Source organism: Bradyrhizobium sp. USDA3516 (assembly GCF_057651995.1).
This window is the reverse complement of the sequence record NZ_JBYGYN010000004.1, coordinates 496,744-542,312: the sequence shown is the minus strand read 5'-3', so window position 1 is coordinate 542,312 and position 45,569 is coordinate 496,744. Positions and strand designations below refer to the sequence as shown.

Below are 45,569 nucleotides of genomic sequence, written 5' to 3'. Positions count from 1 at the left end.
ACGCTGGCCAATGATCTTTGGTGTGCCGACTTCAAGGGCGAGTTCAAGCTCGGCAATGGCCAGTACTGTTACCCACTGACCGTCACCGACCATGCCTCTCGCTTCCTGCTGCTCTGTGAAGCCCTGGACTCAACGCGCGAAGACCCTGCCATTACCGCCTTCGAGCGGCTGTTCCGCGACCGCGGTCTGCCGCTAGCCATCCGCTCCGACAATGGCGTGCCCTTTGCCAGTCCCAATGCCTTGTTCAACCTCTCGAAGCTGTCGGTGTGGTGGCTCAGGCTCGGCATTGCGATCGAGCGGATCAAGCCCGGCCATCCGCAACAGAACGGCCGTCATGAGCGCATGCACCTCACGCTCAAAAAGGAAGCGACCCGGCCGCCAGGCTTCAACAGCCTGCAGCAGCAGGATCGCTTTGACCGCTTCCTGCACGAGTTCAATACCGAACGTCCCCACGAGGCGCTCGACATGAAGTGCCCTGCCGAGCTCTACACCGCGTCAGCGCGCCACTACGACGGCCTGCCCGAACTGTCCTATCCCTTCCACGATCGCGACGTCGTCATCACATCCTGCGGCCGCCTTTGCCTGCATCGCAAGAAAATCAACATCTCCATCGTGCTGGCCGGACAGAAGCTTGGCATCAAGGAAGTCGACGACGGCATTTGGCTCGTCAGCTTCATGCACTACGACCTGGGATACTTCGACCTGGAGCAAAAGACCTTGCAACCCCTCGACAACCCGTTCGGCACGAGGTTGTCACCCATGTCTCAGGTACGATCTGTTACCTAGGTGTCCGGGCTGGACAAACGACGATTGGCGCGCTCGGAAGGATTCGAACCTCCGACCCTCGGAATCGAAATCCGATGCTCTATCCAGCTGAGCTACGAGCGCTCCGACCCGGGCAGCGGGCCGCCAAATCCGCCGGCTGGCGCTGGCGGGGAGCCAGCACACCGACGGGGTTCGGATCGGTTCGAATTAGCAGAGAGGCCAGCCAATAAAAAGCCCTTCTGCCTCGATCGAGGCGGGCCGAAGGCGCCGTCACCAGGTCGTGTTGAAGAGGCCGAAATGCGGCTGCTGAGCGACCAGCATCATGGGGCGGCCCGGCTGCGGCGCCGGATAGGTCCTGGCGATCTTACGCTTGGGCTGAGCCTGGACCGGAGAAGCTTGGGCCTGGAACGTCTGGGGCTGGGCCACGTCGGACTTCCTGGCGGCCGCGGTCCCTGCCCTCGGCTCTGGCGTGAATTGGGCGAAGGTCTCGCGCACCCGCGTCTTGGCCGATATTTCGGCCAAGGCAGGCGACAGGCTCTCCTGTACCGGGGGCTGGGGAGCCGCAACTGCGGCGGTCTGAACCGCGGGTGCGGCAATCGTCGGCTGACTGGTGTCGAGGACCACGCGCTCAGGCAGATGGCGATCGGACCGGATCCGGATCAGCGGCTGGTCGTTGCCTGCAGTCGCGACTACGTGCGCTGCGGGCGGCGCCGGGAAAACGACATTCGCCGCGAACAGCAGTGTGAGCAAAGCTCCACCGACAAAGATGAAATACCTAAAGATGGGCATTGGCCGCGCTCCGCCCCCCGCATCCCCGCGTGGGCTCTGTTCGCCTCAACAGGCGATCTTCCAATTGGTTCCTGGCCCAGCCGTTCGGTTCAAATGGTGATGCATGGTTTTTGGCCAAGGACCGCAGAGGGTAACTTTTCAGCTACCGGGGACAGGCCGCCTTCAAGCGCGGCGCGCTGCAACCAGGGAACATTTTGCCTGATCGGCATTCACGTTGACGACGCCGATTGGGATACGCACGTAGGTCTTGCGGCTCTTCATGCTGACCGGCTCCGCCAGCACGCGGCTGCGGTCGGTCAGATGACTTCCGTCGCGCCGCGTGAACGCACAGACGATCTCGACATCTTTTACGGCATAGTCGTTGTCGTTTCGCAGCGTGAACGTCACCAGGGCTTTGGAGCCGAGGCCGCCGCGACGCCAGGTCTGTGATGAAATCCTGAGACGACCAAGTTCTGCCGTCGCCGGCGCCTGAGCTTCGGACACCGGCGAGGCCACTTTGGCGGAGTCGCCCGTGGGAGGCGCTTCAACAGCCGCTAGCTCCGCCCTCACAGGCTCAGCACTGTTGCCCTTGGAGAGAGGTAGCAACATCCAGATGCCGCAACCGACGATGATTGCCGCCAGCAGCCATAGAAGACTCCGGCCAAATGAGACGCTCGCAATCGTCACGGCCCGCGCCAGTCGTTCGCTGGTGCCGGCGACGCGCCCCAATCCGACTCGGTCGAGCCTCGCATTCATGGTTGCACACCGATCGCGGCCGCAGCACCATCGAAAATGGATTCAGTCACAGCTTACCTTAATTCCGGCGACGAACTAAGGTTCCCCAACGTCATGCGAGTCGGCAACGGCGGTGGTGACCACCGGCGAGACTGCCAGCATGGGCCGTAGCATCGAAAAGTCCCGTTGGGAGATTATGAAATGCCGTTCGCCGTCGCTTGGGATCACGTCCATCTGCGCAGCCCCGATCCGGAGGCCACCGCGGCCTGGCTGCGGGACATCCTTGGTGGCGAGATCGTGCATGCGCCAGGACGGATCGACGTGAACCTCGGCGGGGCCAGGATCTTCATCGCGCCGCTCGAGGGCGACAGCGTCAGCCCGCCACCTCCGCACCCGCATCAGGGCCTCGACCATTTCGGCCTGACGGTGAAGGACATCGACGCGGTCGCCGCCGAGATCAAGGCCAAGGGTGTCACGTTCACGCGCGAGCCGACGACCATTCGTCCCGGCGTACGCATCTGCTTCATCCGCGGGCCCGAAGGCATCTCGATCGAGTTGCTCGAGCGCGACAAGAAATACACCTGACGCGACGGGACGCCCGGCCGGCGACGACGTCACGCCCGAAGGCTAAGTCATGCTACCGGGCATAAAGCAGCGGATGGTGACACCCATGTAGCCGTAGATCGGCCAGACCATGGTGCGTCCCACCCGGTTCGGCTCCGAGATCACGGCCTCCGCGGGCACGTCGACCCAGACGAGCTCCTGCTGCTGGCCATCGAGCGCATGGCCATAGCGCGGGACGCGAACGCGATAATGCCCGTCCTTGCTGTCCCAGTCGGAGTCCGAGAGCGCCGAACCGTCGGCATCGGAGCAGCAAGGCCCCTTGCCGCTGCGCAGACTGTCGAACCAGGCCTTCAATTCGGGATTGGTGTTGGCGAACTGCCCGCGGTCGCGCGCCTGCCCCGAGGGAGCTGCGAGCACGATCAAAGCCAAGGCGTAGACCAGTCTCGTCAGGTTTCGCCGGCGTATCGCATTGCCAGTCCGCCGCTGCTCGCTTTTGCAATTCGTGGGACACGCACCGTACAAGCGCGGCTCATCGCCGCCGGAATCGATCCAGTTGGTCACGTTCGTCTTGCTCCAGCACCCCGCGGCCAGTGCAACAATGGTTATGCATTTCGCGGGCCAACTCTGATTCGCAACGTCGGCCTCGCTTCAGCATCAGAGCGTCATGACGGTGTCACGGACAAGCCGGGACAACTACGGCTGGCAGGCCGCGGCGACCGGCCGGCAAACTGCCGCGTTGCGCGCGGAGATGGGCTTTGGCATAAAGCCGTACCGGTTACGCCATTGGGCGATGGCGGCCGGCCCACGGGACGTTATGAAGAACGGCCTCTATTCAATTCACGTCACCCTGCTCGATGGTCGAGTCGGCAAGGGCAGCGGCGTGATTCTCTTCCGCGACGGCAAGATTCTCGGCGGCGATGCCTACCTGTATTACACCGGCAGCTACACGGTGAAGGACAACAACACCTTCAGAGGCGAGGTGCTGGTGCAACGGCACACCTCACCTCGGGGCGATGACAATCCGCTGTTCGGCGGCCCTGCCCCGGTCGGCATCGGCGTCACCGGCACGTTCACGGATACGCGCGGACAGATGACCGGCACTGCGCTGGTTGGCAAGGCCAGCCAGATCTTCGGCGCGACGCTGCACAAGCTTGCGGACGTCGACTAATTATTCCGCGGCCTGTTCGAGCGGCGCCACGCGCGGCAGGATCATCTGGATGCGCGTGCCGCCACCCGGTTCGGAATCGAGATCGAGCCGGCCACCGAGCCGATTGGTGACGATGCTGTAGACGATGTGCAGCCCGAGACCGGTGCCGCCCTGGTCGCGCCGCGTTGTGAAAAACGGATCGAAAGCGCGGCGGCGCACGTCGAGCGACATGCCGCAGCCATTGTCGGAGAAGATGATCTCGACGTTGTCCTTGCCGGACTCGCGCACCTGGATCTCGATCGTGCCGGGCCTTCCGTCCGGAAAGGCGTGCGCCACCGAGTTCAGAAACAGATTGGTCAGCACCTGGCCATACGGGCCGGGATAGCTGTTCATGGTCAGGTCCGGCTGACACTCGACGTTGAGCGTCAGATTGTGCTTACGCAGGCCCGGCCGCAGGCTCATCACCACCTGCTCGGTGAGGTCGCCGAGATCGAAAGTACGCTGATCCGAATAGTTGCGGTCGGCGGCGACCTGCTTGAACGACTGGATCAGCTCGGCGGCGCGGTTGAGATTGGAGACGAGCTGCGAGGACGCATCGCGGCTGGTGCTGAGGAAGTCGTTGAGCGTGGAGCGGCGCAGCTCGCCGCGCTCGACTTCGGCGGTGAACATCGCGGTCTTGCGCTCCAGTGCGGAGGCGACCGTGAGGCTGATGCCGACGGGATTATTGACCTCGTGGGCGACGCCGGCGACCAGGCGCCCGAGCGCGGCCAGCTTCTCCGCCTCGATCAGCGAGGCCTGGGTCTCGCGCAGATTGCGCAGCGCGGTTTCGGCGGCTTCCTTGGCCTTGCGCATCTCCTGCTCGCCGCGCTTGCGCTCGCCGATATCGAGCGCGACGGTCACGATCCGCTCGATCTCGCCCTCGGCGTCGAGCAGCGGCAACTTGTTGACCAGCCATTGCCGCATGTTGCCGGAGGCGTCCTGATACTCCTCCTCGTAGAAGCCGAGGCCTTTTCGAAGCTTGAGCACCCGCTTGTCGCTCTCGTCGGACTTGGATGCGCCGTAGCGCGACATCAGGTCGGCCGTGGTGCGGCCGAGCGCCTCGCCGGGCTCGATGCCGAAGATCCCGGCCATGTAGCGGTTCATCAGCACGTAGCGCAGGTTTCGGTCCTTGACGTTGATGACCGCGGGCACGGTGTCGATGACCTGCTGGAGCAGGCGCCGACCTTCGGCGATGGCCTCCTCCGCCCGCTTCTGGTCGGTGATGTCGCGCAGCGTGCCCTCGTAGCGGATAATGTTGCCCGCTTCGTCTCGCACGCCCGTGGCACTGTCGGAGAGCCAGAGGATGTCGCCGCTGCGCTGGCGCACCTGATACTCGAACTCGCGCACCATGCCGTCGCGCGCCATCAGCCGCTGGTATTCGGCGCGCGCCTCGGGATGGACGTAGATGGTGTGAGCGATGTCGCTGATGCTGTCGATCAGCTGCTGCGGGCTGTCATAGCCCATCATGCGCGCCAGCGCGGGATTGGCGTTGAGGAGATCACCGGCCGGCGTCGTCACGTAGATGCCGTCGATGGAGCCTTCGAACAGTTTTCGATAGCTCTCCTCGGCGAGGCGCTGCTCGGTGAGCGCGCGCACCGCCGCCTCGCGCGCGGTGTCGGCCTCCTCCAGCGCGCGGCGAAACACTTCGGCCGCCCGCGCAATATCGCCGATCTCGTTGCCGAGGTCGGCGGACGGAATTGAGGCGTCTTTCCGGCCGGCGGCGAGCGCGCGAATGGATCGCGCGATCTGGGCGAGCGGACGCACCGTCCTGCGCACCACGAACCATGCAGCGCCGATGCCGATGAGCACGCCGACCGTGCCGAGCACGATGCTCTGCCATCGCGCCTCGGTCAGCGTCCGGGCGAAGTCGCGCGACAGCACGTGGCCGCGTCGGGAGCTGACCTCGCGCAGCAATTCGGTGACGCGGCCGATCAGCCGGCCTTCCGTTCCCAGCACCTCGCGATCGATGTCGGCGATCTGCCGCTCGCGGACGGCGACGGCCATGATGGCCTCGGCATAGTCGTTCACCGCCGACTTCAGCTTCGTATCGCCGATATCGAGCCCCCGCATTCCCTGTGCGGCCTGCTCGGCCGCGGACGGGTTGCGCGCGAGCAGCCCGACCGCAATCCGGCTCTGAGCCTCGGCCAGGCGCGACGCCAGCTCGCGGTCCGCGGCGTCTGCGACCGCTGCGTCGAATTGGTCGCGCAGCGGCGGCAGTCCGGCGAGCAGCTGGGCGCGGCGGTCGATCAGGGTAGAGATCCGCTCCAGGCCGGCGCGATAGGTCGCGAGCCGTTCGCTGACCCCGTCGATCATGTCCTGCTGCTCGGGCGCGAGCTCGATGCGGGTCTTCTTCAGGATGTCGCTGAGCGTCGAGGCCGCCTCGCCGACCTGCTGGAACTGGATCCCGGCACCGGGATCCGTGACGAAGTCGCGCGCGGCAAGGCGCAGTTCGTTCATGCGGCGATCGATGTCCTCGGCGAGGTCGCCGACGCTCTGCAGCCGCTGCAGCTCGGCGAAGGTCGTATCGATGTGCCGGATCGCGATCACGCTCGCAGTCGAGGTGACGATGATCACCGCCAGCACCAACAGGAAGCTACCGAAGGTGAGCTGGCCGATGGAGAGCGAGAAGGTTCGCCTTTTCTCAGGGGACGGCGTCAATTCGGCGGACATTGGTGGTTTGAGGACCGGACTGCTAGAGGTCCAGTATACGACGTATTGCTGCCCGGGGGGAACATGCCTCGGGACGCGGAATATCGTTAATATCGGGCCCTGCCGCCCGCTTCAGCTTTACGACAGTTTGACGCTGGCTGGCCTGCGGGCCGGATTCGTCGACACTTCGTTGCGTGTCAAAGTGTACTAGCCGACGACCCCGACCTCGAACACCTCGCCGTCATAGCCGGCCTCGCGAGGGATGCGGAGCTGACGGCCGGTTTCGGTCTTGGTCATCACCGGCATCACCGTGACGATCGACAGGCCCCGGGCGTGCTCCAGCGCTGCGGCCACGCTTCCCTGCTTGGCAAGCCGAACCAAATTGCGCGTGGTCGGGAACGGCAGCTTGAAACGGCCGCTCTCCCCGCCCTCCAGCGCCTCGCGCGGCGACACCCAGATCGAATCGGTCGATTCTCGTCCGTCATGGGCGCCGAGCTGGTCGGGCGGTGCGGCGGCGAGGAAGAACCAGGTGTCGAACCGCTTCGGCATGCCCTCCGGCGTGATCCAGTGCGCGTAAGGCACGAGCGTGTCGAGCGCGAGCTGGAGACCGTTGTCGGCGAGAATGTCGAGGAAGCTGATCTTGTGCTCGTTGAGCGCGACGCGATGCGCATCGGCGATCTCGCCGGCGCGCTTGGCGTCGATTGGCGCGCCGGTGTCTTTCGAGCGTGCCAGCAGGATGCCGCTTTCCTCAAAGGTCTCGCGGATCGCGGCGATCCGAAACCCACGGTCCGCTTCGCTCAAGCCCTCGCCGCCCGAATAGAGGCCGGCACGGACAACGATCTCCTTGTCGCCGGCATCGACGCTGCCGCCGGGAAACACCAGCGCGCCCGAGTTGAACTCGATCTGATGATGGCGGACCATCATGAAGACTTCGATCTCGCCGCGGCTGCTGCCATCGGCGCTCGCGCCGTCGCGCAGCAGGAGGATCGTCGAGGCCGGGCGTGATGCTGATATCTCGGCCATGCAATTAGCCTGCGGCGCTGGATTGCGGGCCGAGATTGGCGCGCTTGTCGAAACGGGCGACCCGCGACAAGAGATAGTCGACCTCGGCCTTCGCCGTCGCCGTCATCGTCGCGCCTGGCTTGCGCTGCGCGCTGGAGGCAATGATGCCGCGCTTCTGCAGCACATATTTGCGCACGGTGAGGCCGACGCCGGGCTGCTGCTCGTAGCGGATCAGCGGCAGGTGCGCATCGAAGATGTCATGCGCCGCGTCGCGCTTGCCGGCCTTGGAGAGGTTCACGACGTCGATCAGCAGCTCCGGGAAGGCGTAGCCGGTCATGGCGCCATCGGCGCCGCGCTCCATCTCGAAGTCGAGGAAGGTGCCGCCATTGCCGCAGAGGATCGACAGCGGACGGAGCGAGCCGTCCTTCTGGAAACCGCGCAGCGTCGAGATCTTCTCCAGGCCCGGCCAGTCCTCGTGCTTGAGCATCACGCAGTTCGGATTGTCCATGACGATCTTGCGGATCACGGCGGGGGTGAACACGACCTGCAAGGTCAGCGGATAGTCCTGCAGCACCCAGGGCACGTCGGGGCCGATGGCTTCCGCCGCCTGCTTGAAATAGCCGATGATCTGGTCGTCGGTGCGAAGCGAGGGCGGCGGCGCGATCATGACGCCGGCCGCGCCCGCATCCATCGAGGCCCTCGCCAGCGAGCGCATGGTGGCAAAGCCCGGCGCGGAGACTCCGACGATCACCTGCATCTTCTTGGCACGCTTGACATAGCGAACCGCCACCTGCTCGGCCTCGGCGGCGTCGAGCTTGGGCGCCTCGCCGAGAATGCCCAGCACGGTGACGCCGTCGCAGCCGACCTCCTCGTAGAAATCGGTCAGGCGGTCGATCGAGCGCTCGTCGATCCGGCCGTCGTCATGGAACGGCGTCGGCGCGATTGCGAAAGTGCCCTTGGCGTCGGCGGTGAGTTTCATCTAGTTCCTCGTCTCTCTCTATTCGTCATTCCGGGGCGATGCGCAGCATCGAACCCGGAATCTCGAGGTTCCGGGTTCACGCTACGCGTGCCCCGGAACGACAGTTCAGCTAAAACCGCCGCGCACCCATCTTGATCTGCTCCTCGGAGAAGAAGATCTCCTTGGCGTGATCGACGATGTCCCGGGCGTTCCAGCCCGAGTGCGGCGGCTTCCAGCCTTCCATCTCCATCATCCGCATCTCGCGCACGCCGCGGGGCCCGGACACGCCCAGCACCTTGCCGGTCTGGTCGCCCGACAAGTCGCTGACCATGTATAGCACGGCCGGCGCGATGCCGTCCGGCCCCAGCGCGGCGCCGGGGTTCTCCTTATAGCGGGGCAGGTCTGCGGTCATGCGGGTCAGCGCACCCGGGGCCAGCGTCCAGATCCGGATGTTGTACTTGCGGCCCTCGATCGCGAGCACGTTGGACAGGCCCCAGATGCCGCCCTTCGCGGCGCCGTAATTGGTCTGGCCGAAATTGCCGATCAGCCCTGACGTCGAGGAGGTGTTGACGATGACGCCGCCGCCGTTTTCCCGCATCCAGCGAAACACCGGCATGGTGCAACAAAAGGTACCCTTCAGATGGACCTTGATGACCTTGTCCCAGTCGGCCTCGCTGGACTTGTGAAAGGTCTGGTCGCGCAAAATGCCGGCATTGTTGACGAGGATGTCGGCGCGGCCGAAGTGCTTGATGGCGTCGTCGAACACCGACTGGCCGCCTTCCATGGTGGAGATGTCGGCACCGTTGGCGACCGCCTTGCCGCCCTCGGCCTTGATCGCATCCACCACCTGCTGCGCCATGGACTTGTCGGCGCCGGAACCATCGCGGGGACCGCCGAGATCGTTGACGACGACCGAGGCCCCTTCCCGCGCGAACAGCTTTGCGTAGGCCTCGCCGAGCCCACCGCCCGCGCCGGTGATCAGCGCAACCTTGCCGTCAAGTAGTCCCATGGTGGCGTCTCCCTGGTTATTATTCTTTCTTGTCCCGGACGCGATGCAGCGTGCAACGCTGCGTCGCAGAGCCGGGACCCAGTTCTTTCTTCGCCTGGGTTCTCTCTGGGCCCCGGCTCTGCAGCGCATCACTACGTGCTGCGCTGCGTCCGGGGCACGAGACCACCTAACCCAGCACCGTCTTGCCGTTCTTGATCACCGTCACCCCGCGCGATTTCACCTTGGCTTCGAACGAGATCACGTTGCCGTCCTTCCAGAGGTCCATGGTCACGGTCTCGCCGGGATAGACCGGCGAGGAGAACCGCGCGACGTGCTGGCGGAAGGCGCTGGCGTCGTAGTCGGCGTAGGTCTGAAGCACGCCGCGGCAGGTGATGCCGTAGGTGCACATGCCGTGCAGGATCGGACGCGGGAAGCCGGCTTTCTTGGCGAACTCGGGATCGGAGTGCAGCGGGTTGCGATCGCCGCAGAGGCGATAGACCAGCGCCTGGTCGGGACGCGTGGTGATGTCGATGGTCTTGTCGGGCTCGCGCGATGGGATCTTGTGCGGATCGGGCTGCGTCAGGCTGGGCCCGCCGAAGCCGCCATCGCCGCGGGCAAAGCGCGAAGCGACCAGCGTTGCCAGCTTCTCGCCCTTCTCGTTCTTCAGCACGGTCTGGTGAACGATGACCACGCCCTTGTCCTTGCCCTTGTCGTAGACTTCGAGGACCGAGGAGTCGGCGGTGATGTTGGCGGCAACCGGCAGCGGCTGGTGGAAGGTGATGTCGCGCTCGCCGTCGACCACCATGACGCGGTTGAGATTCATCTCGCCGGGTCCCGAGCCCCAGGCCGCGACAGAGGCGAAGGTCGGCACCACCTTCAGCGGCCGCGGCGTGTACGTGCCCTCGTTGACGAAGGCGAGGTCGTTCTCGTCCATGGGGTCCGCGCCGAGCCCGATGCCGTAGGCGTAGAGCATGACTTCGCGATCGGTGTAGGCGTATTTCTGGCCGAGATTTTTCAGGCCTTTGAGCTCTTCATATCTGGCGGACATGTTGTCTGTCTTCCTCCCGGTCTCTCCGCGAGCAGCGGCGCCCGTTGATGTGCCCTCTCCCCTTGTGGGAGAGGGCCGCACCGCCCTTGCAACAAACTCACTCGGATGAGGGGTTGGCTCCGCAGTGACACTTCTCGTGTGGAGAGAGACCCCTCACCCGGCAGCCTTCGGCTGCCACCCTCTCCCACAAGGGGAGAGGGTCACATCTTGCTTCGCGTCAGGCCGGCGTGAAAAACGGCAGCGGAGCGCCGTCGGTCGGCTTGAACACCACCTTCACCTTCTGGCCGATCTTGAGCTTCTCGAGATCGCAGTCGACGAAATTGGTCTGCACCGACGGCCCCTCCTTCAGCGTGACGTAGCCGATGGCGTAAGGGCCGGTCGGCGATTTCCGCATCAGGCTCCAGGTGTAGATCGTGCCCTCGCCCGAAGCCTCTTCCCACACCGTCTTGTCGGAGTAGCAGAACGGGCAGATCGAGCGCGGGAAGTAATGCGCTTCGCCGCAGGCGGTGCAGCGCTTGATCATGAACTTGCCCTCTTTCGCCGCGTCCCAGAACGCAGCGGTCTCGGGGTTCGTGACCGGTGCCGGATACTTTTTCACTTCGCTCATCACACGCGCTCCAGAATGGCGGTCGAGGCGGCGTGGCGGACGCCGAGCAGACCGCCGGTGCCGTGGGCGATGGCGAGATCGCAGTTCTTGACCTGCACCTTCGGATGCGCCTCGCCGCGCAGCTGCCTGACGGCCTCGAGGATCTTGGTCATGCCGCCGCGGTTGACGGGATGGTTGCTGCAGAGGCCGCCGCCGTCGGTGTTGAACGGCAGCTTACCGACGCCCGAGATCAAATTGCCGTCGGCGACGAACTTGCCGCCCTCGCCCTTCTTGCAGAAGCCGAGATCTTCCAGCTGCATCAGCACCGTGATGGTGAAGCTGTCATAGATCGAGGCGTATTTGATGTCCTTCGGCGTGACGCCGGCTTCCTCGAACGCGCGCGGGCCGGACCAGACGCCGGCGGAGTACGTGAGATCGAGATCCTTGCCGCCGCGCGGACCCTTCATGGCCTCGCCATGGCCGATCAGACGCACCAGCGGCTTCTTCAGGCTCCTGGCAATCTCCGGCGATGTCACGATCAATGCGCCGCCGCCGTCGGAGACGACGCAGCAATCCATGCGATGCAGGGGATCGGAGATCATCGGCGAGTTCAGGACGTCCTCGACGGTGACGACGTCCTTGAGCATCGCATGCGGATTGTACTGCGCATGATGCGAGGCCGCGACCTTGATCCAGGCCAGCTGCTCGGAGGTGGTGCCATAGTCGTGCATGTGGCGCATGGCACACATGCCATAGGCATTGTGCGTGGTCGCCCCGTAAGCGGTTTCGAAATCGACCTCGGCGCCGGCTGCGCGCGGCGGCATCGCGCCGGTGCGCGGCTTGCCGGCGAGCGTCACGAGCGCGATCGAGCATTTGCCCGCGGCGATCGCCTCGGCGGCATGGCCGAGATGGATGATGTAGGAGCAGCCGCCGGTCTCGGTGGAATCGATGTGACGAAGCTTCCTGGTGTTCAGGCCGAGATAATCGACCATCGGCCAGGCGCCGCCGGGCGCATCGCCGGCGCAGAAATAGCCGTCGATATCGTCCTTGCTGATCCCGGCATCCTCGATCGCGCCCTTGGCGACCTCGGCGTGGAGCTGGGCGGTGGATTTGTCCGGCGCATGCCGGGTCGGGTGTTCGTAGATCCCGGCAATGTAGGCCTTGCGCTTGATGGTCAAAACTTCAGTCTCCGCTCGCGTCTCGTCGTGGTTCTTTTTTCTGAACCGCACCGGGCTGATTGGCAAGCGCGGAAATATTCCGCCGGGCGAGAGGGCTGCGGGTGGCGCAAGGGGAGCACATCCGAAATCCGCACCGGATAGCAAGCGAACCTGCCCGCCGCGTCGTCATTGCGAGGAGCCCTTGCGACGAAGCAATCCAGAGTGCCTCCGCGGAAGGGTTCTGGATTGCTTCGCTACGCTCGCAATGACGGAGTTTGTTGCCACTGATGGCGTTGTTTCGACTCAAGACTCGCTCGCAGACACACCCCCGCATCCTCGCGGCGCATGTCGCCCGAGCTTTGCTGTCGTCTTGCTCCCTCGGAAAACAGAGGGCGCAGGGAAGACCGGGTGCCGGCTGGGCACCCACGGTCCGCTGTGCGCGAATTGCGCGAAGAACAGATGCACAGCGGCATACAGGTGAAGCCCAACATCCGGCCTTCCCTGCGCAGTGGCTTTACGGCTTATGTCGCGCTCTCCTCGGGGAGCGATGCACTATTGCCCCCGTCGCCTTGCGAGTGACCCGCAAGACTTGACGCACAGACCCCGGGCGTCAGGACCACACGATTTTGCCGTACGCGAGACCGCGCCCGTCGTGCGCGCGAAAGACTCGCGCGACGCAGCCCGCGTCCACCGCCGCTCACCCCGCGTTTCGTGACGATCGCGATACGCCCCTCCTAGAGGGATGAGGTGACGGACCGATACGACAATTCCGAATTTCGGTAAAGCGGAATGTTTTTGCGCGCGCGGATTGACCCATGGCGTGGGTGTTTTGCCCGACGGGCGACGCTAGGGGTGGTGTCGTAGGGTGGGCAAAGCGAAGCGTGCCCACGTCTTTTGGCTCGACTTGGAGAGATGGTGGGCACGGCGCAAGTGCGCCTTTGCCCACCTCACAAGAGCATCCTACTCCGCTGCGATCTGCCGCGGCGCGGGCGGTGGGCTCGCCAGGTCCGCGGCGAGCTGGGCGTAGCGGGCCTTGGCGTCGTGCACCGCCTTCTCCTTCACCGGCCCGTAGCCGCGGATACGGTCGGGGAGCGAGAGCAGCTCGACGGCGGTGTCGATCGTGAGCGGCGACAACAGGCCGAGCACGGTGGCGACGTCCTTTTCGTAGCCGGCGATCAGGTCGCGCTCGAGCTTGCGGTCGGCGCTGCGGCCGAAGATGTCGAACGGCGTGCCGCGCAGGAACTTGAACTTGGCCAGCACGCGGAAGACCTTCAGCATCCACGGGCCGAAGGCGCGCTTCTTCGGGCGGCCCAGGGCATCAACGCCGCGCGCCAAAATCGGCGGTGCCAGATTGAAGTTGAACTTGAAGTCGCCCTCGAACTGGTCGCGGAGCTGCTGCTCGAAGGCGCCGTCGGTGTAGAGGCGCGCGACTTCGTACTCGTCCTTGTAGGCGAGGAGCTTGGCGTAGTTCACCGCGACCGCGCGCGGCAGTGCATCGCCATAGCCGCCCTTCGCCGCGGCATCGCGCACCTGGTCGACCAGCTTGCGATAGCGCCTGGCCAGACGAGCGTTCTGGTAGGCGGTCAGATGCCTGACGCGGTGCTCGATGACCTCGTCCAGCGTCATCGCGTCAAGCGTCTTCGGCGCGACCACTTCGTCCCCGCCCTTCAGCATGTCGGCGAGGCGCTTGGGGTCGGCGACCGCGAGACGGCCGAGGCGGAAGGCTTCCTTGTTCATCTTGATCGAGACGCCGTTGACCTCGATCGCCTGCTCGATCGCTTCCGCCGATAGCGGGAACAGACCCTTCTGATAGGCGTAACCCATCATCATCATGTTGGTGGCGATGGCATCGCCGAGCAGCTGCTCGGCCGGCTTTGTGAAATCGAAGAAGACGGAGTCCTTGTGCAGCGCCGTCTCCAGCACCGCGTTGAGCTTGCGGGTCTGGAAATTGAAGTCGCGGTTGAGGACGAAGTCGGCGGTCGGGATGACGTGGCTGTTGATGATGCCGCGGGTGCGGCTGGAGTCACAGAGCGAGATGGTGTCCTTGGCGACCGCAACCACCTCGTCGGCGGCAAGCACGAGATCGGCCGTGCCGGTGACGATGCGCGAGCAGGTCACTTCCGCCGGATGATCCGAGAGGCGAACGTGGCTGAGCACCGCGCCACCTTTCTGCGCAAGGCCGGACATGTCCAAAATCATCGAGGCCTTGCCCTCGATATGGGCGGCCATGCCGAGCAGCGCGCCGATGGTGAGAACGCCGGTGCCGCCGACGCCACCGACGGCGATATTATAGGGCCTGTCGAGCGTCGGGCGTGAGGCCGGCTCGGGCAGCGCGCCGATCTCGGCAAGCTCCGCCGGCGCCCGGTGGCGCGGCTTGCCGCCGTCGACGGTGACGAAGGACGGGCAGAACCCTTTCAGGCAGGAATAGTCCTTGTTGCAGGACGACTGGTTGATGGCGCGCTTGCGGCCGAACTCGGTCTCCAGCGGCTCGACCGAGATGCAGTTCGACTGCACCGAGCAATCGCCGCAGCCTTCGCAGACCGCCGGGTTGATCATGACGCGGCGCGCCGGATCCTCCATCAGGCCGCGCTTGCGGCGGCGGCGCTTCTCGGCGGCGCAGGTCTGCACGAACACGATCGCCGAAGTGCCCTTGTATTCGCGGCACATCTTCATGACGTTGTCGAGCTCGTCGCGGTGATACTTCTTCACCCCGGGCGCGATGGTATCGGCGGGATAAGCGTCAGGATTTTCCGAGACCAGATAGATCTCGCGGATGCCTTCGGCGTGGAGTTGGAACGTGATCTGCTGCGGCGAGAGATCGCCGTCATGACGCTGGCCGCCGGTCATGGCCACGGCGTCGTTGTAAAGGATCTTGTAGGTGATGTTGGACTTGGAGGCGACCGCCTGACGGATGGCAAGAAGACCCGAGTGGAAGTAGGTGCCGTCGCCGAGATTGGCGAAGATGTGGTTCTCGTTGGTGAAGGGTGCGATACCGACCCAAGGCACGCCCTCGCCGCCCATATGCGTGAACGTCTCGGTCGAGCGGTCCATCCACAGCGCCATGAAGTGGCAGCCGATGCCGGCAAGCGCGCGGCTGCCTTCGGGGACTTTCGTCGAAGTGTTGTGGGGGCAGCCGGAGCAGAAATACGGGGTTCGGGAGACAGGGGCGACCGCCTGCATCTGGGTCGCCTGGCGGCCGTTGAACCAGTCGGCCTTGGCGCGGAGCATCGAAGCGATCTCGGGGTTGAGATCAAGTCGAAGCAGCCGCTCGGTCAGCGAGGTCGCGAGCGAGGCCACGCTGAGCTCGGCGGCGAAGGTCAAAAAGCGCTTGTCGTGCTCATCCATCTTGCCGACGATGCGCGGGCGGACATCGTCGCGCCAGTTGAACAACACCTGCTTGACCTGGTTCTCGACGATCTCGCGCCGCTCCTCGACGATGAAGATCTCCTCCAGGCCGACGGCGAATTCGTGCACGCCTTCCGGCTCGAGCGGCCAGGGCATGCCGACCTTGTAGAGTCGAAGGCCGATTCTGGCGGCGACCTCCTCGGTGATGCCGAGCTCGCGCAGCGCCTGGCGCACGTCCTCGTAGCTCTTGCCCGAGGCCATGATGCCGAAGCGCGCATTCGGCGAATCCATGGTGACGCGGTTGACCTTGTTGGCGCGGGCAAAGGCGATGGCTGCAAAGCCCTTGTAGTCCTGCAGACGCCGGTCCTGCTCGAAGCGGTCGTCGGGCCAGCGCAGGTTGAGGCCGCCGGACGGCAGCTCGAAATCGGTGGGGATGATGAACGGCTTCATCTCGTCGGTGAGATCGATCTCGGCGGTGGTCTCCACCGTCTCCGTGATCACCTTCATGCCGACCCAGCAGCCGGAATAGCGCGACATCGCGATGCCGAGCAGGCCCATCTCGATCATCTCGTGGATGCTCGAGGGATAGAGATACGGCATCAGCGCCGACATGAAAGCATGATCGGACTGATGCGGGACGGTGGAGGATTTTGCGCCGTGGTCGTCGCCGGCAAGGCACAGCACGCCGCCGTTCTTGGCCGAGCCCGCGGCATTGCCGTGACGGAACACGTCGCCGCAGCGGTCGACGCCCGGACCCTTGCCATACCAGATGCCGACCACGCCGTCGTATTTGGCACCCGGCGAGAGATTGAGCTGCTGGGAGCCCCACACCGCGGTCGCGGCGAGGTCCTCGTTCACCCCCGGCTGGAACTTGATGTTGTACTGCTCGAGGTGCTTGCGGGCGGCGAAAAGCTGCTGGTCGTAACCGCCGAGCGGCGAGCCGCGATAACCGGAAATGAAGCCCGCGGTGTTGAGCCCGTTGGCGCGGTCGCGCCGAATCTGGGCCATCGGCAAGCGGACCAGAGCCTGGATGCCCGTGGTGAAGACGTGCCCGGTCTCTTGGGTGTACTTTTGATCGAGACTGATCGGACCCTGGTTGATGCCCATGCTGTCCTCGCTTCGCGCCCTGTTCAGGTCTTGCTGACTTTAAGTCGTTGCCTGCCCGTTGTTTTTAGCTAGGGCGCGCCGACCACCTCTGCCACTCTATGTCGGATATTTCATGCTCCGCATCACAATTCTGAACCAAAGGAGGGGGCGGGTGAAAATCGCAATTTCGTGGCCTGAAACACGTTGGCGATTTTCAGTTTGTGTCACCATACCCCCATCGTTGCGAAATGAACCGACGCTTCCCTTCACACGGGTAGGGTCGATGGGTTGCAGGAGAGGCTGTCGATGCGGGCGATTCTGACGGGGCTGGCGCTTGTGGGCCTGGCGTTGTGCAGTGCGGTTGCAAGTACGGTCACAAGCGCGGCCGGCGCCGCCGGACCATCGCCCGAGCTGATCGCCTATGGCAAGTCGCTGGTCGAGGCCGGCGATTGCGCGGGCTGTCACACTGCCGATCCGGCAAAACCGTTCGCGGGCGGCAAGCGCATCGACACGCCATTCGGGGCGATCTACGCGCCGAACCTGACGCCGGACCGCGACACTGGCATCGGCGGCTGGACGGACGCCGATTTCACCCGCGCCTTGCGCACCGGCATCGCGCCCGACGGCTCGAACTATTACCCGGCGTTCCCCTACCCCTACTTCACGAAGATGACGAAGGACGACACGCTGGCGATCCGCGCCTATCTCAGCACCCTGGCGCCCATTGCCAGCCGCAACAAGCCGCCGGAGCTGCGCTGGCCGTTCGGCTATCGCGGCCTGATGCGGATCTGGAACGCGATGTACTTCAAGCCCGGCCTGTTCGCGCCGGACCAGACCAAGAGCGCGGCCTGGAACAGAGGCGGCTACCTGGTCACCGGACTCGGCCATTGCGGCGCCTGTCATACCCCGAAGAATTATTTCGGCGCCGACCGGGACGCGCAGGCGCTGTCCGGCAACGCGGTCGGCGGCTGGTTCGCACCGCGGCTCGATGGCGCCGCGCGCACCGGGCTGAAATCGTGGAGCGAGGCTGATATCGCGGAGTACCTGCAAAGCGGGCGCAACGCCAAAAGCCACGCCGGCGGGCCGATGGCGGAGGTCGTCGTCAACTCGACCTCGAAGATGAGCGATGCCGACGTGCGCGCGATCGCGACCTATCTGAAGAGCCTGCCGCCGGCCCGGCGCGAGACCATCGTGACGCCGCCGGACGCAGCCGAGATGAAGGCCGGCCAGGCGGTCTACGCAAAGCTCTGCGTCGCCTGCCACGAGGCCGACGGCACAGGCAGCCCGCGCATCTACCCGCCGCTGCCGGGCAATGCGCTGCTGCAATCGCACAATCCGTCCTCGACCTTGCGCATCATCCTCGACGGCGCCCACACTGTGACGACGCCGCGCGCGCCGAACACCGGCGAGATGCCGGCCTACGCCCAACAGCTGTCCGACGCCGAGATCGCCGCGGTGACGAACTATATCCGCAATTCCTGGGGCAATGCGGGCCCGCTGGTGACTCCGTCACAGGTGGCGAAGGCGAGGAAGGAGCCGTAGCTCACCGCTGCCTCCTTGTCATTGCGAGGAGCGCAGCGACGAAGCAATCTAGACCCTTTCCGCGGGCGCATCTCTGGATTGCTTCGCTACGCTCGCAATGACGGGGATAGAGCGGGGCGAAATCACCGCTACCGCTCCTCGTCCCCCGTAAAGACAAATTTCGGCATCTCCCATTTGTAGCGCACCGCCAGCAGGCGGAAGCTGATGCCGAGGACAAATGTCAGAATGGTCCAGAGCTCCGCGTTGGGCTTGAGACCGAACGCGGTCGCATAGAACAACCCCGTCACCACCGAGACGCTGGCATAGAGCTCGGAGCGAAACAGCAGCGGCACGTCGTTGCAGAGCACGTCGCGCAGCACGCCGCCGGCGCAGCCCGTCACCATGCCCGAGACGATGACGATCGGCAGCGAAGCACCCATCTGCCAGGCCACGTCGCAGCCCGTCATGGTGAAGACGACGAGACCGATGGCATCCAGCACGATGAAGGCGACCTTCAGCCGGTGCACGAGACGCGCAAACAGGATGGTGAGGAAGGCGGCGCCGCCGGCGAGCGCGAGATAGATCGGGTTCTGCACCCAGGCCAGCGGATAATGTCCGAGAAAGAGGTCGCGCAACGTGCCGCCGCCCAGCGCGGTGATGCAGCCGAGGAAGCAGACACCCAGCCAATCCATGCTACGGCGTCCGGCAGCGAGCGCAGCCGTCATGCCCTGCGCGGCCACCGCGACGAGGGACAGGTAATGCAGCACGCTATCTGTAGGCGGCAGGCTCCACATCGCGTGTTCCCTCCTCCGTGGCATCACTCAGGCGTGGGTTCCCACAGGTTCCCGATTCCCCGCAGCGAGGCAACATGCGACGAAAGCATTAAGCAGGCGGAACAGAATCTCGCACCTGAGGGTTGTCCCGGGGTCACAACCGAGGAGATCAATCGATGGCAGACGACCGTTTTCCCAACGATCCGTACCGCCCGAACCTCGCCGACGATGAGTACTCTCGCGCGGCGCGCCGGGATGCGGACCTACAGGCCGATCCCGAGCTCGGGGAAGGCCCCGCCTCCAGCGGCAAGATCGCGCTGTTTGCGGTCGCAGTCGCCCTGGTGCTGGGCGCAGTGTTCTACGGCTTGAATAATTCCAGCACCACCAACGAGGCCAGCAACACCCCGGCCTCACAGACTGCGCAGACGCAGCCGACCAATCCAGCCGCACCTCCCGGCATGCGTGACGTGACGCCGCGCAGCAACACCGAGCCGGGCGTGACCACGGGCGCAGCGCCGAACAGGCCGGCCCCGGCGACGCCGGCTCCGTCCGAGGGCGCGAAGTAACATTTCGTAGTAAGGCGCGCGAGCGGCGGGATACAACATCCCGCCGCTTTTTCTTTTTTGCTAGCCGAACATCTTGTTGAGCTCGCCGCCGGGATAGCCGCCGCTGAGCTCGGTGAAGGTGCCCTTCTCCGCCATCTCCTTGGCCGCGCGCATGAAGCCGCCCCAGGCGGCGCGGGCGAGCGAGCCGCCGACGCTGATGCGGCGCACGCCGAGATCCTCGGCTTCCTGCAACGACAGGCCGGAACCGCCGATCAGAAGATTGAACGGCTTCGGTGCGACAGCCTTCACCACCGCGGCGATGTCCTCGCGGCTCTTCAGGCCCGGCGCGTAGAGGCAGTCGGCGCCGGCATCGGCATAGGCGGTGAGCCGGTCGATGACGAGCTTGAGATCGGTCACGCCCCACAGATACGCCTCGCACCGGCCGACCAGCAGCGTGCCGCTGTCGCCGATCGCCTTGCGCGAGGCCTTGATGCGCTCGACGGCCAGCGCACGGTCGTAGAGCGGCTTGTCCTTGTCGCCGGTGGAGTCCTCGATCGACAGGCCCGCGACGCCGGTGCGCACGCCGCGCTCGACATTATCGGCGACCTTGTCGGGCTCGACCGCGAAGCCGCCCTCGAAATCGGCGTTCACGGGGATGTCGACGGCCGAGCTCAATGCTGCCAGATGCTGACAGACGTCCTCGACGGTGACGTGATTGTCGGCCTTGCCGATGGCCCAGGCAAAGCCCGCGCTCGATGACGCGATCGCCTTGAAACCGAGATGCTGCAAGGCCTTCGCAGTGCCGACATCGACCGGATTGGGCAGGATGAAGCAGCCGCTTTCGTGCATCTTCCTGAACGTCGCGCGCTTGTCAGCGGTCGTCACGTGCATGTTTCTCTCCCTTGTTGGCCGCGCAGAGATAAGGCTGTGTTTTCGAGTCCGCTAGTGCGCATCGTGCACGGCGCGGCTGTCCTTCGGGGCCTGCTCGCGGTCGGCCATGCTGTAGTCCCGGATCACGCTGGCGATGCGTAAGTGATAATCGGCGAAGATCTGCGCCCTGCCCCTAGCCTGGGTGCGGCGGTGCTCCATCGTGTTGCGCCAGGCCTGGACGGCCGCTTCATCCCGCCAGAACGACACCGACAGGATCTTGCCCTTCTCGGTCAGGCTCTCGAAGCGCTCGACCGAGATGAAGCCGTCGATGGTCTGCAGTAGCGGCTTCAGATCGGCTGCGAGGTCGAAATAGTCCTGGCGGTGTTCCGGCTTGGGCCAGACTTCGAAGATCACGGCGATCATGGGCGTCTCCTGCTGTTGGCGGGCCTACAATACCACCTTGCGCAGGAAGGTGCGTTCTTCGGCGAGGATGAATTTCTCCGCCTCGGCAAAGTTGAAGTTTGCCATGCCGTCGAGATCGGCGCGCAGCCGTTTGCGATAGGTCTCATAGGCGGCCAGGCTCTCGAACGAGATCAGGGCGGACGCGATGTTGTTGGTGCCCTCATGCGGCATGAAGTAGCCGATCAACTCGCCGCCACATCTCGGGATGATGGTGAGCCAGCGCTTCGAATATTCCTCGAACTGCGCGCGCTTGAACGGATCGAGCTGGTAGCGGATGAAGACGGTGACGGACATGATGGGCTCCTTTGTTTTCGCCGTCATTGCGAGCGTAGCGAAGCAATCCAGGAGTCCCTCCGCGGACGCAGTCTGGATTGCTTCGCTACGCTCGCAATGACGACTTGGTGACACGCTACGCCCTTGCCCGACACCAACGCTTCGGCTACCATCGAAGCATGAAATCGGGACCCGACATCGCCATGGTCGCCTCGCTGGTGGGCGACCCCGCCCGCGCCAACATGCTCACGGCGCTGATGAACGGCCGTGCGCTCACCGCGAGCGAGCTGGCTCAGGAGGCCGGCATCACGCCGCAGACCGCGAGCTCGCATCTGTCGAAGCTCGAGGCTGGCGGGCTGATCGAGCCGGAGAAGCAGGGCCGCCACCGCTATTACCGCCTCACCGACGACGACGTTGCCGGCGTGCTCGAGGGACTCGCCGGCCTTGCCGCGCGGACCGGCCATATGCGCGTGCGCACCGGGCCGAAGGATCCGGCGCTGCGGCGCGCGCGGATCTGCTACGACCATCTCGCCGGCGACCTCGGGGTGCAGATGCTGGACTCCTTGCGCGAGCGGCATCTGGTCAGGCAGAGGAAGCAGGAGATCGAGTTGACGGCCGAGGGCGAGCGCTTTCTGGCCAAGCACTTGCAGATCTCGCCCGACATGCTCAGCCATCCGCGCCGCCCGGTGTGCAAGGCCTGCCTCGACTGGAGCGAGCGGCGGCACCACCTCGCCGGCACGTTGGGCGCGGCCATGATGCAGCGCTTCGCCGAGCTGAAATGGGCCGCGCGCGATCCCACGCCCGGCAGCCGCGTCGTGAATTTCACCCGTACCGGCGAGAAACAGTTCGCTGCGCTGTTCGGCGGTGGGAAGGACTGATCACACAGGCTGCGTGAAATCACACGTTTGCGTGTGAATGCGCACTCTCGTCATGGCCGGGCTTGACCCGGCCATCCACGTCTTTACTGCGGCTGGCACGTGGATGCCCGGGACAAGCCCGGGCATGACGGAGACTGTGATGAACCGCATCTTCCTGGCCGCGCTCGCCGCCGCCCTTCTCGTTTCCCCACTCGCATCGACCCACGCCGCCGAGACGGCATCGCGCGAGCCCTACGGCATCGCGCTCGAAGGCTTTGCCTACCCCTACCCCGTGCACTTGCTCCCCGTTGTCAACGACGGCGAGCAGCTCAACATGGCCTATATGGATGTCGCCGCGGCACGGCCGAACGGCCGCACCGTCGTGCTGCTGCACGGGCGCAATTTTCCGTCGAGCTATTGGGCGCCTGTGATCAAGATGCTGAGCGAGGCCGGCTTTCGCGTCGTGGTTCCGGACCAGGTCGGCTTCGGCAAGTCCTCCAAGCCGCAGGGCGAGCTGCATTTCGACAATCTGGCGCGCAACACCATTGCGCTGCTCGATCACCTCAAGATCGACAAGGCCGAGATCGTCGCGCATTCGCTCGGCGGCATGTTAGGGGTGCGCATCGCCCGCGCCTATCCCGACCGCCTCGCCCATCTCGTGCTGACCGCGCCGATCGGCCTCGAGGACTACCGCCTCTACGTGCCGCCGACGCCGACCGAGAAGATGATCGAGACCGAGGACAAGCTCACGGCGGAAGGCTACCGCAAGCAGCTCCAGACCAATTACGCGATCAAGCTGCCGGCCGAGGCGATCACGCCGTTCATCGAGGCCCGCTTCAACATCAAGGGCAGCCCGGACTATCCGCGCTGGCTGCGCGCCTTCGTCTCTTCCGGCCAGATGATCTATCGTGAGCCGGTAGCGCACGAGATCCCGCTGATCGCGACACCTATTCTGTTCATCATGGGCGCGGACGACCACAACGCGCCGGGCCGGCCGCTCGCGCCGGAGGCGCTGCGGGCCAAGATGGGGCAGAACGCAGAGCTTGCGAAGCAGCTCGCTGCGAAGATGCCGAACGCGCGGGCCGAGGTGATCCCCGACACCGGCCATCTCGTGTTCCTTGAGGCACCGGAGACGTACAAGGAACTGGTGCTGGGCTTTCTCGGCCGATAGCGACATTCGCGTGTCGTCCGAGACCAAATGCGGGGAACGTTCATGCCGCATTCAGGTCATGATTGGCAGGTTTGGATCGCGAGGTTTCGGCACGTCCCCGATTTAACGTGTCGAATCGACTCTCTTGATTCATTGTGCGCCCGCAAGCGCCATTCCCCGAAGCCTGCCCCCAAAGGACAAGAAGGAAGATCAAAAATGAAATACCTGTTAGCCGCCGTCATGCTCGCCAGCGCGGCCGTCGTCGGTTTCGGCGAGGCGGCCAGCGCCGCCGAGGGCTGTGGCCGAGGGTTTTATCGCGGCCCCTATGGTCAGTGCCGCCCGATGCGTGGCGCGGTGGTCGTGCGGCCCGCCCCCGTGGTGGTCGCCCCGCCCGTCGTCGTCGTGCCCCGTGCGCGCGTGTGCCCCTACGGCTTCCGCTGGTACGCCGGTCGCTGCCGCCCGTACTGAACTTCTCCATTCCGTTGCAGAATGGCCGCGCGGCGAAAGCCTGCGCGGCCATTTTTTTCCGCTGACGATTCACCGCGGTGGAACCGGAGCGCTTCCCAAATCGAAACGGGGACCGCCAGCGGCGATCCCCGTCGAGTCCGCGAATGGTCGCGAGCTTACCAATAATGGCGACGGTGCCAGCGCCGGCGATGCCGGCGCCAATGACGGCGGTGCCAGCCCCAGTGGCGGCCACGCCCGCGCCAGTGAACCTGCTCGGGAGCGAGCTGCGCAGCTTCCTCGCTGGTGGTGACCGCAGGATGAGCATCGGCATTGCCTTGCGGCGTGCGGGCGGGATCAGCGGGCGGCTGCGGTGACAGCGGCGCGGCCTGCGCGGTAGTCGCGGCGAAGGCCGCGGCGCCCGCCGTCAATCCCAAAGCAAGTTTCAAAAAGTTCCGGCGCTCCATCGTTTCTTCCTTCTTGGATCATCGTGCAGGTGATGCAGAAGGAATGTCGCCGCAACGCCATGAACCGAAGCTGAAGCCAGCGTTCAGATTCATGCGAGCCGAGATGAAGAATTCGTAACTTCGTCCGGGTTACAGGACCTCGCTACGTCGCGAACTCCTGCGCCAGCACCAGCGTCTCGCGCGTGCGCTTCACGTCGGGCCAGTCGCGGTTGAAATCGGCGACAAGCTTCTTTAGCGCGTCACCTTTCAGCATCGCGTTCAGCTTGGCCTCGTCATCGAACTGATACATCGCCTGGTGCAGCGAGGGATCGTCCAGGCTCCAGAATCGCCACGCCTTGCTCACGCCGAAAGCCTTCACCGCGTCGGGCAGATGTTCCGTCTCGTACCAACGGTTGAAAGCAGCGCGCCTTTCGGCGTCGGGAACGACGGCGCGAACGACGAAGAAGGCTGCTGGCATCGGATTTCCTCCTGTTGTTTGACGCGAGCCTAACCGGTTAAGCCGCCGGCGACAAAAAGAGTCGCCGCCGGTGTCGGAATGGGCGCCCTTCGTTCGTCCTTTGCAATGAACCGGGAGAACGGAGACAGCAAATGGCCGACCTCACCCTGACCACCTTCGACTGGGTTCCCGCAGCGCCGCGAGGCTTCGTACGCGACTTCCGCGTGCGCTGGGCCCTCGAAGAGGCCGCCTTGCCCTATCGCGTTGCCAGCGTACCGTTCGACGACCGCGGATCTGCGCACTTCGCCTACCAGCCGTTCGGCCAGGTGCCGTGGCTGACCGACGGCGAGCTCTCGATCTTCGAGACCGGCGCGATCCTGCTGCATCTCGGCGGCCTCAGCGAGAGGCTGATGCCAAAGGACCCGCGCGGCCGCACTGAAGCGACGAAATGGGCGTTCGCGGCGCTCAATTCGGTGGAGATGGCCAGCCTGCCCTGGGGCATGTCGAAATTCATGGGACATCCGACCGACACGGCGGCGTGGAAGTTCGTGGACGACTTCCTCAAGCTTCGGCTCAAGCATCTCGAGCCGGTGCTGGGCAGCCGCGAATGGCTGGCGGGCTCCTTCTCCGTCGCCGACATCCTGATGGCGGACGTGCTGCGCGTTGTCGATGGTTTCAACGGGCTGACGGACAGTCCTGCCTGCCGCGCCTACGTCGCGCGCGCGACCGGACGTCCGGCGTTTGCCAAAGCCCACGCCGACCAGCTGGCGCATTTCGCTGCGGCGGATAAGGCGCGCGGGGCGTGATGTGCCTCACATAATGGATCCTGCGGCTGGCATAGAGTCGCCGGCAGTGGAACGATTCAATTCGACAGGTGACCCATGGTCCGCATCGAATATCTCAAGCGACAGATCGCCCGCGCCGAGCGGCTGGCCAAGGCCATCCTCGACCGGCAGACCGCCGATCGGCTCCAGGCCTACGCCGCCGAATGCCGCGCCGAATTGTCGGAGCTGACGGTCAAGCAGGCCGCCTGAGGCTTGCTGGCGCTGGAGGCGTCCGATGTGTAGGGCGGATTAGCGATAGCGTAATCCGCCACTTCTCCATCCGATGACGCATACCTTGGTGGATTACGCTTCGCTAGTCCACCCTACACCTCACATCAGTTTCAGCGGCCCATCGGCGACGAGGCGCAGATCGATGCTGCCGATCAACGCCGCCCGCCGCGCCTCCGCAGCACTGATGGCCTCCTCCGTCTGCCGCAGCGTGCTGATGTTCGAGCCCAGCGAGACGATCCCGCCCAGCACCAGGGCGATCGAGCCGAGCGCCGCGGTCTGACCGAAGCCGAACAGACCGAAGATCGTCACCAGCAGCAGCACCGCCCCTCCCCCGATCGCGATCTTGGACGCCAGGATGTACTTGCGGCAGCGTTCGGCGATCTCGGCGAGCGCCTCGATCCGATCTTCGATGTCAGAGATTTCGTCGGTCGGATCGTCTTCGATCATTGAATTCAAGAGCTAGGAGCTCGGTTGCGGATGGAGGGGCGCCAAGTACGTCTTAGCCAGGCAGCTTGCCCCCAACCGATTTATAGAATTCCGCGAGCTGGTTCGCTAAGAGTGAAGCTAACAGCTCTTCCATTTTCGAGACATCGATCCGGCCACCATCGCGAAAGGCCAAATCGGCCGCATCCAAGGCATCGAAATAGGGCTTTCGGTTGTCGACGATTTGATCCGGGATCGTCGGCGTCCCCGGCAAAAGTACTCCGGCCCGAACTGAAAGCACAACGTACGATACGATTCGGGAGGTACGGCCATTTCCATCTGCGAACGGATGAATCCAATTTAGCCGCCACATGACATAAGCCGCGAGGTGGATCGGCGTACTGGCTTCCCAATGTTCATTCACGTAATCGCACATGTCCTCAACGAGTTCTGGGACCAGATGTGCGCCGACGGGCTCATGCTTGCTTCCCTCGATGGCACGCCACCGGGGCGGTAGTTTCCCGCATAGGAGCTGATGCCTGCCAAAGCCTCTCGCTGCAAGCCAAGCATGAGTGAGGGACGGAGCTTGAATGAGCCCCGCTCAATGGCCACCTGAATCGCGCCAATAGCTGCGTCGTACTGGCGGAACCCATTTCGAGCTTCTGCCGCCGCCTTTTCCTGAGGATCCGTAATCAACTCAGGTTCGAGCGCACGGCTATCGCGCCGTTCGCGCTCTTCTCTTGTCATTTCTCTTCCTTGGCCAACTTCTCGGCCTCACGGTCCACCATTTCGCGCGTAATGAGCGCATTCTCGAAATGAGTATTGCCGTACACGAAACTGCGCCGCTGCTCCTCCCTGTGTTCCGGGGATGGATTGGCGGTCTTGGCAGCTTCGATGAGCTTCTTGAGAACTTCTGTCATAGCCCCAATATAGTCGAGTCCGTTCGGAGGCACCATGCGGATTTGGTCCATAAAGCGCCTGTGAGTCCCTCACAACGGCAAATTGTCGTGCTTCTTCGCCGGCATTTCCGTCTTCTTGTCTTTCAGCATCGCCAGCGCCCGGGCGATGCGCTTCCGGGTCGAGTGCGGCATGATGACGTCGTCGATGTAGCCACGCTCGGCCGCGATGAAGGGCGACAGGAAGCGGTCCTCGTATTCCTTGGTGCGCGCGGCGATCTTGTCGGGGTCGCCGATGTCGCTGCGGAAGATGATCTCGACCGCGCCCTTGGCGCCCATCACCGCGATCTGGGCGGTGGGCCAGGCGTAGTTTATGTCGGCGCCGATCTCCTTGGAGGCCATGACGTCGAAGGCGCCGCCATAGGCCTTGCGGGTGATGATGGTGACGAGCGGCACGGTGCACTGCGAATAGGCGAAGAGAAGCTTGGCGCCGTGCTTGATCAGGCCGCCATATTCCTGCGCGGTGCCGGGCAGGAATCCCGGCACGTCGACGAAGGTGACGATCGGGATGTTGAAGGCATCGCAAAAGCGGACGAAGCGCGCGGCTTTCCGCGATGCGTCGCTGTCGAGCACACCGGCCAGCACCATGGGCTGGTTGGCGACGAAGCCGACGGTGCGGCCCGCGATGCGGCCAAAGCCGGTGACGATGTTCTTGGCGAAGGCCTCCGCGATCTCGAAGAAGTCGCCCTCGTCCACGACCTTGAGGATCAGCTCCTTCATGTCGTAGGGCTTGTTCGGATTGTCGGGGATCAGCGTGTCGAGCGACATGTCGACCCGCTCGATGTCATCGAAGCTCGGCCATTCCGGCACGCCGTCGGTGTTGTTGGATGGCAGGAAGTCGATCAGCCGGCGCATCTGCAACAGCGTCTCGACGTCGTTCTCGAAGGCGCCGTCGGCGATCGAGGAGCGCGTCGCGTGCACCGAGGCACCGCCCAGCTCCTCGGCCGTGACGACCTCGTTGGTCACGGTCTTCACGACGTCGGGGCCGGTGACGAACATATAGCTGGTGTTCTTCACCATGAAGATGAAGTCGGTCATGGCGGGCGAATAGACGTCGCCGCCGGCGCAGGGGCCCATGATCACGGAGATCTGCGGGATCACGCCCGAGGCGAGCACATTGCGACGGAACACGTAGGAATAGCCGGCGAGCGCGGCGACGCCTTCCTGGATGCGGGCGCCGCCGGCGTCATAGAGGCCGATGATGGGCGCCCTCGCCTTCATCGCCATGTCCTGCAGCTTCGTGATCTTCAGCGCATGGGTTTCGGACAGCGAGCCGCCGAACACGGTGAAGTCCTTGGCGAAGACGAATGTCTTGCGGCCGTTGACGGTGCCCCAGCCAGTGACGACGCCGTCGCCCGGCACCTTGGTCTTCTCCATGCCGAACTCGGTGGAGCGGTGCTCGACGAACATGTCGAATTCCTCGAACGATCCCTTGTCGAGCAACAGCTCGATGCGCTCGCGGGCCGTCAGCTTGCCGCGGGCGTGCTGCGCCTCGATGCGCTTCTCCCCGCCGCCGAGCTTTGCGCCGGCACGACGATCTTCAAGGGCGTCCAGGATGTGTTTCATTTGCTCCCGCCAGTTCTTAAGTGATGGGCGGGTTCTAACATGGCATTTTGCGGCCCGGAAAGCCGCTTTCGCGGTCGCAGGGCAGCCCTGCCGTAGCGGGAAAGCGCAAGGAATTACAAAGTTTTGCCCAGGAGGCGAGCGTGAGCGAAGGAACGGCCGAGACGGGCGCTGCGACAGGCGGCGTCAACATCCTGCTGCGGCTGGAGGGCCTGACCCTGTTTGCAGGGATGGTGACGCTCTACGCGGCCTGGGACGGGTCGTGGCTGGTGTTTGCCCTGCTGTTCTTCGTGCCCGATCTGAGCTTCCTGGCCTATCTGTCCGACGCCAGGTTCGGCGCGATGGTCTACAACGCCGCGCACAGCTACATGGCACCGGTGGCGCTGCTGACGCTGGGCTTCGCCCTCGCCTCGCCCCTCACCCTCTCCATCGCCCTGATCTGGCTTGCCCATATCGGCATCGACCGGGCGCTCGGCTACGGCCTGAAATATTCCGCCGGATTCGGCTTCACCCATTTGGGGCGGATCGGGCGGCAGAAGGACTCCTGACCTCAAATTTGGCAGCCCGGCCGGTTGACCGGGCCGACCGATTCAGGCTTGCTCCGAGTCAGATCAGGCGCCGAATGTTGCGTGAGCCCAGTCGGTACGGCGGTGATCATCATGCCTTGGCTCCAGCATCTACCTACTGGCATCACCGAGATGTCCGCGACGGTCGTCCCCTTGCCGCCGAACCCAGCGTCCGAAACGATCGACTTCCTGCGCCGCATGGCCGGCATGGTGTCGGGACGGAACGGCGAGATGCTGCTGCGCGCAGCCAGCATGATCGAGACGCTGAGCCAGCGGGCGATGTCGGCCGAGCGGCTCTATCATCAGGCGCAGGAAGAGAGCACGCGCAACGCCGAGCTGCGCGAGTCCGCCGAACTCGCCTCCGACGCCATGGCCGGCCAGATCGCGGCGCTGCGGGCGCAGCTCGCCGAGCTCACCACTGCGACCGCAGCCGAGCGCGCCGCCTTCGATGCCGAGCGCGGCAAGCTGCTCGAGCTGATGCAGCATGCCGAGAGACATATCGGCAAGCTCACGACGGAGCTCGACAGCTTGCGCGCCTCCGTCGACAGCTTCAACGAGACCGCGGTCTCGGTGCCGATCGAGGTGCTGCGGCTGGCGCGGACGCAGTTCGATTATCTCTCCAGCGGCTTTGCCCGGCGCGGCGATCCGATCTCGCAGGCCATGAGCGAGATCGGCGGCTTCGCCATCGACCGGGCGCTGACGGCGAAGAGGGTCGACAAAGCCTGAGGGCGCCCGTGTCGAGCTCAATCCGCATGTCGGCGGCAATCTGAAGACTGCCGCTGAAGCGCGCAAGCCCGTCGAGGAGTTTGTGCAGGCGCTGTTCAAGTTGGGCTAGGCGGGCGCGACGGCTCCGTCATTGCGAGCGCAGCGAAGCAATCCAGAATCCCGTCGCGGAGACAGTCTGGATTGCTTCGTCGCAAGAGCTCCTCGCAATGACGTTGGAGAGACGCAAGCGCGACAGCGCTAGAGCGCGCCGATCTCGGCAAGGCAGGCTTGGGTCAGCGTCATGCGAGCCTCGATGTGGCGCGGCTCCTTGCAATCCATGTTGAGCGCGAACACGGTATGCGCCTCGCCCTTCTCGGCCCAGCCGACCATCCAACCGAGCGACGGCTCGCCGCGCTCGGCGCCGAGGAGACCGGACTTGGCGCGAATGACGGCGTCGCCGACCTTGGTCGCCGGCAGGATGTCGGCGACGAGATCCTGGCTGCGCTTTGAAATCGGCAGCGCGCGGCGGCGCAGCCGGTCGACGAAATCGACTTGCTCGACCGGATCGATCCGCAAGGCCCCGGTGAGCCAGAACTGGTCGATGCCGCCGCCGATGTCGCGATTGCCGTAGTCGAACGCGTCGACATATTGCTGCATGCGCGCCTCGCCAATGAGGCGCGCAATCTCCTGATAGACCGGCACAGCGCTGACCGCAATCGCACTGCGTAGCGTGTGGTCCTTGTTCCAGGCCTCGATCGGGCGCTTGACGCCGTCCCAGGGAAACACGTCCTTGTCGGGATCCGTGACGACGCCGCTCTCGAGCGCAATCAGCGAGTTCGGTATTTTGAAGGTGGAAGCCGGCAACTTGCCCTCGCCCGAGCGCTCGTTGTCGCTGGCGACGATCAGATAGTCCTCGACCTTGTAACCGACGAAGGTGCCCGACGTGCCGAGGTCGGTGAAGCGCTTTGCAAGAGCGTCGCGGATTTCATTGCGCGGCGGCGCGACATGGGCGCGCGCGCGTCCAGGCAGGATCGCGGTTGCGGCGAGGAGGCCGAGGGTGGAACGGCGGGTGAGCAAGGGCGGTGTCCGTTAAACGATGAAAGCGACGGCTACAATGCCGACGATATCTGGTCAAACGATGACAGCGCTCAGCGTCCCCGGCCCGACAGCCGCAGCACGAACACCAGCACCTCGGCGACGGCCTTGTAGAGGTCCGGCGGGATCTCGTCGCCGAGCTCGACCTTCGACAGCGCGCCGGCCAGGATCTCGTTCTCCTCGATCGGAATGTCGTGGGCCTTGGCGATCTCGACGATCTTCTCGCCGATCGTGCCCTTGCCCTTGGCGACAACGACGGGCGCGCCGGATCCCTTCTCGTAATGCAGCGCGATCGCGAGCTTGGAGGGATCGCTCATGTGGCGCGATCCAGGAAGTGGCCGGCGCGAGCCGGCGCCGGTGGCGGCGGCATGCCGTCGCGGACGACGATATCGCCGGGCTTGAGCTCGGCCTTCGTCAAGGCCTGGCTGAGCTCACCGATGCCGGCGCGGAGCTGCTGCGCCGTGGCCGGCCGCTCCGCCCACATCCGTACGAAGGTCTTGTCGCCGTTCAGCGTGATCAGCGCATGCACGGGTCCCGCAGGCTCGACATTGAGCGAGAAGCGCGCGCGCCAGGCGCGCTTGGCGGGATCGGCGGACTCATTGCCGCCATCGCGCGAGATCTCGAACTGCGCCATCGCGGTACCTTGCGGGGTCGCGAACGGAATCTCGAAATTCCACTGCTGCGCGGCTGGATCGATGCGGTGGCCGCCGGCGTCGGTGCGATCGGGGAGCGAGGCAATCTGCAGCAGCGTCTGCCGCGCGATCGCGGCATCGGTGTCGTCGAGCAGGCGATGCACGGTCGCAGCCAGCGGCGTATCAGGCGCGAGCGACGGCGCGGCGACGGACTGCGGCGCCGGCAGCGCACCGCGGACCGGCGGAGGTGTCGGGTGTGCGGCCGCCTCGAAGACATGGGCGTCCGGCACGGACTTGTTGGAGCCCGGCACGTTGCCGGTCAGGCGCGGCAGGTTTTCCGCGACCTCCTGCAGCAGGGTCGCGGCAAGGCCGGCAGACATGGTTCGCGACAGCAGGGCTTGCGGATGGTTGCCCGCCACATCGGACAGCACGGCGGCAGCGAGCGCGCCGCGCGGCGCTTGCGCCGGTTGGGCGAGTTCCGGCAACGCCGCTTGTGCCGTCTCGCCCGCCAGCGCGGAGGCTGAGGTCTGCGTCGTGGCCGCAGCACTCGCCGGCAGCGCCACAGCTTGCGCCGTTGCCTGCGGCACTCCCGTCGCGATCGCGCCGGAGGTCGATGCCAGGGTCTGACGCAACACCAGCAGTGCGGCCTTCAAGTCCGGGATCGCGCCGGAGGACGGCGTCGTGCCTGCGGCCAATGAGGCCTCGAGAAACAGTCCGGACTTCTGGAACGCGGATTCGATATCGCCGCTGTCGAGGGCGGCGTTGAGCGGCGTCTGCTGCGCCAGCACACCAAGCACCGCCTGCTTCAGCCCTGCGGGCAGATTGCTGCTCGTCACGACGGAGGCCAGGTTGGCGAACAGCGGCGCCTGGCTGCCCTGCTTGGTCACGGCCTCGGCAGAGGCCGTTGCGACGGCGGCCTGCTCGGACGGCGTCAGGGTGTTCCGAGCTGCGGCCACCGACGGCGCCAGCGGCGGGCTGTCCACCAGCGAGGCCGCCCGCGGCGTCAGCGTGACCTGATCGCCCGCCGCCTCGCCTGCCCCGCTCATGACCGCGAGGCGAATGGCGCCGTTGTTCTGGGAGACCGCGAGCTGCAGGTTCTGTCCCGGCGTCAGCGCCACCTCAGACATCACGTCCATCGCCAGGTTGGCGATCGCGATCCGCACCAGATTGTCGGCGAGCACGCTGACCACCCTGGCATCGACGACACTGCCGGCTTGAAGCACGAGATCCGGCGTCGCCGCATCAGCCGGGCGGCTGGCGGCGTTGACGGGAGCGATGGAGGTGACCGGCGTCGGCATCTCGGCAGCCTTAGGGAATGCCGGCTACCGTAACCGCCGCGTCGTAAACCTCTCGTTAAGGACCTGGGACGGCCGGCGTCTTCACCGCCGCCAGAACCGTCACGGCGGCCTGGAAATCCTTCAGCCGGGCGGCGCGCCGGGCAGCCGCCTCCTCGTCCACGCCCCATTGCTCCACGTTCCAGTCCTCGTCGACATGGGCGGCGGCCCAGACTTGGTCGGCATCGCGTACGCCCTGGTCCAGCGCCAGCGCGAGCAGCGCCGAGCCGGTCAGGGTGGTGACCATGTGGAGCGCGGCGACCGACCAGGGATCGCCGGGCAGCGCGGCCCGTGCGGCCTTCAAAGCCTCGTCCGGCTGCTTCACGTGCATGACGCCTTCGGACAGGATGAAATGCGCACCCAGCGTCTGCGCCGCCCAGAACAGCACGGGATCCCAATGCGCGGCCTCGCGGGCGACCAGTCCCTCGGGATGGCCGGCGCGATAGAACAGCAGGTCGGACTCGAAATATTTGGCGAGGTCGTCCCTGACCAGCTCGACGCGGTCGATGACGCCTTCGACCACGCTGTTGGCGATGCGCGTCAAAGGCATGGTCACGGGATCGATCTTCTCGCCTTGCGCTGCCCATTCGGTGGCCACCGCATCGGCGAGTTCGCGCGAGGGGATCACCACCTGGCGGCCGGAGGGCGTGCGGATCGGCTTGCCGTCGAGAGTGACGGCGAAGCCGCCCTCGGCATCGGCGACGCCGGCTTCCTTGTAGAAGCGCTTGCGCAGCGGCATGCGCGCGGACGCGCGCGCCGATTCCCGCGGATCCGGCGCGGGCTGGCTTGCTGCTTCTTCGAACAATTCACGCATGTGAGTTTTCGGTCCCGGTCGCTGGATGCTAGGCTTCTAAGATAAAACCGGCGGCCGATAAAGCGAGCGGCGGGCATGAGGGAACTTGCGGTCGTTGGCCTTGTTGGCAGGATTTTGGCTGCCGCGGCGGAGGCCGGCTTCCGCACCCCGGCTGACAGCGGAGCTCAGCCCCTACTCCTCCGGCGCGTTCTCGATCGGATCAAATCTGGTTGCGTCCAGACCCAGCAGGTTCCACGACTGCTGCATGTGCGGCGGCAACGGCGCGGTGGCGTCGATCACGCCGCCGCGCGGATGCGGAATGACGATACGGCGTGCGAGCAGATGCAGCCGGTTCTGCAGGCCGCCCGGCAGCTGCCAGTTCTCGATGTTGAAATATTTGGGATCGCCGACGATGGGATGGCCGATATGGGCCATGTGGGCGCGCAGCTGGTGGGTGCGGCCCGTCACCGGCTTCAGCGAGACCCAGGTCAGCTTGTTGCCGGCGGTCTCGACCACGGCGTAGTACGTCACCGCGTGGCTGGCGCCCTCATCGCCATGCTGGGCGATGCGCATGATGGTGTCGTCCTCGCTCTCCTCCTTTGCAAGGAAGGTCGAGATGCGGCCTTGCTTCGGCTTCGGCAGGCCCGGCACCAGCGCCCAATAGACCTTGCGCGCCGAACGCGAGCGGAACGCGCCGGTCAGATGCGAGGCGGCAAAGCGCGTCTTGGCGATCAGCAGACACCCCGAGGTCTCGCGATCGATGCGGTGGACGAGGCGCGGCTTCTGACCCTTGGCATCACGCATCACCTCCAGCATCTGGTCGATGTGCCGCGTCATGCCCGAGCCGCCCTGCACGGCAAGGCCGGCCGGCTTGTTCAGGACGAGGACGTCGTCGTCCTCCCAGATCGTCATCTCCTTCAGCGCCTTGAGCGTCTTCTGTGCGGCGTCCGAGAGCTCGCCGACGACCTTCGGCGCATCGAGCTTCAGCGGCGGAATGCGGACGCTCTGTCCCTCTTCCAGCCGGTCCTTGCTGTCGACGCGCTTGCCGTCGACACGCAGCTCGCCTTTGCGGACGACGCGCTGGATGTGGGAGAACGACAGCCCGGGAAAGCGCGCTTCGAGGAAACGGTCGACGCGCATGTTGTTCTCGTCGGCCGTGACCGTGACGGTCTGCACCTTGGTCGGCAGCAGCGCCTCGACGGACTTTTCAGGCGCAGGCCTCTCCTGGACCGCTTTGGGCGGACGCCGCTCGGCGCGCTCGCCGACAAAGCGCGGCGGCTTACCGCCGGGCTTGCCACCCGGACGCGGCCCGGCCTTCGTGGCGCTACGCGCCTTGAACGGGCGCGAGTCGTCGCGCTCGTCACGCGAACGCGGCTTTGGGTTCATTCTTTTGATGCGGCGGCTCATGCGGTTTTTCCAAGCTTTCGCGTCGACTGCGCATTGGCGCGGCGAGGCAGGGACGCAACCTGCGCGCCCACCTCCTTCTCCGCCAGCCGCAGCTCATATTGCTGTTGCAGGTTCATCCAGAATTGCGGGCTGGTGCCGAACCAGTGACCCAGGCGCAGCGCCGTGTCAGCGGTGATGCCGCGCTGCCCGTTGATGATGCCGGTGATGCGATTCACAGGGACGTCGATCTGACGCGACAGCTCTGCGGCCGTGATGCCGAGTTCGCGCAGCTCTTCGGCGAGATGCTCACCGGGATGTGTTGGTGTATGAGCCATGGGGGGGTCCCCAGGGCGAGTAGCAAGATTTACGCGTTACGTAAACCGTAAATGTACGCCCTTTAGAGCCTCGACAGCCCTACGTCCCGCCCCGCTCCTTGCGCAGCTTGGCCCAGTAATCCAGCCGCTTCCTGATCTCGCGTTCAAAACCCCGCTCGGGCGGGTCGTAGAAGGTCTGACGTCCCAGGGCCTCCGGGAAGTAGTCCTGGCCGGAGAAGGCCTCCGGCGCGTCGTGGTCGTATTGGTAGCCGGAGCCGTAGCCTTCCGACTTCATCAGCTTGGTCGGGGAATTGAGGATGTGCTTAGGCGGCAGCAGCGAGCCGGCCTGCTTGGCGACCTGCATCGCAGTGCCGAAGGCGGTGTAGACCGCGTTCGATTTCGGCGCGGTGGCGAGATAGACCACGGCCTGCGCGATGGCGAGTTCGCCCTCGGGATGGCCGAGGAAGTCGAAGGCGTCCTTGGCGGCATTGGCGATGACCAGCGCCTGCGGATCGGCCAGGCCGATGTCCTCGACCGCCATGCGCACGACGCGGCGGGCCAGAAACAGCGGGTCCTCGCCGGCGTCCAGCATGCGCGCGAGGTAATACAGCGCGGCATCCGGATCGGAGCCGCGCACCGATTTATGCAGCGCCGAGATCAGATTGTAGTGGCCGTCGGCCGATTTGTCGTAGATCGGCGCGCGGCGCTGCAGGATCTCCTGCAGCTGCGCAGCATTGAAGATCTCGTGAGCCCGCGCCGAACGCCAGACCTCTTCGGCGAGCGTCAACGAGGCACGGCCATCGCCGTCGGCCATGCGCACCAGCACCGCGCGCGCCTCCGCATCGAGCGGCAGCTTCCTGCCCTCGACGGCTTCGGCATGCGCGAACAGCTTTTCGATCGCAGCGGCATCGAGCGAGCGAAACACCAGCACGCGCGCACGCGAGAGCAACGCCGCGTTGAGCTCGAAGGACGGGTTCTCGGTGGTGGCGCCGACAAGAACGACCGTGCCGTCCTCCATCACCGGCAGAAAAGAGTCCTGCTGGGCGCGGTTGAATCTGTGCACCTCATCGACGAACAACAGCGTGCCCTTGCCCATCTCGCGGCGGGCGCGCGCGGCATCGAACGCCTTCTTGAGGTCGGCGACGCCGGAGAATACCGCGGAGATCTGCTCGAAATGCAGATCCGTCGCGTCAGCCAAGAGCCGCGCCACCGTGGTCTTGCCGGTGCCCGGCGGACCCCAGAACACCAACGAGCCGAGCGTGCGCGTCTCCAGCATGCGCGTCAGCGCACCGTCGGGGCTGAGGATGTGATCCTGGCCGACGACCTCCGACAACACCCGCGGGCGCAGCCGATCCGGCAGCGGATGGGGCGCGTCGTGATCGAGCCCCGCCGCGGCGAAGAGCGTCGGTGTCTCCTTTGGCCGCTTCGGACTCATCCGCCCAGCGTGACGTTGATCTGCTGGCCGCCGCGGACCAGCGTGATGCGCCAGATCCGTGCGCGTTCACCTGCGGCCTTCTCGAGGTCGCCGGTCTTGCTGATCTTCTGGTTGTTGACGGCCAGGATGATGTCGCCCTTCTGGAAGCCGACGCTCGCGGCAGCGGTATCGCCGCCGATATCGGTGATCACGACCCCTTCGGTATCGGCGTCCAGACGCAGCTCGTCGGCGACGGCCGGCGTGATGGTCGAAACCTTCGCGCCCTGGAACGGCGAGCGCGCGGTGACGACGATCTCGTTGCGCCCGGTGTCGGGCGCGGTCTCCAGCGCTACCGTGAGCTTCACCGACTTGCCGCCGCGCTGCACGTCGAGTTGCGCGGTGCCGCCGAGCGGACGGGTTGCGAAGCGATAGTCGAAGGCGTTCGGATCATCCACGATCTGGCCGTCGATCCCGGTGATGAGGTCGGAGGATTTCAGGCCGGCTTTCGCCGCCGGACCGTTCGACACCACGCTCGCGACCAGCGCACCGGTCGGCGAGCGCAGGCCGAGGCTCTCGGCGATCTCGGGCGTCACCGCCTGCAATTTTGCCCCTAACCAGGGACGCTTCACCGCCTTGCCGCCGCTTTTGGCGGAGGCAACGACGACGCGCACCATGTTGGCGGGAATCGCAAAGCCGATGCCTTGCGAGCCGCCGGAGCGCGAATAGATCGCGGTATTGATGCCGGCGAGCTTGCCACCCATGTCGACCAGCGCGCCGCCGGAATTGCCCGGGTTGATCGCCGCATCGGTCTGAATGAAGAACTGATAGTCGGTGATGCCCACTTGCGTGCGCGCCAGCGCGGAGATGATACCCTGGGTCACGGTCTGGCCGACGCCGAAGGGATTGCCGATCGCGAGCACGACGTCGCCGACCAAGAGCTCGTCGGAATTGGTGAAGTCGAGCGTCGGGAACTTCTCCTTGCTGTCCTTCAGGCGCAGCACGGCGAGATCGGTCCGGGAATCCTTGAGCAGGATCTCGGCCTCGAACTCGCGCTTGTCCGACAGCGACACCTTCACCTGGTCGGCGCCCTCGATGACGTGGACGTTGGTGACGACGAGGCCGGAGGCATCGACGATGACGCCGGAGCCGAGCGAGCGCTGCATCTGCTCGGGCTGCTGGCCCGGCACGCCGAAGAAGCGGCGGAAGATCGGATCGTCCAATAGTGGGTTGCGGTTCTGCACCACCTTTGCGGCATAGACGTTGACGACCGCCGGCTGCACCCGCTGCACGATCGGAGCATAGGACATCCGCAGCTCGGCCGGCGACGACGGGGCCCGACGGTCCTGCGCAGCAGTCGGATTGAAGGTGGCCGAAAAGGCTACGCACAGCGCCGTGACGGCGGCAGTCCAGGTCGCTCGAAACATTCCTACCTCTTGGAAAAGACGCCGGAATATAGGCGCGTTCGCCTCCCAATAGAAGGCCGCCGGGGCAATATTCGGCCGCCTCAAAGCCGTGTCCGGCATGCAAGGGTGCCGTGCGAATCGGCAATTTGCCCGGGCGGCGGATTGGCATGATGTGCGTCATCTTGCATGGTGCTGTGAAGCGGATTCGGTTGCGGCGAATTTGCATCAGTGGGAACCCACGCAGCCGATCGCAGCGTCGCGGGGCAGTCATCGATCACACCTAGGCTCTCCGTCCGCGGCTTGAGGAAACAGTCAAATGATGGAGACGTAACGTGAGCAGAGCAAGAATTGCGGCCACCGCGATTGGTCTCGCCGGCGCGCTGGCGACCTCGCAGGCCCAGGCTCAATCGGCTAGCAGCAGCGAGCAGGAGATCGCGCTGTTGAAGCAGCAGCTGAAGATGCTCGAGCAGAAGCTCGACAAGCTGCAGAGCCAGACCGCGGCGAACACGGCGGCCGCGGCGAAGGTGAAAGTCGAAGCCAAGGCTGAGGCCAAAGCCGAGGCGCGCGCGGAGGCAAAGGCCGCGGTGGCCAATGCCAATGCGGCAATCCCCGTCAAGGGGCCGGCGCCGGCGTCCGGCGTCGTCGTGACGATGCCGAACAACCGGCCGACGATCTGCACTGCCGACCAGGCCAACTGCGTCGCCATCACAAGCCGCCTGCATTGGGACGTCGGCGGCTATGACTATCGTCCCAACACCGCGGCCACCGTGCCGCAAAAGCTCGATAGCGGCCAGAACGTCCGCCGCGCGCGCATCGGTGTCACCGGCAAGTTCTTCCACGATTGGAATTTCGCACTCGTCTACGACTTCGGCGGGTCTTCCGACGGATTTGGCGGCACAGCACCGGGATCGCTTCCAGGCGGCGGCGTCTCCGGCGTCGAGAACGCCTATATCAGCTATACCGGCCTGAAACCGTTCGGCGGCAAGATGGCGATCGAGGCCGGCATCATGGATCTGCCATACACGCTCGACGAAGCGACGAGCTCGAACGACATCATGTTCATGGAGCGCGCCTCGCCCGGCGTGATCGCGACCAACATCGCCGCCGGTGACTTCCGTTCCGCGGCCGGTGCGCGCTGGTTCAACGACCAGCTCTGGATCGGCGGCTATGTCACGGGACCGTCGACCGGTGCGATCCATTCCGCCTCGAGCGCGGCGCCACCCGGCACCAGCGAGCAGTATGGCGCCGTGGCGCGCGTCGCCGGCAATCCGATCAGCACCAAGGACTATTCGGTGCACCTCGGCGCCAATGCGCAATGGCTGATCCAGCCGCCGCGCAATCTGATCGCCAACACCCAGACGGTCACGCTGAGCGATCGTCCGGAATTGCGGCTCGACCCGACCACGCTGATCTCGACCGGGGCCATCGCCAATGCCTCCGGCGCCCAGGTCTACAGCGTCGAGGCGGCGGCGACCTACGGGCCGTTCATCGTCCAGGGCGAGTATTTCTGGTACAACGTCGATCGCACCGCCAACACCGCCGTGCCGCTGACGGGCGCACCGAGCCTGAAATTCCAGGGCGGCTATGCGCAGGCCGGCTACGTGCTGACCGGCGAAGGCCGCTCCTACAATGCGGCGAACGCGGCCTATAGCGGCGTCAAGCCGGCGCATCCGTTCTCGCTCGACGGCGGCGGCTGGGGCGCCTGGGAGATCGCGGGACGCTTCTCGACGATCGACCTCAACGATCAGCTCGCGACGGCGAGCGGCGTCGCAGGCGGCCGGCAGACCGTCTATACGCTCGCGCTCAACTGGTACGTCAACGGCAACGTGCGCTTCATGCTCGACTATCTGCACGGCACGGTGTCGCGACAGGCCTCGCCGATCTCGACCGCCGACGTCGGCTCGAAGTTCGACGCGGTCGCGATGCGCACGCAGTTCGCGTTCTAGGCCACACTCGTCGTCCCGGGGCGCGCGAAAGCGCGAGCCCGGGACCCATAACCACAGGCGGACGTGGCTGCGATGACTCGGAGTTGCTAGCGCGCACCACAACCTCTCCCTGGGGCTATGAATCCCCGCCTTCGCGGGGATGACGCTGAATATGCTGCGCCGGGCAGGCTACAATCTACGCCGCACGCTTCTTCTTCACGACCACCGGCGGCGGCGCGCAGGACAGCCGCTCCTGGTGGCTCTCGCCCCAGGCCTTCAGGATGTCGATCACGGGCCTCAGGCTCTCGCCCAGCTCCGACAGGCTATATTCCACGCGCGGCGGCACCTCGGCATAGACCTTGCGGATGACGAGCTCGTCTTCCTCCAGCGCGCGCAGCTGCTTCGTCAGCATGCGCTGGGTGATGCCGGGCATCCGACGGCGCAATTCGCCGAAGCGCTGGGTACCGCTCTGCAGGTGGTAGAGGATCACGCCCTTCCACTTGCCGTCGATCAGGTCCAGCGTCGCCTCGACCGAGCAGCCTGGACGGCGGGCGAAATTACGGCGTTTCATGCGGCGTTTCCCAATAGTATCCAAACAGGGACTATATCCCCGAATTTACAGTACTTGCCAAACCGGAGCCAGAGCGACAGTTAGGGCGGCAGGCGAATAAGCCATCTGATGGAGACACGCCATGAAGGCCGTCGGCTACAAGAAATCGCTTCCGATCGAGGACGCGGAGTCATTGTTCGATTTCGAGACCGCAAAACCCGAGCCCAAAGGGCGCGACGTCCGCGTCGCCGTGAAAGCGATCTCGGCCAATCCGGTCGACTACAAGGTGCGCAAGCGCGCCGCCCCTCCCGATGGCGAGACCAAGATCCTCGGCTATGACGCGGCCGGCGTGGTCGATGCCGTCGGGCCTGAGGTCACGCTGTTCAAGCCAGGCGACGAGGTGTTCTACGCCGGCTCGATCCTGCGTCAGGGCACCAACGCCGAATTCCACCTGGTCGACGAGCGCATCGTCGGCAACAAGCCGAAAAGCCTGTCGTTCGCGCAAGCTGCCGCCCTTCCTCTCACCTCCATCACCGCCTGGGAATTGCTGTTCGACCGGCTCGGCGCGGTGCCGGGCAAGAGCGTCGATCCGCGCACGCTGCTGATCACGGGCGGCGCCGGCGGCGTCGGCTCGATCCTGATCCAGCTCGCCCGCCGCCTTACCGGCCTCACGGTGCTCGCCACCGCGACACGGCCGGAGTCGCGAGAATGGTGCCTCGATCTCGGCGCGCATGCGGTGATCGACCACGGCAGGCCGATGAAGGAGCAGATCGAGAAACTGAAGCTGCCGCCGGTCGCACTCGTGGCCAGCCTCACCTTTACCGACCAGCACTACAAGGCGATTGCGGAATTCATGGCGCCGCAGGGCAAGTTCGGCCTGATCGACGATCCTCCGGAGTTCACCATTGCCGCATTCAAGGGCAAGGCGATCTCGGTGCACTGGGAATCGATGTTCACGCGCTCCTCGTTCCAGACCCCTGACATGATCGCGCAGCATCATCTGCTCGATGACGTCGCCGACCTCATCGACAAGGGCGTGCTGCGGACCACGCTCGACCAGACCTTCGGCACGATCAACGCCGCCAACCTCAAGCGCGCGCACGCGCTCTTGGAGAGCGGCAAGTCGCGCGGCAAGATCGTGCTGGAGGGGTGGTAGGCTTGGCACGATTGATGCATCATGCGTCCGCGGTCCCGGAAATGAGGGCCGCCCCCCCGCCCGCCGGGACCAACAAGCAGATTGATGATGACCGAACCATGCGACCTTTCGGCGGTCGCGGCACGCGCGCTGATCGGCCAGCGCAAGCTCTCCCCCGTCGAGCTGACGGATAGCTGCATCCGCCGCATCGAAGCGGTCGATCCGGCAGTCAACGCCGTCGTTGCGCGCTCGTTCGAAACCGCGCGCGAGACGGCGCGCGAGCGCGAGGCCGCCGTGATGCACGGTGAGACCTTGGGCGCCGTACACGGGCTGCCGCTCGGTGTCAAAGACCTGATCGACGCGGAAGGATTGCCCACCAGCTTTGGCAGCGTGCTGTTCGCGGACAATTTCGCCAGGCAAGACGAGGCCATCGTCGCGATGCTCAAGCGCGAGGGCGCGATCGTCATCGGCAAGACCAACGTGCCGGAATGGGGCGCTGGCGGCAATACGCGCAACGCCGTGTATGGCGCGACCGGAAATCCCTTCGATCCCAATCGATCCGCCGCCGGCTCGTCGGGGGGATCGGCGGTCGCACTCGCCACTGGCATGGTGCCGCTCGCGACCGGATCCGATACCGGCGGCTCGGTGCGGAATCCGGCGTCCTTTTGCGGCGTGGTCGGCTTCCGGCCCTCGCCCGGACTGATCGCCAGCAACAGCCGCAATATGGCCTGGCTGCAGATCTCGCAGCTCGGGCCGATGGCGAGAACCGTGTCCGACGTTTGCCTGATGCTGTCCTGCATGCTGGATCGTGACGTCCGCGATCCGTTGTCGGCGATCCTTCATGCAGGCGGCGTGCCTTCGCCGGCGCTCTATCGCAATCCGCCGCGCGTCGATCTCTCCGCGCTCCGCATTGCTGCAACCAGCGACTTCGGCTTCGCGCCGACCGAGGGGGCGGTCGCCCGCGCCTTCAAACAGAAGCTCAATTCGTTCGAAACGGTGTTTCGCAAAGTCGAATGGGTTCATCCTGATTGCACCGGCGCGGACGAGGTGTTCAGCATCCTGCGCGCCGTCGCATTCCTCGGCCGCCACCGCGAGCTCGTGGAGAAGTTTCCGGACAAGGTCGGGCCCAACGTTCGCGACAACGTTGCGGAGGGACTCGGCTATTCCGCCGCCGACGTGGCGCGTGCGCTTTCGATGCAGACCGACCTTTACCGGCGCTGGCAGAGCTTCTTCGCGGATCACGATTTCATTGTCGCGCCTGCGGTCACCATCAGCCCCCGGCCGTGGTCGGAGCTCTATCCGGCCGAGATCGACGGCCGCCCGACCAAGAGCTATTTCCACTGGCTCGCGCTCGCCTATGCCGTCACCAATGTCGGCCATCCCACCGTCGCAATCCCGGCCGGTCGCGACAGCGCCGGCCTGCCGTTTGGCATCCAGGTGATCGGCCCGCGCGGCGGCGATCTCTTAACGCTCGCGGTCGCGCGCGAAATCGAAGCGGTGCTGGCCGCAAATCCGGTCACCGCCCGCCCCGTTCCCGACATTGCATGGCTTGCCAAACAGCCGCCACTTGCGGGCAAGCCGGGATTTCTTGCTTTCGATTAAACCTCACCTGCGGAAAACGACACGATGAAAACAACGTTCCTGACGCTCGCGCTCGCTGCCATCGGCTCGATCAGCGTCAACTCGCTAGCAACCGCGCAATCGACCTATCCCGAGAAATCCCTGCAATTGATCGTCCCGTTCCCGCCGGGCGGAGCTTCCGACGTGGTGGCCCGCATCATCGGCGGCGAGCTAGAAGCGCGGCTCGGCAAGCCCGTGATCATCATGAACCGTCCCGGCGGCGGCACTACGATCGCGGCCAAGGAGGTCGCGCGCGCGGCGCCGGATGGATACACCCTGTTCTTCAGCTCGAATTCGAGCTTCACCTTGCCGGCCGCCGTGAAGGAGAGCGTTCCGTACGATGCGGCCAAGGATTTCGAGCCGCTCGGCCGGGTCGGCAAGATCACCCTGGCGCTGGTCACCTACAAGGACAATCCGGTCAAGGATCTGCCTGCACTCGTCGCGGAGGCAAAGGCCAATCCGGACAAGCTGTCGCTGGCCTCCTTCGGCGTCGCCACGGTGTCGCATTTCGCCGGCGAGTTGTTCAAGTCGAATGCCGGAATCAAGATGGTCCACCTGCCCTACAAGGGCAGCGCGCCGGCGATGAACGATCTCATCGGCAAGCACATCCAGTACCATGTCGATACCGTGATCGCCGTGAAGCCGCAGATCGAGGCCGGCGCCGTCAAGGTGATGGCCGTATTCTCGAGCCAGCGCACACCCTTCCTGCCCGACGTACCGACATTGGCAGAGCTCGGCTATCCCGCCATCGACTTCTCGTCATGGGGCGCGGTGGTCGCGCCCAGGGGGCTGCCGCAACCGGTTCGCGACAAGCTCACGGCGACGCTGGAGGAGATCATCAACAGCCCCTCCGTTGTGGAGCGCTTCGTCAAGGTCGGCTTCGAGCCGGGCTTCGCACGCTTTGACGACTGGGCCGGCGCGGTGACCAAGGAGACGGCCGAGATGAAGGACATCGCGCAGAAGGCCGGGATCAAGGACGAGTAGCCGATCGCCTACGGCGTCGATACGCCTTCGACAAGCAGCAGCCTGCGCTCCAGTGCGCTGGCGCGCAGCTTCAGGGCTTCGGCATACTCGGAGGAGGCGTACCACTCCTTCAGCCGCGCCATCGTCGGGAACTCGACGATGACGATCGCGTTCGGTGGTGGGCCGCCCTCGAGCAGCTCGGCCTGGCCGCCGCGGACGAGATAACGCCCGCCGTATTGCGCGATCGTCTTGGCAGCCAAGGCACGATAGGCCTCGAATGCGGCGGGATCGCGCATCTCGACTTCGGAGATCACATAGGCTGTCATCGGTATCTCAGGCGATCGTGTTGACGATGCCGCCCTCGGCGCGCAGCGCTGCACCGTTTGTGGCGGATGCTTGCTTGGAGGCGACATAGACCACCATGTTGGCGATCTCGTCGACGCTCGCGAAGCGCTGCAGCAGCGAACTCGGACGATGCTGCTTGACGAAGTTGGCCGCGGCTTCGTCCACGGACTGACCGTTCTGCCTGGCGAGATCCTTGACGAACGTCTCGACGCCTTCCGACATGGTCGGGCCCGGCAGCACGGAATTGACGGTGACCCCGGTGCCGGCGGTGAGTTGCGCGAGGCCTCGCGCGACCGAAAGCTGGGCCGTCTTGGTCATGCCGTAGTGGATCATCTCGACGGGAATGTTGAGCCCCGATTCCGAGGAGATGAAGACGATGCGACCCCAATTGCGCGCGAGCATGCCCTTCATGTAAGCGCGCGACAGCCGCACGCCGCTCATCACGTTCACCTCAAAGAAGCGGCTCCAGTCCTCATCCGGAATCTCGAAGAAGTCCTTGGGCTCGAAGATGCCGGCATTGTTGACGAGGATGTCGACCTCCGGAAGCGCCGCAACGAGTGCCTTGCAGCCTGCCGCGGTCGAGACGTCGGCCGCGATGCCGCGGACCTTGGCGCCCGTCCCTTCCAGCTTGCGTACCGCCGCATCGACCTTGTCCTGGCCGCGGCCGTTGATCACGACGCTGGCGCCCGAGCCGGCGAGGCCCTTGGCGATGGCGTGGCCGATGCCGGCCGTCGAGCCGGTGACGAGGGCGGTCTTT

General features: G+C 65.2%; 49 protein-coding genes and 1 tRNA gene (1 of these 50 running past the window's edge). 16 read left to right on the top strand and 34 right to left on the bottom strand.

Annotated features, from left to right (window positions below; all coding sequences use genetic code 11):
- Positions 1–786 (top strand): integrase core domain-containing protein (locus tag AC24YW_RS17045; RefSeq protein ID WP_487483797.1); only part of this gene is annotated, 786 nt, incomplete at its 5' end.
- A gap of 25 nt (positions 787–811) precedes the next feature.
- Here the strand turns inward: AC24YW_RS17045 and AC24YW_RS17040 are convergent.
- From AC24YW_RS17040 to AC24YW_RS17030, 3 genes are all read right to left on the bottom strand, one after another.
- A tRNA-Arg gene (locus tag AC24YW_RS17040) sits at positions 812–888 on the bottom strand.
- A 147-nt stretch (positions 889–1,035) separates the two neighbouring features.
- Entirely contained in the window at positions 1,036–1,554 is a 519-nt protein-coding gene (locus tag AC24YW_RS17035) for a hypothetical protein (RefSeq protein WP_487483796.1), read from the bottom strand.
- A gap of 162 nt (positions 1,555–1,716) precedes the next feature.
- Positions 1,717–2,289 (bottom strand): hypothetical protein, encoded by a 573-nt coding sequence (locus tag AC24YW_RS17030; protein WP_487483795.1) that lies wholly within the window; start codon positions 2,287–2,289, stop codon positions 1,717–1,719.
- Between the two features lie 180 nt (positions 2,290–2,469).
- Here AC24YW_RS17030 and AC24YW_RS17025 point away from each other — a divergent pair, with 180 nt between their 5' ends.
- Positions 2,470–2,853, top strand: coding sequence for a VOC family protein (locus AC24YW_RS17025; RefSeq protein WP_487483794.1), 384 nt, complete (start codon positions 2,470–2,472; stop codon positions 2,851–2,853).
- 42 nt (positions 2,854–2,895) lie between these two features.
- Here AC24YW_RS17025 and AC24YW_RS17020 read toward each other — a convergent pair whose 3' ends face one another.
- On the bottom strand, positions 2,896–3,393 hold the full coding sequence (locus AC24YW_RS17020; RefSeq protein ID WP_487483793.1) for a hypothetical protein: 498 nt from the start codon (positions 3,391–3,393) through the stop codon (positions 2,896–2,898).
- A gap of 253 nt (positions 3,394–3,646) precedes the next feature.
- Between AC24YW_RS17020 and AC24YW_RS17015 the strand changes: the two genes are divergently transcribed.
- Complete coding sequence (locus tag AC24YW_RS17015) at positions 3,647–4,000, top strand: GrlR family regulatory protein (RefSeq protein ID WP_487483809.1); 354 nt, start codon at positions 3,647–3,649, stop codon at positions 3,998–4,000.
- On the opposite strand, the gene AC24YW_RS17010 is transcribed toward AC24YW_RS17015, so the two are convergent.
- The 8 genes from AC24YW_RS17010 to AC24YW_RS16975 all read right to left on the bottom strand — a co-directional run bounded on the left by AC24YW_RS17010 (position 4,001) and on the right by AC24YW_RS16975 (position 16,858).
- Complete coding sequence (locus AC24YW_RS17010) at positions 4,001–6,688, bottom strand: PAS domain S-box protein (protein WP_487483792.1); 2,688 nt, start codon at positions 6,686–6,688, stop codon at positions 4,001–4,003.
- A gap of 186 nt (positions 6,689–6,874) precedes the next feature.
- Positions 6,875–7,690 (bottom strand): NUDIX hydrolase, encoded by an 816-nt coding sequence (locus tag AC24YW_RS17005; protein WP_487483791.1) that lies wholly within the window; start codon positions 7,688–7,690, stop codon positions 6,875–6,877.
- A gap of 4 nt (positions 7,691–7,694) precedes the next feature.
- Positions 7,695–8,648, bottom strand: a complete 954-nt coding sequence (locus AC24YW_RS17000; RefSeq protein ID WP_260371123.1) for a dihydrodipicolinate synthase family protein — start codon at positions 8,646–8,648, stop codon at positions 7,695–7,697.
- A gap of 109 nt (positions 8,649–8,757) precedes the next feature.
- Positions 8,758–9,636 carry an SDR family oxidoreductase gene (locus tag AC24YW_RS16995; RefSeq protein ID WP_487483790.1) on the bottom strand — a complete coding sequence of 293 codons (879 nt, stop codon included), beginning with the start codon at positions 9,634–9,636 and terminating at the stop codon, positions 8,758–8,760.
- A gap of 166 nt (positions 9,637–9,802) precedes the next feature.
- Positions 9,803–10,663, bottom strand: a complete 861-nt coding sequence (locus AC24YW_RS16990; RefSeq protein ID WP_487483789.1) for a MaoC family dehydratase — start codon at positions 10,661–10,663, stop codon at positions 9,803–9,805.
- 217 nt (positions 10,664–10,880) lie between these two features.
- Entirely contained in the window at positions 10,881–11,270 is a 390-nt protein-coding gene (locus tag AC24YW_RS16985) for a Zn-ribbon domain-containing OB-fold protein (RefSeq protein WP_487483788.1), read from the bottom strand.
- Positions 11,270–12,427 (bottom strand): thiolase domain-containing protein, encoded by a 1,158-nt coding sequence (locus AC24YW_RS16980; protein ID WP_487483787.1) that lies wholly within the window; start codon positions 12,425–12,427, stop codon positions 11,270–11,272. Before AC24YW_RS16980 ends, AC24YW_RS16985 begins: the two co-directional genes overlap by 1 nt.
- A gap of 939 nt (positions 12,428–13,366) precedes the next feature.
- Positions 13,367–16,858 carry an indolepyruvate ferredoxin oxidoreductase family protein gene (locus tag AC24YW_RS16975; protein WP_487483786.1) on the bottom strand — a complete coding sequence of 1,164 codons (3,492 nt, stop codon included), beginning with the start codon at positions 16,856–16,858 and terminating at the stop codon, positions 13,367–13,369.
- A 285-nt stretch (positions 16,859–17,143) separates the two neighbouring features.
- Between AC24YW_RS16975 and AC24YW_RS16970 the strand changes: the two genes are divergently transcribed.
- The gene (locus AC24YW_RS16970; RefSeq protein ID WP_487483785.1) at positions 17,144–18,379 is read left to right on the top strand and encodes a c-type cytochrome; all 1,236 of its coding nucleotides are present in this window, start codon (positions 17,144–17,146) and stop codon (positions 18,377–18,379) included.
- A 128-nt stretch (positions 18,380–18,507) separates the two neighbouring features.
- On the opposite strand, the gene AC24YW_RS16965 is transcribed toward AC24YW_RS16970, so the two are convergent.
- Positions 18,508–19,152, bottom strand: a complete 645-nt coding sequence (locus AC24YW_RS16965; RefSeq protein WP_487483784.1) for a trimeric intracellular cation channel family protein — start codon at positions 19,150–19,152, stop codon at positions 18,508–18,510.
- Positions 19,153–19,307: 155 nt separating this feature from the next.
- On the opposite strand from AC24YW_RS16965, the gene AC24YW_RS16960 reads away from it, so the two are divergent.
- Positions 19,308–19,697, top strand: coding sequence for a hypothetical protein (locus AC24YW_RS16960; RefSeq protein WP_487483783.1), 390 nt, complete (start codon positions 19,308–19,310; stop codon positions 19,695–19,697).
- Between the two features lie 60 nt (positions 19,698–19,757).
- Here AC24YW_RS16960 and AC24YW_RS16955 read toward each other — a convergent pair whose 3' ends face one another.
- Genes AC24YW_RS16955 through AC24YW_RS16945 form a run of 3 tightly spaced genes read right to left on the bottom strand, consistent with a single transcriptional unit; the run spans position 19,758 to position 21,302 of the window.
- The gene (locus AC24YW_RS16955; protein ID WP_487483782.1) at positions 19,758–20,567 is read right to left on the bottom strand and encodes an isocitrate lyase/PEP mutase family protein; all 810 of its coding nucleotides are present in this window, start codon (positions 20,565–20,567) and stop codon (positions 19,758–19,760) included.
- 51 nt (positions 20,568–20,618) lie between these two features.
- Positions 20,619–20,969, bottom strand: a complete 351-nt coding sequence (locus AC24YW_RS16950; protein ID WP_487483781.1) for an antibiotic biosynthesis monooxygenase family protein — start codon at positions 20,967–20,969, stop codon at positions 20,619–20,621.
- 24 nt (positions 20,970–20,993) lie between these two features.
- Complete coding sequence (locus AC24YW_RS16945) at positions 20,994–21,302, bottom strand: NIPSNAP family protein (RefSeq protein WP_487483780.1); 309 nt, start codon at positions 21,300–21,302, stop codon at positions 20,994–20,996.
- A gap of 158 nt (positions 21,303–21,460) precedes the next feature.
- Between AC24YW_RS16945 and AC24YW_RS16940 the strand changes: the two genes are divergently transcribed.
- From AC24YW_RS16940 to AC24YW_RS16930, 3 genes are all read left to right on the top strand, one after another.
- Positions 21,461–22,159 (top strand): winged helix-turn-helix domain-containing protein, encoded by a 699-nt coding sequence (locus AC24YW_RS16940; protein ID WP_275514157.1) that lies wholly within the window; start codon positions 21,461–21,463, stop codon positions 22,157–22,159.
- Between the two features lie 139 nt (positions 22,160–22,298).
- Positions 22,299–23,309, top strand: coding sequence for an alpha/beta fold hydrolase (locus AC24YW_RS16935; RefSeq protein WP_487483808.1), 1,011 nt, complete (start codon positions 22,299–22,301; stop codon positions 23,307–23,309).
- Positions 23,310–23,504: 195 nt separating this feature from the next.
- Positions 23,505–23,756, top strand: a complete 252-nt coding sequence (locus AC24YW_RS16930; protein ID WP_487483779.1) for a GCG_CRPN prefix-to-repeats domain-containing protein — start codon at positions 23,505–23,507, stop codon at positions 23,754–23,756.
- A 155-nt stretch (positions 23,757–23,911) separates the two neighbouring features.
- Here AC24YW_RS16930 and AC24YW_RS16925 read toward each other — a convergent pair whose 3' ends face one another.
- Together AC24YW_RS16925 and AC24YW_RS16920 are read right to left on the bottom strand one after the other, a co-directional pair.
- Complete coding sequence (locus tag AC24YW_RS16925) at positions 23,912–24,199, bottom strand: twin-arginine translocation signal domain-containing protein (protein ID WP_487483778.1); 288 nt, start codon at positions 24,197–24,199, stop codon at positions 23,912–23,914.
- Between the two features lie 142 nt (positions 24,200–24,341).
- The gene (locus tag AC24YW_RS16920) at positions 24,342–24,656 is read right to left on the bottom strand and encodes a hypothetical protein (RefSeq protein WP_487483777.1); all 315 of its coding nucleotides are present in this window, start codon (positions 24,654–24,656) and stop codon (positions 24,342–24,344) included.
- 131 nt (positions 24,657–24,787) lie between these two features.
- Between AC24YW_RS16920 and AC24YW_RS16915 the strand changes: the two genes are divergently transcribed.
- Positions 24,788–25,441: a glutathione S-transferase family protein gene (locus AC24YW_RS16915; protein ID WP_487483776.1), complete on the top strand. Its 654-nt coding sequence runs from the start codon at positions 24,788–24,790 to the stop codon at positions 25,439–25,441.
- 75 nt (positions 25,442–25,516) lie between these two features.
- Positions 25,517–25,669 carry a hypothetical protein gene (locus AC24YW_RS16910; protein ID WP_193374987.1) on the top strand — a complete coding sequence of 51 codons (153 nt, stop codon included), beginning with the start codon at positions 25,517–25,519 and terminating at the stop codon, positions 25,667–25,669.
- Between the two features lie 120 nt (positions 25,670–25,789).
- Here the strand turns inward: AC24YW_RS16910 and AC24YW_RS16905 are convergent, their stop codons facing one another.
- The 5 genes from AC24YW_RS16905 to AC24YW_RS16885 are packed head-to-tail and all read right to left on the bottom strand — an operon-like array spanning position 25,790 to position 28,635.
- Entirely contained in the window at positions 25,790–26,137 is a 348-nt protein-coding gene (locus AC24YW_RS16905; RefSeq protein ID WP_487483775.1) for a hypothetical protein, read from the bottom strand.
- Between the two features lie 52 nt (positions 26,138–26,189).
- On the bottom strand, positions 26,190–26,609 hold the full coding sequence (locus tag AC24YW_RS16900; protein ID WP_487483807.1) for a Fic family protein: 420 nt from the start codon (positions 26,607–26,609) through the stop codon (positions 26,190–26,192).
- Positions 26,534–26,860, bottom strand: coding sequence for a hypothetical protein (locus AC24YW_RS16895; protein ID WP_487483774.1), 327 nt, complete (start codon positions 26,858–26,860; stop codon positions 26,534–26,536). The genes AC24YW_RS16900 and AC24YW_RS16895 overlap by 76 nt, the downstream gene beginning before the upstream one ends.
- On the bottom strand, positions 26,857–27,084 hold the full coding sequence (locus tag AC24YW_RS16890) for a hypothetical protein (RefSeq protein WP_487483773.1): 228 nt from the start codon (positions 27,082–27,084) through the stop codon (positions 26,857–26,859). Before AC24YW_RS16890 ends, AC24YW_RS16895 begins: the two co-directional genes overlap by 4 nt.
- An 18-nt stretch (positions 27,085–27,102) precedes the next feature.
- Positions 27,103–28,635, bottom strand: coding sequence for an acyl-CoA carboxylase subunit beta (locus AC24YW_RS16885; protein ID WP_487483772.1), 1,533 nt, complete (start codon positions 28,633–28,635; stop codon positions 27,103–27,105).
- A gap of 140 nt (positions 28,636–28,775) precedes the next feature.
- On the opposite strand from AC24YW_RS16885, the gene AC24YW_RS16880 reads away from it, so the two are divergent.
- Together AC24YW_RS16880 and AC24YW_RS16875 are read left to right on the top strand one after the other, a co-directional pair.
- Complete coding sequence (locus AC24YW_RS16880) at positions 28,776–29,180, top strand: DUF4260 domain-containing protein (protein WP_128264730.1); 405 nt, start codon at positions 28,776–28,778, stop codon at positions 29,178–29,180.
- A gap of 150 nt (positions 29,181–29,330) precedes the next feature.
- On the top strand, positions 29,331–29,924 hold the full coding sequence (locus tag AC24YW_RS16875; RefSeq protein WP_487483806.1) for a hypothetical protein: 594 nt from the start codon (positions 29,331–29,333) through the stop codon (positions 29,922–29,924).
- A 237-nt stretch (positions 29,925–30,161) separates the two neighbouring features.
- On the opposite strand, the gene blaOXA is transcribed toward AC24YW_RS16875, so the two are convergent.
- The 8 genes from blaOXA to AC24YW_RS16835 form a co-directional block, all read right to left on the bottom strand.
- Positions 30,162–30,980 carry a class D beta-lactamase gene (blaOXA, locus tag AC24YW_RS16870; RefSeq protein WP_487483771.1) on the bottom strand — a complete coding sequence of 273 codons (819 nt, stop codon included), beginning with the start codon at positions 30,978–30,980 and terminating at the stop codon, positions 30,162–30,164.
- 71 nt (positions 30,981–31,051) lie between these two features.
- The gene (locus tag AC24YW_RS16865; protein ID WP_487483770.1) at positions 31,052–31,315 is read right to left on the bottom strand and encodes an EscU/YscU/HrcU family type III secretion system export apparatus switch protein; all 264 of its coding nucleotides are present in this window, start codon (positions 31,313–31,315) and stop codon (positions 31,052–31,054) included.
- Complete coding sequence (gene fliK, locus AC24YW_RS16860) at positions 31,312–32,928, bottom strand: flagellar hook-length control protein FliK (RefSeq protein WP_487483769.1); 1,617 nt, start codon at positions 32,926–32,928, stop codon at positions 31,312–31,314. Before fliK ends, AC24YW_RS16865 begins: the two co-directional genes overlap by 4 nt.
- 55 nt (positions 32,929–32,983) lie before the next feature.
- On the bottom strand, positions 32,984–33,778 hold the full coding sequence (locus AC24YW_RS16855; protein WP_487483768.1) for an ATP12 family chaperone protein: 795 nt from the start codon (positions 33,776–33,778) through the stop codon (positions 32,984–32,986).
- A 171-nt stretch (positions 33,779–33,949) separates the two neighbouring features.
- Complete coding sequence (locus AC24YW_RS16850; protein WP_487483767.1) at positions 33,950–35,164, bottom strand: RluA family pseudouridine synthase; 1,215 nt, start codon at positions 35,162–35,164, stop codon at positions 33,950–33,952.
- Positions 35,161–35,478 carry a HigA family addiction module antitoxin gene (locus tag AC24YW_RS16845; protein WP_128264723.1) on the bottom strand — a complete coding sequence of 106 codons (318 nt, stop codon included), beginning with the start codon at positions 35,476–35,478 and terminating at the stop codon, positions 35,161–35,163. The genes AC24YW_RS16850 and AC24YW_RS16845 overlap by 4 nt, the downstream gene beginning before the upstream one ends.
- A gap of 79 nt (positions 35,479–35,557) precedes the next feature.
- Complete coding sequence (locus tag AC24YW_RS16840; protein ID WP_487483766.1) at positions 35,558–36,892, bottom strand: replication-associated recombination protein A; 1,335 nt, start codon at positions 36,890–36,892, stop codon at positions 35,558–35,560.
- A complete protein-coding gene (locus AC24YW_RS16835; RefSeq protein ID WP_487483765.1) occupies positions 36,889–38,295 on the bottom strand; it encodes a DegQ family serine endoprotease in 1,407 nt (468 codons plus the stop codon). The genes AC24YW_RS16840 and AC24YW_RS16835 overlap by 4 nt, the downstream gene beginning before the upstream one ends.
- Positions 38,296–38,606: 311 nt before the next feature.
- Between AC24YW_RS16835 and AC24YW_RS16830 the strand changes: the two genes are divergently transcribed.
- A complete protein-coding gene (locus tag AC24YW_RS16830; protein WP_487483764.1) occupies positions 38,607–40,220 on the top strand; it encodes an OprO/OprP family phosphate-selective porin in 1,614 nt (537 codons plus the stop codon).
- Between the two features lie 175 nt (positions 40,221–40,395).
- Here the strand turns inward: AC24YW_RS16830 and AC24YW_RS16825 are convergent, their stop codons facing one another.
- Positions 40,396–40,770, bottom strand: a complete 375-nt coding sequence (locus tag AC24YW_RS16825; protein WP_487483763.1) for a winged helix-turn-helix transcriptional regulator — start codon at positions 40,768–40,770, stop codon at positions 40,396–40,398.
- Positions 40,771–40,891: 121 nt separating this feature from the next.
- On the opposite strand from AC24YW_RS16825, the gene AC24YW_RS16820 reads away from it, so the two are divergent.
- The 3 genes from AC24YW_RS16820 to AC24YW_RS16810 all read left to right on the top strand — a co-directional run bounded on the left by AC24YW_RS16820 (position 40,892) and on the right by AC24YW_RS16810 (position 44,488).
- On the top strand, positions 40,892–41,905 hold the full coding sequence (locus AC24YW_RS16820) for a zinc-binding alcohol dehydrogenase family protein (RefSeq protein WP_487483762.1): 1,014 nt from the start codon (positions 40,892–40,894) through the stop codon (positions 41,903–41,905).
- An 87-nt stretch (positions 41,906–41,992) separates the two neighbouring features.
- Positions 41,993–43,486, top strand: coding sequence for an amidase (locus AC24YW_RS16815; RefSeq protein ID WP_487483761.1), 1,494 nt, complete (start codon positions 41,993–41,995; stop codon positions 43,484–43,486).
- Positions 43,487–43,510: 24 nt separating this feature from the next.
- Complete coding sequence (locus AC24YW_RS16810) at positions 43,511–44,488, top strand: Bug family tripartite tricarboxylate transporter substrate binding protein (protein ID WP_487483760.1); 978 nt, start codon at positions 43,511–43,513, stop codon at positions 44,486–44,488.
- A gap of 8 nt (positions 44,489–44,496) precedes the next feature.
- On the opposite strand, the gene AC24YW_RS16805 is transcribed toward AC24YW_RS16810, so the two are convergent.
- On the bottom strand, positions 44,497–44,793 hold the full coding sequence (locus AC24YW_RS16805) for a DUF1330 domain-containing protein (protein WP_487483759.1): 297 nt from the start codon (positions 44,791–44,793) through the stop codon (positions 44,497–44,499).
- 7 nt (positions 44,794–44,800) lie between these two features.
- Positions 44,801–45,569, bottom strand: the 3' portion of a protein-coding gene (locus AC24YW_RS16800) for an SDR family NAD(P)-dependent oxidoreductase (RefSeq protein ID WP_487483758.1). 20 nt of this gene lie beyond the right edge of the window; only the last 769 of its 789 coding nucleotides appear in the window; its start codon lies beyond the right edge, outside the window; its stop codon occupies positions 44,801–44,803.

Coding starts and splice junctions, on each gene's coding strand:
- AC24YW_RS17035 (WP_487483796.1), bottom strand. CDS start 1,554: ATGCCCATCTTTAGGTATTTCATCTTTGTCGGTGGAGCTTTGCTCACA.
- AC24YW_RS17030 (WP_487483795.1), bottom strand. CDS start 2,289: ATGAATGCGAGGCTCGACCGAGTCGGATTGGGGCGCGTCGCCGGCACC.
- AC24YW_RS17025 (WP_487483794.1), top strand. CDS start 2,470: ATGCCGTTCGCCGTCGCTTGGGATCACGTCCATCTGCGCAGCCCCGAT.
- AC24YW_RS17015 (WP_487483809.1), top strand. CDS start 3,647: ATGAAGAACGGCCTCTATTCAATTCACGTCACCCTGCTCGATGGTCGA.
- AC24YW_RS17010 (WP_487483792.1), bottom strand. CDS start 6,688: ATGTCCGCCGAATTGACGCCGTCCCCTGAGAAAAGGCGAACCTTCTCG.
- AC24YW_RS17005 (WP_487483791.1), bottom strand. CDS start 7,690: ATGGCCGAGATATCAGCATCACGCCCGGCCTCGACGATCCTCCTGCTG.
- AC24YW_RS17000 (WP_260371123.1), bottom strand. CDS start 8,648: ATGAAACTCACCGCCGACGCCAAGGGCACTTTCGCAATCGCGCCGACG.
- AC24YW_RS16995 (WP_487483790.1), bottom strand. CDS start 9,636: ATGGGACTACTTGACGGCAAGGTTGCGCTGATCACCGGCGCGGGCGGT.
- AC24YW_RS16990 (WP_487483789.1), bottom strand. CDS start 10,663: ATGTCCGCCAGATATGAAGAGCTCAAAGGCCTGAAAAATCTCGGCCAG.
- AC24YW_RS16985 (WP_487483788.1), bottom strand. CDS start 11,270: ATGAGCGAAGTGAAAAAGTATCCGGCACCGGTCACGAACCCCGAGACC.
- AC24YW_RS16975 (WP_487483786.1), bottom strand. CDS start 16,858: ATGGGCATCAACCAGGGTCCGATCAGTCTCGATCAAAAGTACACCCAA.
- AC24YW_RS16970 (WP_487483785.1), top strand. CDS start 17,144: ATGCGGGCGATTCTGACGGGGCTGGCGCTTGTGGGCCTGGCGTTGTGC.
- AC24YW_RS16965 (WP_487483784.1), bottom strand. CDS start 19,152: ATGTGGAGCCTGCCGCCTACAGATAGCGTGCTGCATTACCTGTCCCTC.
- AC24YW_RS16960 (WP_487483783.1), top strand. CDS start 19,308: ATGGCAGACGACCGTTTTCCCAACGATCCGTACCGCCCGAACCTCGCC.
- AC24YW_RS16955 (WP_487483782.1), bottom strand. CDS start 20,567: ATGCACGTGACGACCGCTGACAAGCGCGCGACGTTCAGGAAGATGCAC.
- AC24YW_RS16950 (WP_487483781.1), bottom strand. CDS start 20,969: ATGATCGCCGTGATCTTCGAAGTCTGGCCCAAGCCGGAACACCGCCAG.
- AC24YW_RS16945 (WP_487483780.1), bottom strand. CDS start 21,302: ATGTCCGTCACCGTCTTCATCCGCTACCAGCTCGATCCGTTCAAGCGC.
- AC24YW_RS16940 (WP_275514157.1), top strand. CDS start 21,461: ATGAAATCGGGACCCGACATCGCCATGGTCGCCTCGCTGGTGGGCGAC.
- AC24YW_RS16935 (WP_487483808.1), top strand. CDS start 22,299: ATGAACCGCATCTTCCTGGCCGCGCTCGCCGCCGCCCTTCTCGTTTCC.
- AC24YW_RS16930 (WP_487483779.1), top strand. CDS start 23,505: ATGAAATACCTGTTAGCCGCCGTCATGCTCGCCAGCGCGGCCGTCGTC.
- AC24YW_RS16925 (WP_487483778.1), bottom strand. CDS start 24,199: ATGGAGCGCCGGAACTTTTTGAAACTTGCTTTGGGATTGACGGCGGGC.
- AC24YW_RS16920 (WP_487483777.1), bottom strand. CDS start 24,656: ATGCCAGCAGCCTTCTTCGTCGTTCGCGCCGTCGTTCCCGACGCCGAA.
- AC24YW_RS16915 (WP_487483776.1), top strand. CDS start 24,788: ATGGCCGACCTCACCCTGACCACCTTCGACTGGGTTCCCGCAGCGCCG.
- AC24YW_RS16910 (WP_193374987.1), top strand. CDS start 25,517: ATGGTCCGCATCGAATATCTCAAGCGACAGATCGCCCGCGCCGAGCGG.
- AC24YW_RS16905 (WP_487483775.1), bottom strand. CDS start 26,137: ATGATCGAAGACGATCCGACCGACGAAATCTCTGACATCGAAGATCGG.
- AC24YW_RS16895 (WP_487483774.1), bottom strand. CDS start 26,860: ATGACAAGAGAAGAGCGCGAACGGCGCGATAGCCGTGCGCTCGAACCT.
- AC24YW_RS16890 (WP_487483773.1), bottom strand. CDS start 27,084: ATGGACCAAATCCGCATGGTGCCTCCGAACGGACTCGACTATATTGGG.
- AC24YW_RS16885 (WP_487483772.1), bottom strand. CDS start 28,635: ATGAAACACATCCTGGACGCCCTTGAAGATCGTCGTGCCGGCGCAAAG.
- AC24YW_RS16875 (WP_487483806.1), top strand. CDS start 29,331: ATGTCCGCGACGGTCGTCCCCTTGCCGCCGAACCCAGCGTCCGAAACG.
- AC24YW_RS16865 (WP_487483770.1), bottom strand. CDS start 31,315: ATGAGCGATCCCTCCAAGCTCGCGATCGCGCTGCATTACGAGAAGGGA.
- fliK (WP_487483769.1), bottom strand. CDS start 32,928: ATGCCGACGCCGGTCACCTCCATCGCTCCCGTCAACGCCGCCAGCCGC.
- AC24YW_RS16855 (WP_487483768.1), bottom strand. CDS start 33,778: ATGCGTGAATTGTTCGAAGAAGCAGCAAGCCAGCCCGCGCCGGATCCG.
- AC24YW_RS16850 (WP_487483767.1), bottom strand. CDS start 35,164: ATGAGCCGCCGCATCAAAAGAATGAACCCAAAGCCGCGTTCGCGTGAC.
- AC24YW_RS16845 (WP_128264723.1), bottom strand. CDS start 35,478: ATGGCTCATACACCAACACATCCCGGTGAGCATCTCGCCGAAGAGCTG.
- AC24YW_RS16840 (WP_487483766.1), bottom strand. CDS start 36,892: ATGAGTCCGAAGCGGCCAAAGGAGACACCGACGCTCTTCGCCGCGGCG.
- AC24YW_RS16835 (WP_487483765.1), bottom strand. CDS start 38,295: ATGTTTCGAGCGACCTGGACTGCCGCCGTCACGGCGCTGTGCGTAGCC.
- AC24YW_RS16825 (WP_487483763.1), bottom strand. CDS start 40,770: ATGAAACGCCGTAATTTCGCCCGCCGTCCAGGCTGCTCGGTCGAGGCG.
- AC24YW_RS16820 (WP_487483762.1), top strand. CDS start 40,892: ATGAAGGCCGTCGGCTACAAGAAATCGCTTCCGATCGAGGACGCGGAG.
- AC24YW_RS16815 (WP_487483761.1), top strand. CDS start 41,993: ATGACCGAACCATGCGACCTTTCGGCGGTCGCGGCACGCGCGCTGATC.
- AC24YW_RS16810 (WP_487483760.1), top strand. CDS start 43,511: ATGAAAACAACGTTCCTGACGCTCGCGCTCGCTGCCATCGGCTCGATC.
- AC24YW_RS16805 (WP_487483759.1), bottom strand. CDS start 44,793: ATGACAGCCTATGTGATCTCCGAAGTCGAGATGCGCGATCCCGCCGCA.